We start from the raw sequence: 56,505 nt of genomic DNA on the forward strand, positions 1-56,505 counted from the left end.
CACCACATTGACCGGGCTGATGTCCGGATAGCGCTTGAGGATGTTCAACGCCAGGTATTCGATCGCCTCGACTTGCTGAGGTTGATAAGGCGGGAAAGTGAATTGCCCGTGGTTATCGGTGGCCAGGTTGACGATTTCAACACCGATCGAAGTGTCGTTCAGATTCGTGCGACCACCCCAACTGCTCACCCCCGCGTGCCAGGCTCGTTGGTTCTCGTCGACCAGATTGAAAATCTGCGGTTCCTGGAAACCTGCTTTCAAGTAACTCGGGTCGCTGAAGTCCGGGATGAGGTAGTGGGCGCTGACAGAGGAACCGGTCAGTGCGTTGATGGAGGATGAAAAGTTCGCGGCGGTGTAATGAAAGACTAGAAAACGAATTCTATTGTTGAAGCCTTTTACCGAGCGATAGCTGTTGTAGTTGATAAGTGTCATAAAAACTCACTGAGGTTTAAAGTCAAAACAGAATGCTGTGACTGACATTCAGCCTAACAGTGAGTTTTTGATGGGGCCGTAGTGGGATTCTTGCTTTGTTGTAGGAACAGGCGTTTGGATGTCCGGGAATTAATCGTTAGTGGAAACAGGGTGTGGCTGCCATTTCCTATGGCGAAAGCTGACGGTGATGTAGGAATTGAGAAAGTTTAATTGGAGATAATCTACAGAGTAAAACAGCCGTTAAACGAGACGACGCATACGCGGGTGAATGATTGCGTGGCGAGGGCGCTTGCTCCCGTTTGAAAGAAGTTTTAACTCGCAAGTAACTACGCATAAAAAAAGGCCGCTGCAAAAAGCAGCGGCCTGAAAATGACGTTGCAAAGGAGCAGAAAACCAACGTCAGTGAACACGGGAGGTGATGGACCGATGCGCCAATCCATCCGAATGACGGTGCGCCGGTCGTGAGGGACGCGATGGCGGCTTGTGCCTGCAGGCCCGTTGCCCTGAAAGCCCGGCCAGCATAGGGATTGGCCATCGTCGGAAACAGCCCGGATCCAGACATGCACCGTTGCAGGGCGCGCAACAGTTAACAGGCCCGATGAATATGCGCGGCGCTGATGACCCATCATCCAATGCGTCCATACGCGGCGCAAAGCCCCGTATTCCATGACCTGTAATCCTTTCGGGGTACAGCGCGAATACCTCCTTGGTGCGCTTATCGCCCATGTCGTGCGGCAGTAGGGTGAAGGCTCTGTCACTCACCGGGGAAGACGCATGACAACAATAACAATGCGCGCCATCTTCAAACCGCAGGCGCTGGCCGTCGCGGTGGCCTTGGGTTGCTCTGCCCAGGCGCAGGCCGTTTCATTCAACATTGGCGAGATCGAGGGGCAGTTCGACTCCTCGTTGTCCGTGGGCGCGAGCTGGGGCATGCGCGACGCCGACCGGGACTTGGTCGGCAGCGTCAACGGCGGTACGGGGCAGTCGTCCACCGGTGACGATGGGCGGCTGAACTTCAAGAAGGGCGAGACCTTTTCCAAGATATTCAAAGGCCTGCACGATCTCGAACTCAAGTACGGTGATACTGGCGTGTTCGTGCGCGGCAAGTATTGGTATGACTTCGAACTCAAGGACGAAAACCGGCCGTTCAAGGACATCAGCGACAGCAACCGCAAGGAAGGCTCCAAGTCGTCAGGGGCGCAGCTTCTCGATGCGTTTGTCTATCACAATTACTCCATCGCCGACTTGCCGGGTACGGTGCGTGCGGGCAAGCAGGTGGTCAGTTGGGGTGAAAGTACCTTCATCGGCAACTCCATCAACAGCATCAACCCGGTGGACGTCTCCGCGTTCCGCCGGCCGGGTGCCGAGATCAAGGAAGGCCTGATCCCGGTGAACATGCTGTTCGCCTCCCAGGGCTTGACCGACAAGCTCACCATCGAAGGTTTCTACCAACTGGAATGGGATCAGACGGTCGTCGATAACTGCGGCACTTTCTTTGGCAACGACGTGGTAGCCGATGGCTGCACCAGCGGCTACACCGTGGGCAGCCCGGCGATTGCGCCATTCGTACCATTGACTCAGGCCTTTGGCCAAGGCATCCAGGTGAATGACGAAGGCGTTGTCATTGCTCGCAGCGGTGACCGTGACGCCCGTGATTCCGGCCAGTGGGGCACGGCGTTGCGCTGGCTCGGTGACGACACCGAGTACGGCCTGTACTTCATGAACTACCACAGCCGCACGCCAACCGTGGGCACCACCACCGCCGGCCTGTCTACATTGTCGGCATTGCCGGGAATGGTCGCGATTGCAGAAGGGCTTGCCCCTGGCAGCGGTTCGGGGCTGGCGCAAAGCGTGATGCTGGGGCGCGGTCAGTATTACCTTGAATACCCCGAGGACATCCGTCTGTACGGTGCCAGCTTCGCCACCACGCTGCCTACCGGCACCGCGTGGACCGGGGAAATCAGCTACCGCCCCAACGCACCTGTGCAGCTCAACACCAACGATCTGACCCTGGCCTTGCTCAACCCGATCGCAGGCGGTGCAGCTTCGCCCATCGCGACCTCGCCCGGGGCCGATAACACCGGTTATCGTCGTAAGGAATTGACCCAGATCCAGAGCACCCTGACGCACTTCTTCGACCAGGTGCTGGGCGCTGATCGCCTGACCGTGGTGGGCGAGGCGGCGGTGGTGCACGTCGGTGGCCTGGAATCCAAGGACAAGCTGCGTTATGGCCGTGACTCGGTCTACGGCCAGTACGGGTTTGGCGGTGACACCGACGGCTTCGTCACCTCGACCTCGTGGGGCTATCGCGCCCGGGCAATTCTTGACTACTCCAACGTCGTTGCCGGTATCAACTTCAAGCCCAATGTCTCCTGGTCCCATGACGTGGCCGGCTACGGCCCCAACGGCTTGTTCAACGAAGGTGCCAAGGCCATCAGCCTGGGTGTCGATGCCGACTACCGCAACACCTATACCGCCAGCCTGAGTTACACCGACTTTTTCGGCGGCGACTACAACGTCCTCGAAGACCGCGACTTCCTCGCGTTGAGCTTTGGCGTGAACTTCTGATCTGGCTGACAAGGAAAAACCAATGCGCAAGATGATTCTGCAATGCGGCGCCCTGGCCCTGAGCCTGCTGGCCGCGAACGTGATGGCGGCAGTTTCGCCGGATGAAGCAAACAAATTGGGCACCAGCCTTACGCCGCTGGGCGCGGAAAAGGCAGGCAATGCCGATGGCTCGATTCCGGCCTGGACCGGTGGCATCGCCAAAAACGCCGGGGCGGTGGACAGCAAAGGCTTTCTGGCCGATCCCTTTGCCGGGGAAAAACCGCTGTTCACCATCACCGCCGAGACCGTGGACAAGTACAAGGACAAGCTTTCCGAAGGCCAGATAGCGATGTTCAAGCGCTATCCGCAAACCTACAAGATTCCGGTCTATCCGACCCATCGTAGTGTCTCGCTACCGCCCGAGATCTACGAGTCGGCCAGGCGCAGCGCCCTCAACGTCACCACCATCAATGACGGCAACGGCCTGGCCAATTTCACCGGTAACCGTTACTACGCATTCCCGATCCCCAAGAACGGCGTGGAAGTGCTGTGGAACCACGTCACCCGCTATCACGGCGGCAACGTGCGGCGCATCATCACCCAGGCCACCCCACAAACCAACGGCAGCTTCACCCCGATCCGCTTCGAAGAAGAGATCGCCGTGCCGTTTCTGATCAAAGACGCCGATCCGGAAAAGGCCAGCAATGTGCTGACCTATTTCAAACAGTCGGTCACCGCGCCGGCACGTCTGGCCGGTAACGTGCTGCTGGTGCATGAAACGCTTGACCAGGTGAAGGAGCCGCGCCTGGCCTGGATCTACAACGCCGGCCAGCGCCGTGTGCGTCGCGCCCCGCAAGTGGCCTACGACGGCCCGGGCACCGCCGCTGACGGGTTGCGTACCTCCGATAACTTCGACCTGTTCTCCGGCGCGCCGGACCGCTACGACTGGAAGTTGGTGGGGAAGAAGGAAATGTACATCCCCTACAACAGCTACAAACTGGATTCCCCCAGCCTCAAGTATGACGACGTGATCAAGGCCGGCCACATCAATCAGGATCTGACCCGCTATGAACTGCATCGGGTCTGGGAAGTGGTCGGTACGGTCAAACCAAACGAACGTCACATCTACGCCAAGCGCCACATGTATTTCGATGAGGACAGCTGGCAGGCGGCACTGGTGGATCACTATGACGGTCGCGGTCAACTGTGGCGGGTGGCCGAAGGTCATGCCCAGTTCTACTACGCCAACCAGAACCCGGGCTACACCCTTGAGGCGCTCTACGACATCATCGCCGGCCGCTACATTGCGCTGGGGATGAAGAACGAAGAGAAGCGCAGCTACGAGTACGGTTTCGAAGCCAGGGCTGCGGACTTCACGCCAGCGGCGCTGCGCTCGACGGGGGTTCGTTAAGACCTGGCGGTTTGAAGCTGACTGTGGCTGCCGTTAGATAATCGTGAGGACCGGCAATCGATTTGCCGGTCTTTTTTTATGGGCGCCAATCAGCGCGCTGAATACTTCTCCAAAGGTGAGCGCCACAGGACTAGGGTGATGAAACAATAATAAACTGGACTTCGCACATGACCGCCATGACCCCGTGTCCGGACCGTCCTGGATTGCTGCCCCGCCTGTCTTCGACCCATGTGCCGCGCAGGTCCTTGAGCGAGCCCTTGCTGGCCTCCGAGGCGCGGGTAAAACTGCTTTGCGCACCAGCGGGCAGTGGCAAGAGTGCGTTGTTCGCTGAGTGTTTCCTGCAAGCCCCCGCCGCTTGCCGGTTGCATTGGTTGCCGCTTGGGGGCGCAATGCTGGACGCGGCGCAAATGTGCGAGCGTCTGGCGCAGACCCTCGGGCTGCCGTTGCTGGATGAAGGGGGGCTGCTGGCTCACCTGGCGGGCTTGCAAGCACCGACCTGGCTGTTCCTGGATGATTACTGTCGGGTACCCAACCCCGAGCTGGATCAGTTTCTCGATCGTCTGTTGAGCATCAGCAGTCCGGCGCTTCACCTTTGGTTGAATGGTCGTCGCCGTCCTCACTGTAACTGGCCGCGCCTGCTACTTGATGACGAACTGCATGAATTCGATGCCCAGGCGCTGGTCTTCACCCATGACGATGTCCAGCAGTTGCTCAAACATTTGCCCGGTCCCCAGGGCGCTCGCACCGCGCGCGAGGTGATACAGCGCAGTGGCGGTTGGTGCGCCGGGGTGCGCATCGCCCTGCTTGAACGTTGTGAATGGGCGCGCAGCCACGCGTCGCCGGGGCGACCCGGGACCCTGCATGACTACCTTGAATATGAGCTGTTCAGTACGCTGACCCCGGACCTGGCGCAGGCCTGGCGAGTGCTGGCGCATCTGCCGCGCTTCAATGCCCGGCTCTGCGAGCATCTGTTTGGTGACACGGTAGGCGCCGAATGCCTGCCCTTGTTGTTGGACCTGGGCTGTTTTATCGAACCGTGGGAGCAGTCTTCGGACTGGTTGCAGATTTTCCCGGCGCTGGCTCGACTGGTGCGTGACGAGCCCTGGCCGCAGGGACGCTCCTGGCATCGCCGGGCTTGCCAGTGGTTTGCCGCCGAGCAGGATTGGCAAATGGCATTCGAGCAGGCCATGCAAGCGCAAGAGTTCGAGGCTGCCGTCAGTTTCCTGCAGCATCTGAATTTTGAACACGTACTGCAGCGCAGCAACGTGACGCTGTTGCTGAAGCTGCATGATCAACAAGGTGAAGCGCTGACACTCGGTACACCGCAATCGGTGGGGTTGGTCACGGCTGCGTTGCTGTTCGCCGGACGCTTCGATCAGGCATCGGTGTGCATCGACCAACTGGCCAGGTTCATGCCGCAACCTTCGGCCTGCCTGCAGCGGCAACTGCTGGCCCGGTGGCAGGTTCTGCTGGGCTGGCTGCTGCACCTTTCGGGGGATGGCGAGCAGTCCCGCGAGCACTTGCTCCAGGCCCAGGCGAGCCTCGACCCAGAGGCCTGGGCCTTGCGCCTGTTGTGCCAGTTGGGGCTGACACAGCAGGCACTGCTCAAGGGGGAACTGGCCACTGCGCAATGGATCAACCGCCAGGCCCTGTGCCTGGCGCGCGCCCAAGGCTCACTGGTCTTCGAGGGCTTGCTGGAACTGGATCACGCCCAAGTCCTGGAGCAACGCGGCGCTCCTCACCGGGCCGATCATCTGTTGAGCGCAGTTCAGGGGTTGCTCGATAAGCCTGGCCAGGACTTTTCTGCCTTGCTGGGACGTATTGCCTTGCGCCGTGGCCGTCTGGCTTTGCGCATGGGGTTGGCCGAGCAGGCTGCCGAGCAGTTCCAGGCGGGCCTGGAAACGGGCCTGCATTGCCAGGACAAACAAGTGCTTTATGGTTTTCTCGGCAAGGCCACCCTGGCGGCCAATGGTGGCGACTATGGCGAGGCTTTCCTGCAACTGCGCGATGCCGAGCGGATCATGCAACAGCGGCACATCCCCGACACGGTGTACCGTGGCGTGCTGTTGCAAACCAGTTGCCAGTTCTGGCTGCAACAGGGACGCCCGGAACTGGCTCACGAGGCCCTGACCCGGGTCTTGCGTCACTTTCACGGGCCGCAGGCCAAGCATGCCCCACCTGCGACCCTGGAGTTGATTCCGCGACTTGAGTACCTGTTGGTACTGACCGAGGTTTATCTGCATCGGGCGCAAGACCCGCAAGCGCAACTCAAGGCAATGATCGACCGGGCACAGCACTGTGAAATGCATGGCCTGGAGACCGAACTGTATCTGGCGCTGGCTGAAGTCGTCTGGCTGTCCGCTGATCGTTCCCAGGCACGATCGCTCGTGCAAGAGGGCCTCAAGCGAGTTGCCTGTTGGCGCGCCCAGCAAGCCTTGTGCGAGTTACGCGCGCGTCAGCCCGATCTGTCGGGCTGGGCGCAATCGGCTGAGCACATCGAGCAGCCGGCGGTGGCAGTCGAAGACACGTTGTTGAGTCATCGGGAATTGGAAGTGCTGGAGCTCATTGCGCAGGGCTATTCAAATCAGCAGATTGCCGAACGTTTGTTCATATCCTTGCACACGGTAAAAACCCATTCGCGGCGGATACACAGCAAGTTAGGCGTTCAGCGGCGCACGCAGGCGGTCGCCAAGGCCAAAGTCATGGGCGTGATGAGATAAAGAATTCCCAAGGGCAAGACGATTAGCTGCCGCCGCTACGTATCACCGCTCACATCAATGGTGTGATCAGGATTGGCCCGTTGGCTGATCCGATCCTGCGCCTGCCTCATACCCCATCCGCCAGCTCACGGCCCGGGTCGCGGCCAACAGTCGTTGCGCCGCCGGGCCGTTTTCATCGGCATGGAACAGGGAAGTCGGGCCGACAATGGTCATCACCGCCGTCACTTGGCCGACAGCATTGAATACCGGGGCTGACAGGGCATCCACGCCGGGCATCAGCAAGCCATGCACATGGTGCAGGCCGCGACTGCGTATTTGCTGGCACAGGGTGGCATAGGCCTGGTCGTCGGCCAGGGCGTGGGCGGTGGAAGCGCTCACTTCCTGTTCGCGCAAGCCGATCGTTTCGCGCGTCGGCAGGTAGGCGCTGAACACCAGCCCCGTGGACGAGCTGAGCAGCGGCAATACCGACCCCAGTTGCGTCACCACGGTCACTGCCCGTATGGCGGGTTCGATCCGAACGACGGTGGCGCCGTGATTGCCCCACACCGCCAGGAAACAGGTTTCGTTCAAGTCATCGCGCAGTTCGGCCAAGGGCAGGGCGGCCACTTGCAACACGTCCATGCCGTTCAACGCCGCCAGGCCCACGCGCAAGGCTTCGCGCCCGAGGCCGTAGTGGTTGGTGGACGTGTTCTGTTCAGCGAAACCGCTGGCGATCAAGGCCTGCAGGTATCGATGAACCTTGCTCGCCGGCATTTGCACGTGTTCGGCCAGACGCGACAGCGACGTGGAGGGCGACAGTTCGGCCAGGGCCTTGAGGATGTCGGTGCCGACTTCGGCCGAGCGGACTTTCTGTTTACCGTTGCTGAGCGGGGTTTCCATGGAGGCGCTGAGTCCAGAGGCGAATGGGCGTCTTTATAGCTTGACGGTCGCTGTCGAGCAAATTACGTTATGCGTAATTGAATTACGATAAAAATAACCTGTGCGCCTGACGTTTCTTCGTGGAACGACGAGGTCGTACCCAGTCCTGTGTTCAGGAGGCTCCATGACCCTCGATTCCACAGTGTCGGACCTGGCCTATCAGTCAGGCTTTGGCAATGAATTTGCCAGCGAGGCGCTGCCCGGCGCCTTGCCCGTTGGCCAGAACTCCCCGCAAAAAGCCCCTTACGGTCTCTATGCCGAATTATTCTCCGGCACTGCCTTCACCATGGTTCGCAGCGAAGCGCGGCGGACCTGGATGTATCGCATCCGGCCGTCGGCCAATCATCCGGCCTTCGTCAAGCTTGAACATCAGATAGCGGGCGGTCCTCTGGGTGAGGTCACGCCCAATCGCCTGCGCTGGAACCCGTTGGATATTCCTGCCGAGCCAACCGATTTCATCGATGGACTGGTGCGCATGGCGGCCAATGCCGGCTCGGACAAACCGGCCGGTATCAGCGTCTACCATTACTGCGCCAACCGTTCCATGGAACGCGTGTTCTTCAACGCTGACGGGGAATGGCTGATCGTGCCGCAGCTGGGACGGCTGCGGATTGCCACCGAGCTGGGCGTGCTGGAACTGGCGCCGCTGGAAATTGCCGTGATCCCCCGGGGCCTGAAATTTCGCGTCGAGCTGATTGATCCACAAGCCCGCGGCTATATCGCCGAAAACCATGGCGCGCCGTTGCGCCTGCCGGACCTTGGGCCGATCGGCAGCAACGGTCTGGCCAACCCGCGGGATTTCCTGGCGCCGGTCGCTCATTACGAAAACCTCGCCCGACCGACTGCGCTGGTGCAGAAATTCCTCGGTGAGATGTGGGGTTGCGAGCTGGATCATTCGCCCTTCGATGTGGTGGCCTGGCATGGCAACAACGTGCCTTACAAATATGACCTGCGCCGTTTCAACACCATCGGTACGGTCAGCTTCGACCACCCGGACCCGTCGATCTTCACCGTATTGACCTCACCCACCAGCGTCCACGGCCTGGCCAATCTCGATTTCGTGATCTTCCCGCCGCGCTGGATGGTGGCTGAAAACACCTTCCGTCCGCCGTGGTTCCATCGCAACCTGATGAATGAATTCATGGGCCTGATCCAGGGCGCCTACGATGCCAAGGCCGAAGGTTTCCTGCCCGGCGGCGCCTCCTTGCACAGTTGCATGAGTGCCCATGGCCCGGACGGCGAGACCTGCACCAAGGCGATCAACGCCGAGCTGACGCCTGCGAAAATCGACAACACCATGGCCTTCATGTTCGAAACCAGCCAGGTCCTGCGCCCGAGCCGTTTCGCCCTGGACTGCCCACAATTGCAAACTGACTACGACGCCTGCTGGGCCTCGCTGCCGGTCACTTTCGACCCGACCCGGAGATAACCCATGACTCAACTTTCCCCTGCCCGTAGCTGGGTCGCCTCCGCCAATGGCCATGCCGACTTCCCGCTGCAGAACCTGCCGCTGGGCATCTTCAGTATCGATGACGGTGCTCCCCGTAGCGGCGTGGCGATTGGTGAGCAGATTTTCGATTTGCAGGCCGCGTTGCAGGCGGGCTTGTTTGACGGCGCGGCGCGCGAAGCCGTCGAAGTCATGAAGGACGGCCAGTTGAATGCATTCTTCGACCTCGGCCGCAGCGCCCGGGTGGCCCTGCGTGAACGCTTGCTGGAGCTGCTGCGCGAAGACAGCTCGCTGCGGGGCAAGATCGAAGCCCAGGGCGCGAAACTGCTGGTCCGCGCAGCGGACTGCCAGATGCATTTGCCGGCCAGGATCAATGACTACACCGACTTCTACGTCGGTATCGAACACGCGCAAAACGTCGGCAAGTTGTTCCGTCCCGACAATCCGCTGTTGCCCAACTACAAGTACGTGCCCATCGGTTATCACGGGCGTGCCTCGACCATTCGCCCGTCCGGCACCGATGTGCGTCGTCCCAAGGGCCAGACCCTGCCCGCCGGCCAGACCGAGCCGACCTTCGGCCCGTGCGCGCGACTGGACTATGAGCTGGAACTGGGCATCTGGATCGGCCAGGGCAACGCCTTGGGCGAACCCATCGCCATCGGTGATGCTGCCGAGCACATTGGCGGTTTCTGCCTGCTCAACGACTGGTCGGCCCGGGATATCCAGGCCTGGGAATACCAGCCGCTGGGGCCCTTTCTGTCCAAAAGCTTCCTGACCAGTATCTCGCCATGGGTGGTGACGGCCGAAGCCCTCGAACCGTTCCGTCGCCCACAACCGGCGCGTCCGGCAGGCGATCCGCAGCCGTTGCCATATCTGCTGGACAAGCGTGACCAGGCCGGTGGGGCCTTCGACATTGAACTGGAAGTCCTGCTGCTGACCGAAGCCATGCGCGAGCAGAACCTGCCGGCCCATCGCCTGACGTTGAGCAACACCCAGTACATGTACTGGACCGTGGCGCAGATGGTCGTCCACCACAGCGTCAATGGTTGCCAGTTGCAGGCCGGTGACCTGTTCGGTTCGGGCACCTTGTCGGGGCCTGAGAGCGGTCAGTTCGGCAGCCTGCTGGAGATTACCGAGGGCGGTAAAAAGCCAATCGAGCTGGCCTCTGGCGAAGTGCGCAAATTCCTTGAGGACGGTGACGAGATCATCCTGCGTGCCCGTTGCAGCCGCGAAGGTGTTGCGTCCATCGGCTTTGGCGAATGCCGGGGCAAGATCCTGCCGGCGCGGTGAGGGACAGGGCATGGAACTCTACACCTACTACCGCTCCACTTCGTCCTACCGGGTGCGCATTGCCCTGGCGCTCAAGGGCCTGGATTACCAGGCCTTGCCGGTCAACCTGATCGCTGCGCCTGGGGGCGAACATCGTCAGCCGGCCTATCTGGCGATCAACCCTCAGGGCCGGGTTCCGGCGCTGCGTACCGACGAAGGCGCGTTGCTGGTGCAGTCACCCGCCATCATCGAGTACCTGGAGGAGCGTTATCCACAGGTGCCGTTGCTCAGCGCCGACCTGACGGTTCGGGCTCATGAGCGAGGCGTCGCGGCATTGATCGGTTGCGATATTCATCCGCTGCACAACGTCAGCGTACTCAACCAGCTGCGGCAGTGGGGCCACGATGAAACGCAGGTGGCGCAGTGGATCGGGCATTGGATCAGCCAGGGACTGGCGGCGGTGGAACAGTTGATTGGGGATGACGGCTACTGCTTCGGTGCAGCACCCGGGGTCGCGGACGTGTATCTGATCCCGCAGGTGTACGCGGCAGAACGGTTCAATGTCTCCCTGGAGGCGTATCCACGGATCCGTCGCGTTGCGGCGTTGGCGGCTGCGCATCCAGCGTTTCAACAGGCGCATCCGGCAAATCAGCCTGATACACCTTGATCCCCCTGTGGGAGCGAACCTGTTCGCGATGGCGGTGGTTGAGCTTACAAACATGTTGTCTGACACGCCGCTATCGCGAGCAGGCTCGCTCCCACAGAAGGAGAGGGGGCGAGCCCTTGAGTTACCACCTCGTCCTCCGCGATCTACACCCGCTCAATGCACAATTGAATTGGGCGGCAGATGCCCCAGCCGTTCCGTCAGCCGGATTCGCTGGATCGGGTCTTCGCTGAGCATCAGCGCGTGCTCCAAGTCGAATCGTTCGGCGTTGGGACAGTCGAGCCGTTGGTACAGGCTGGCGCGGGCCAGGTAATCGGCGGCGCTGGCGTTGCCCAGTTCAAGCACCCGTTCGGCGTCGATCAGTGCAGCAATGTAGTCGTCGTTGGTCAGATGCAATTGGCGAAGATTGCGCGACAGGCGCTGGAGCATCTGCATGGGCTCGGCACTGACCAGGTGCTCGGCCTTGAGGGGCATGTTGGCGCCGTATTGGCGTTGCAGCAGTTCCCGACAGTCGTTGGGGTACAACCGGCGTCCGCCACACGGGTCGAGCAGATGATCGGCACCGGGGACCCGCAACAGGAAGTGACCGGGGAAATTGACACCGACCATCGGAATCTCCAGGCCACGAGCCAGCTCCAGGGCGATCAGGCCGAGGGCCAGGGGCTGTCCACGTTTACGCGTCAGCACCTTGTCGAGCAACGCGGCCCGTGGGCGCAGGGGCGTGAAATCGTCCTGGGCGAATCCAAGGTCATTGAGGCGGCGCAGCAAGGGTTGGCCCAGTTCGCTGACGGGCAGCATCGGCAGGTCATGGCTGACACGCTGTTGCAGATCCTTGAAATCCTTCAGCAACGCCGGTACGTCCACTTCGCGATCATGTTCGGCAGCAATCCACAACGCTGCTTCGAACAGCGCCGGTGGGGAGCGGTGCAGGCAATCAAAAAAGGCTTGGCGCGGTGTCATCACAGTCTCCGGGCTATGCCTCGTTTTTAGCTCTGCTGCGGGCTTTCGTCCAGTCTCGTCCGGGGAAGGAATCAGGTTATGCCCAAAAGACTGGCCGTCCGGTCGACTTATTCCGGCGCGCTCCAGCAAATTTTGAGCGCACGCCTATACTGGCGGAACAAACAAAAGTGATTCGGGAGCCTGTCGATGTTTGCTCTCATGCAAAGCTCCCGCCTTGAATCGCTGCACCTGAGCGTAGACCCGGCCACCGGGTTGAAGGCGGTGATTGCCATTCATTGCAGCCGTCCTGGGCCTGCTCTGGGTGGATGTCGTTATCTGTCCTACCCCGACGATGAAAGTGCCGTGGTCGACGCCGTGCGCCTGGCCCAGGGCATGAGCTACAAGGCCGCACTGGCCGGCTTACCGGTGGGCGGCGGCGTGGCCGTGATCATGCGTCCGGCCCATGTCGAAAGCCGCGCTGCGCTGTTTGAGGCATTTGGGCGCTGCATCGAGCAACTGGATGGCCGCTATATCACCGCCATCGACAGCGGCACCTCGGTGGCGGACATGGACTGCATCGCCCAACAGACCCGTCATGTGACCAGCACCACGGCTTCGGGAGACCCAGCGCCTCACGCGGCGATGGGGGTATTCGCCGGCATCCGTGCCACGGCCATGGCCCGCCTGGGCAGCGATAACCTGGAAAGCCTGCGGGTAGCGATCCAGGGCCTGGGCAATGTCGGTTTCGCCCTGGCCGAACAGTTGCACGCCGCAGGCGCCGAACTGTTGGTCAGCGACATTGACCCTGGCAAGGTTCAACTGGCGATGGAGCAACTGGGCGCGCATCCGATCGCCAACGATGCACTGCTCAGTACCCCGTGCGACATCCTCGCCCCCTGTGGCCTGGGCGGGGTGCTCAATAGCCAGAGCGTGGCGCAACTGCGCTGCTCGGCGGTTGCCGGGTCGGCCCATAACCAGTTGAGCAACCTGCAGGTGGCCGATCAATTGGAACGGCGTGGGATCCTCTATGCGCCGGATTATGTGATCAACTCCGGAGGCCTGATCTATGTCGCCTTGAAGCATCGCGGCGAAGAGCTGTCGACGATCACCGCGCATTTGTCGAAGATCGGCGCCCGGCTTACGGAAGTCTTTGCCCACGCCCAGGCAGAAAAACGCTCACCGGCCAGGGTGGCCGATGAATTGGCAGAGCGTTTGTTGTACCGATAAAAAAGATCGCAGCTTTCGGCGGCTCCTGGGTGGATTCCATGGAGCCGCCGAAGGCTGCGATCTTTTCAAGGCTTATTCAGCAGGGGCATTGAGCAGTTCGGACAAGGCGTCCGGTTGACTCTTGAACGCCTTGGCGAATACATCGCGATTTTTCGCCATGTAGATGCCGGCTTCCTCAACCTGTTTCTCGCTCAGCGAGGGAACGGCTTTTTGCAACACTTCGGCCAGCAATTCGGCGAGTTCCAGCATTTTGTCATGACGGTCAGCTTCGGCTTTATCCATGAACAAGCGCTCCAGATCTCGGCTGCTGCGGTATACCACTTCGACGGCCATTCACCACCTCACATGCCTTCACATTGGTTATCTTTGTGACTACTGTATTTATATACAGCCAAAAGGATAAGCGAATCCCTTCCCTTTGGATAGTGGCTTTTTAATGTAGACGTATTTGCACATTTGTCGCGAGCGCTGGTGTGGGAGCCCGCCTGCTCACGACAGGGCGGCATCAGCATCGCAAAAGTGTCGGGTTGCGGCCCATCGCCATCTCACCCTCAGCCGCTGGCCTTTTTTCTGCATGCAGAACAACCGTCACGTCCAACCCGCATCATCCGGTCGAGTCGACCTAAGGAAACTACATCGTGAAAATCAACTGGGCCGAGAACCTGCGCCAGAACGTACATCAGTTGGCCGAATCCCTGGGCAATCTGTTCGTCGAGACGTTCCATTACCTGGCACTGTTTGCCATCGGAGCGGTGACCGCCTGGGCGGCGGTGATGGAGTTTTTGCAGATGCTCGAGCAGGGGCACATCAAGATCGATGACATCCTGCTGCTGTTCATCTATCTGGAATTGGGAGCGATGGTCGGGATCTACTTCAAGACCAACCACATGCCGGTGCGGTTCCTGATCTACGTGGCGATCACGGCGCTGACGCGCTTGTTGATTTCCAACGTCTCCCACCACAGTCCGCCTGACCTGGGCATCATCTACTTGTGCGGCGGCATCTTGCTGCTGGCGTTCGCGATCCTGGTGGTGCGTTACGCTTCCTCACAGTTCCCTTCGGTGAAAATCGAGCACCCGCACCGCAAGGTTGGCGCGGGTTCCAGCGAGCACGCCGAAGTGGAGAAGGGCGAGATCTAGAAACCGGCGGGGGCGGATGTCGCGCCCTGCGTCTGCGGTGGTGGCAGCTTGACGTTGTCACCGCCGGTCATGGCTTCGAGGATCGCCACAGCGCTGTGGCCCTGCTCGATGGCGATGCCGAACTGGATGCTCTGGACCAGGCGCCGCAGGCGTTCCGGGTCATTGCGTTGCTGGGCGCTGATCATGCGCTTGGCGACGATGCGCCCGGCCTTGGAGAGGGTCAGCATGATGCTGCCGTCCAGGCCCTGGATGCTCAGATTGATTTGATACTGCGGCGCAAAAGCGTCGGTAATGAGCTGAAAAGGGTTGTCCATGATGCGTCACCGCCTGATTGAACGTGCAGTTGTTGACCGGCCGTGATCGGGATTAGTTCGCGATACCGGACCACCGGCCATTCCATGATCGTGCTTCATCCAGAGCCAGGCAGAGGCTGGATCGGAAGATCCCAACCTGCGACCGCTCCAGCAGAGAGGTAGCAAGGGGCATGCCGGAAAAACTGTCGGACAATGATCACGGCGCATAGGCGCTGAAGGCCTTGGCATGCGGCCCGGGAGGCTGCCCGTTTCTGTGCAGGAATGGGCGAATGGTCGTTGACGGTGCAGGGTGAGCGCAGAATTTTCATGGGGTAAGCAAGGCGAGGCAACTCCCGACATTAACAGCGCTTTTGTCCGTTGTCCGGCTTTATTTGCGTATGAATATTTATCTTTTCGAAGGGGTTGAATTGTTCTGCCGCCAGCCCGACTCTGTATTCAAGGGGTCGTCGCGCTACCGTCGATTGGCCCCTGGCGAGCTAGCCGAAATAAGGGATGAACTATGCAAATCCAAGTCAACAGCGATAACCATATTCAAAGCAGCATCCGACTGGAGGAGTGGGTACGTACTACCATCGAAAGCACGCTCGAACGTTATGAAGAAGACCTGACACGGGTCGAGGTCCATTTGCGGGACGAGAACGGCGACAAGCCCGGTCCCCATGACTTGCGTTGTCAGCTGGAAGCACGGCCAAAGGGTCTGCAACCGGTCTCGGTGACACACAAGGCCGATACGCTGGAACTGGCCATCGAAGGGGCGGCCACCAAGCTTGAACATGCCCTGGAGCATCTGTTCGGCAAACTGCGCGTCAAACGCGCCACCGCTGAGAAACCGACCGAGTCGGTGGCCTTGGCCGATGCGATGCTGGAAGAAGAATTCCTGGAGAACGAACGGGCTGCACTCAACGGCTGAGCCCGATCATTTAAAATTACCCACCGAACAGACGGGCCTGCAATCGCAGGCCCGTCTTGTTTCAGCGATCCATCGCAGCCCCTGATCAGAACGCCACGGACGTCTGCACATACAGCGTGCGCGGTTCCCCTACGTATTTGCCCCGGTTGTTATCGTCGAACGAGCGGGTGAAATACTGGGTATTGAAGATGTTCTTCACACCCACCGCCACGTTCAGGTCCGACAGTTGCGGGCCGAAATCATAGGCGGCGCGGCTGCTGAACAGCATATAGCCAGGGATATTGCCGGTACTGCCGTCGGCGCTTTCGGCGCGGGTATTGGCGTTGTCGGCAAACTGCGCGCTCTGATAGGTGCTGTCCAGGTTCAATTTCCACGGCCCGTCCGTGTAACCCACGCCCAGTGTGCCTTTGTGCTTGGAAGAAAATGGCACGCGGTTGCCTTTGTTCGGTCCGTCTTCCCGAATGGTGGCATCGACGAAGGCATACGTGGCATATACGTCAAAACCGGCCAGCGCCGGACTCAGGCCGTCGAGGGCGTAGTTGATGCTGGTTTCGATGCCCTGGTGGCGGGTTTCGCCACGGGCAATCACCGAATCGTTGGTTTGGTTGCTTTCGTATTGGTTGTCGAAGTTGATCAGGAACGCACCGATCTCCGCCCGCAGGTTGCCATTGTCATAGCGGGTTCCAAGTTCCCAGGTGCGGGCTTTCTCCGGTTTCACTTCACCGCTGCTCACACGGTTAGGCATCTGGCTGTACTGCACACTGCCGAATGAACCTTCGGTATTGGCATACAGATTCCATTCATCGGTCAGGTGGTACAGCACATTCAGCGCTGGCAGGGCGGTGTTGTAGTCACCCTTGTATTTCACGTTGGTCAGATTGTTTGTCTGTTGCGATTCGATCATTTCGTAACGAATACCGGGCGTGATCGTCCATTTGCCAATATCGATCCGATCATCGATGAAAATTGCATTGGCTTCAGTTCCACCCCGTGTATCGCGGTCGTTTCGGCTGGAGGTTGTCGGCAATTCGTTGCTGGCGATCGGCGTGCGATAGCGCAGTTCATGGCCGGCCTCGTTGATGTAGCGATAGCCGACGCCGACCTCGTGGCTGGTCGGCCCGAGGTCGAAACCTTGGGCAAAACGGGTTTCCAGGCCGCGTACCCAATATTCGCGAGGCGACAGGGACAGGAAGGAGCCCTGGTCCAGGTAGCCGCTGCGCAAAGTCTTGGTGAAAAACGTGCTGGCGGTAAATTCGCGTCGATCCTGCTGGTAGCGGTAGCCGAAGTTGACCAGGGTGCGACGGCCCCAGAAGCGGTCATTCTGACGGGTGGACTGATACGGGTTGGCGTCGTAGTCGGCCACATTCAGGCCGCCGGGCATGTCGGCCTCGCCTTCGTAGTATTGGGCCATGGCATTAAAACTGTTGGCCTCGTCCAGTTGGTAGTTGCCCTTGAGGATCAAGTCGTCGATTTGTGTGTCGCTGTGTTCGCGCCAGTCGCCGCCGCGAGTGCCGGAGTACAACAGGGCACCGCCAAGGCCGTTGTCGGCGGTGCCGCCGGCCAGCAGGTTGGCGGATGTCTTGAAGCCGTCGTGGCTGGAAGACGGACTGGTCTCGGTCTGGAAGCCGCCCTTTACCGTCGGCGCCTCGGGAATCGCCCGCGTCACGAAGTTGACCACGCCACCGACGTTTTGCGGACCGTAGCGCACCGCGCCGCCTCCGCGCACGACATCCACCGCGTCCATGTTGCCCATGCTGACCGGCGCGAACGATAGCTGCGGTTGGCCGTAGGGTGCGAAAGGCACCGGGATGCCGTCCATCAGCACCGTGGAACGTGAGGCCAGGCGAGGATTGAGCCCGCGGATACCAAAGTTCAGCGCCATGTCATGGCTGCCGGTGCCGTTGTTTTCCGGTGCGTTGACGCCAGGAATGCGATTGAGCACATCCCGGGCCTGGGTCGCGCCCTGGCGTTCGAACGCCTCACGACGGATGACGTCTCGGGCACCGGCGTGTTCGAAGACATTGGTCGGCGCGGCATCGCCGAGCCAGTCACCGACCACGGTGGTGGTGCCGATGTCCAGCGCGGTGCTGGCGGCCGGTTGCAGGCTGAAGGCGTTGTCTGCCTCAGGGCGGGCTTGCAGGCCTGTGCCTTCGAGCAGCGCGCTCAGCCCTTGCTCTGGGCTGTAGCTGCCTTCCAGGCCACGACTCTGCAGGCCTGCGGTCGTCTGTGAGCTGAAGGAAATCAACACCCCAGCCTCGCGTCCGAATTGATTGAGGGCATTTTCCAGTGACGACGGCGCGATGTGATAGGGCTTGGCATCTGCAGCCTGTACGCAAGGCAGTACGACGAAACTCAAGCTGGCCCCCAGGAGCAATTGACGCACGGTACGGGCGAGCGGGGTGAGACGGGTGGGTTGTTGCGGCATGGATGAGAATCCCGAGAAGGTTGTATCGAAGTGCTTTCCTTCTCTGTCACCCCAGGTGTGGAAAACGGCTCACTGGTGCATCACTTTTTTTCAGCTGGGGTGGCCGTGGTTCAGGCTCGAGCTTCGACCGAGATCCAATAGCGGGTGAAACGACGCACTTTTACCGGCAGGCTGACTTCCAGCAGATCGAGGATTCGCTCGCTGTCGTCCAGCGGATAGGTTCCGGAGATCAGAAGGTTGGCGACCGCCTCGTCGCAGTGCAATTGGCCACGTCGGTAGCGGCCTAGCTCGTCGAGAAAGTCTGCCAGGCGCATGTGCGCCGCTACCAGCATGCCCTCTGTCCAGGCGCCGCTGTTGGCATCCAGGGCCGTGGCGGGCCCGGCGCCGTTGATGCCAAGGCTCAGTTGCCGTGACGTCGCCAGCAACAACGCCGGGCCGTGTCGGCTACGAATGTCCACCTGGCCTTCAAACACCGCCACCTGGGTGTGGTCCGGATACTCGCGTACGTTGAACCGGGCGTTGCGGCTTTCCAGCAGGCCATGGGCGGTCAGCACTTGCAGGGGCCTTGGGTCGCGGGCAGCGGTCAATAACAGTTCCCCCTCCAGCAGGTGGATCAAGCGGCGTTGAGCGTCGAAGCGAACGTCTACCGCACTGCCGCTGTTGAGCTGCAACTGACTGCCGTCATCCAGCGTCAGACGACGCCGTTCGCCTACCGGGCTGCGAAAATCGGCCATCAATGGGGGTAGCAGTTGGCGTTCACGCAGGCTCCAGGTCAACGCTGAACCGGCCCCAAGCACCAACAACATTTTGAGCGCTCGACGCCGCGCAGCGGACTTCGGTGCATTGAGGGCCGCATGGGCCAACGGAGAGGGCACGCTGCGCAGCCGCTGATTGACCCGCTGGATATGCTCCCAGGCGCGGCGATGTTCGTTGTGAGCATTGAGCCATTGCTCCCAGGCTTTCTGCCGGCGAGTATCGAGTGGGCCTTGCTGCATTTCCAAAAGCCAGTGCACGGCCTGTTCGGCCACTTTCGCACTGACATCTGGTGCGCTGTTCATCGCTGGGGTCATAAGGCGAAGTAGCAGCGCATCGCTGCCTTGTTCAAATGACGCTTGACCGTCGCCAATGAAATTCCCAGTTCACGGGCTATTTCGTTGTAGGTCAGGCCATCGACCTGGGCCAGCAGAAACGCCTGCTTGACCGCTCGTGGCAAACCATCGAGCAGTTGGTCCAGTTCCATCAGGCTTTGCAGGATGATTGCCCGTTCTTCCTCCGACGGCACCACCTGCTCCGGCAGTTGGGCGAGGGTATCGAGGTAGGCGCGCTCAAGGTCCTGGCGTCGGTAGTGGTTGAACAGTACGCGCTTGGCAATGGTCGTAAGAAACGCCCGGGGTTCCAGGACAGGCTGCGGGTCGCGCGCAGTCAGTACGCGTATGAACGTGTCCTGGGCCAAGTCGGCGGCACTGTCGGGGCAGCCGAGTTTTCTTCGCAACCAGCCGTTAAGCCAACTGTGATGGGCGTTGTAGAGCACTTCGACGGTGTGTGCAGGCGGCAACGAGGAGCATCCCGACAGCGATGAGCTGTGCTAGAGAACAAGAATTGTTCGCATTGTAGGGGCGCGGCGGTGGCTACGGCAATCGGGATCAGTACCTGCTTGTTTCATTTGACCGGGGCACGCTGATACCTAGCGCAAAAACGCCTGTCGATACTCGCCGGGTGTCGCGCCGAGGGCCTGCCGGAAACGATTCGTAAAATGGCTGGCGCTGGCGAACCCGCAGGCCAACGCGACCTCACCCAGCGGTTTTGACGTGCTGCGCAGCCAGTGCCGCGCGTGGGCCAGACGTCGTGCCAGTACGTATTGATGGGGCGGCAGGCCGAAGCTTTCGCGGAACATCCGGGCAAAGTGGTATTCGGACAGCGCACACAGCGCCGCCAGTTGGCCGAGGCTGATGGCGTCGGCCAGATGGCTGTCGATGTAGTCCACCAGCATTCGCCGCTGGTGAGCGGCCAGCCCGCCCTTGAGGCGAAGCCCCTGGCGCTGGCCGACCTGGCTCAATAGCAGATGGTTGAGCAAGTCATGGGCCAGGCTGGTGGTCAGAAGGCGTTCACCGGGCTCATCCCAGTTCAGGGCGATCAACTGGCGAAAGCGCTGTGCCTGTTGCGGGTCGTCGAGAAAGGTGGCTTCGCGCAGTTGCACTTGCCGCGGCTCGCGATCCAGTAGCGTGACGCAACCGAGGGCGAATTGCTCAGGGCTGAAGTACAGGTGCGCGAGGCGAATGTCGCCATTGATGACCCAGGCCGATTCATGCCCGGCCGGCAGGACGCAGAGTTTGCCAGGTGCCCCGGTGGTGTCGGGGCGTTCGCGGCGAAACGTGCCGGTACCACCGGCGATGTAGCACGACAGCGTGTGGTGAGTCGGCGCCTCGTAGTCTTGGGCGTCGTGATGGTTGCTCCACAAAGCGGCCGCCATGCCGTCTCCAAGCTCGGCACTGTGCTCAAGGCGAGCATTGGGCGAACTGTTGAGGGCTTGAAAGACTTGCAGGGTTTGCAGTGTGGGCATGATCGGGTCTCTCCAACGCCTTGCATCCTACTCCGTCGGTCGGCTCATGCCAGCCTGCAAAGCGACAAAACCGCAAGTTTACGCAAGCGCCCGGTGGCGGGCGGCGCAACACTGGCGGTCATTGTCAGGAGTTGCCGTCATGAACCTCTCGTTGTATCTACTTACCGTGCTCATCTGGGGCACTACCTGGATTGCGCTGAAATTGCAGTTGGGCGTGGTCGCCATCCCCGTGTCGATTGTCTATCGCTTCGGCCTGGCGGCGCTGATTCTGTTTGTGATGCTCTTGCTCAGCCGACGTCTGCAAGCCATGAACCGGCGCGGTCATTTGATTTGCGTGGCCCAGGGCCTGTGCCTGTTTTGCATCAACTTCATGTGTTTCCTCACTGCCAGCCAATGGATTCCCAGCGGGTTGGTCGCGGTGGTGTTCTCCACCGCCACGCTCTGGAATGCCCTCAATGCCCGCGTATTCTTCGGTCAAAGGATCGCCCGCAACGTCTTGCTGGGCGGCGCCTTGGGCTTGCTGGGGCTGGCGCTGCTGTTCTGGCCGGAGCTGGCGGGTCATAGCGCGAGCCCGCAAACGCTGCTCGGGTTGGCCTTGGCGTTGCTGGGAACCTTGTGCTTTTCGGCGGGCAACATGCTCTCGAGTTTGCAGCAGAAGGCCGGTCTCAAACCGTTGACCACCAACGCCTGGGGCATGGCTTATGGGGCGGCGATGCTGGCGGTGTGGTGCCTCTTCAAAGGCATCCCGTTCGATATGGAATGGAACGCGCGCTATGTCGGCTCGCTGTTGTACCTGGTGATCCCAGGTTCAGTGATCGGCTTCACCGCCTACCTGACGCTGGTGGGGCGCATGGGGCCGGAGCGGGCGGCGTATTGCACGGTGCTGTTTCCGGTGGTGGCGTTGAACGTCTCGGCGTTGGTCGAGGGCTACCAATGGACGGCGCCGGCACTGCTCGGGCTGGTGTTGGTGATGTTGGGGAACGTGCTGGTGTTTCGCAAACCCCGGCCCGTGGCGACGCAAGCCGCCCTGGGCGCACGCTGAGCCAGGGTATGGCAGGCCCGGACCCGGCGCCTGCCCGATGGTTTACTTCCAGACTTGTGGGTTGACCAGGTTCTTCGGTCGCTCGCCCAGCAAAGCGCTGCGCAAGTTTTCCACGGCAAGATTGGCCATGGCTTCCCGGGTTTCGTGGGTGGCCGAGCCGATATGGGGCAGGGTTACGGCGTTTTTCAGCTGGAACAGCGGCGATTCGGCCAATGGTTCTTTCTCGTAAACGTCCAGCCCGGCGCCGCGGATGCGGTTTTTCTGCAAGGCTTCGATCAGCGCCGGCTCATCCACCACTGGGCCGCGGGAAATATTGACCAGAATGGCACTCGGTTTCATCAGGGCCAGTTCGCGCTGGCCAATCAGGTGGCGGGTCTTCTCACTCAATGGCACCACGAGGCAAACAAAGTCCGCTTCGGCGAGCAACTGATCCAGCTCGCGAAATTGTGCGCCCAACTGATCTTCCAGTTCGGTCTTGCGGCTGTTGCCGCTGTAGAGAATCGGCATGTTGAACCCCAGCCGGCCACGCCGGGCAATGGCGGCGCCGATGTTGCCCATGCCGACAATCCCCAGGGTCTTGCCGTGCACGTCAGTGCCGAACAGCTGAGGGCCGACCGTCGCCTGCCATTGGCCGGCCTTGGTCCAGGCGTCCAGTTCAGCGACGCGCCGGGCGCTGCTCATCAGCAGGGCGAAGGCCAGGTCAGCGGTGCTTTCGGTGAGCACGTCAGGGGTGTTGGTGAGCATGATTCCACGCTCATTGAAGTAGGCCAGGTCATAGTTGTCGTAACCCACCGACACGCTGGACACCACTTGCAGATTCGCGGCGCTCTGCAGTTGTTCGCGGCCGAGCTTGCGTCCGACACCGATCAGGCCATGCACGTGGGGCAAGGCTTCGTTGAACTGTGCATTGATGTCGCCGTTCGACGGATTGGGCACGATCACGTCGAAATCCTGTTGCAGTCGTTCGACCATCTTGGGTGTGACACGGCTGAAGGCAAGTACGGTTTTTTTCATCGCAGAAGGCTCATCAGGCAAGGAATACCAAGCACGCTAACATTCTGGATGTGGGTTAGGCGAGAGGGGAGCGTCGATTGAGGCGAGTCAGTGGCAGGAATGGAGTACTTATGGGCAGTACCTATGGGAGAGCATCTATGTTGGATGTGGGAGCGAGCCTGCTCGCGATGACGGCGGCACATCCACCATCACTGCAAACTGATCCACCGCTATCGCGAGCAGGCTCGCTCCCACAAGGGATTTCTATTTCATCTCTGGGGTGTTTACGCCGCCCGCAGCGAAATAAACGCGTAGTTGACCGGTGCCTCAGTGGCAACCCGTGCTCCACTGGCCAGGACCTGGCAGGCCACGTCATCACCGGACAAATGGAACTGCCATTCACTGGCCGCTTGCTCCAGTGGCTGCAAACGGACCTGATCAATGACTGCGGCGAATGCGCTCATGTCCGGCAGGTACGCGGTAAACCCGTCGCCCTTCAGCGCGGTGGTGAGGATGCCCAGCGAAGCGCAGATGCGCTCCTTGATCCGGATTTCCTCGCGATCGGCCTGACGTGAGCGTTCGATCAACTGCGCCAGTTCCCTGTCGACCAGTTCACCGCCGAGTATCAGTTGCGGTCCGGTCTCCCACGACTCTGGCGGGCATTCCTTTACGGCAATGTTGAGCGGGATGTGCGGGTTGATTTCCATCGGATAGATACGGCACACCAAGGGGCGGCGCTCGTAGATGCGGCACAGGTTTTCTTCGTCAAGATTGCGGCAGCGCCCGGCGTTATAGGCGGCGAAGGTGATTGCCACCAAGGCCTCGGTGGTGCCGCTGTGGACCCGCGCCGAACGGCGCTCAGCGTGTTCGCGTTGCGCCGCCGGCAGGCCGAGGCCGTTGGGCAGGAAGGCTTCCACCAGGACAATCACCTGGCCGCCGTCGTCAGCCCACATCCGGGCCTCGTCGAGGGTCAGGGGGACATGGTGATCGGTGCAGCATTTGCCACAGCCTACGCAGGAAAACGTTGTGTTCATTGAGCGCCCGGTCAAAAGCTGGAAGGCGGCGACAGAAAAACGCCGCGATTAACCGATGCGAAGCAAGTTGTGCGCCATCACCGGCTGTTGTCGGCGGGGCGGATGGAGTCCCACTCGGTCACGTAGGCGGTCTTGGATTTCTTGCGGTAAAGGCACAGCTCGGTGCCCGTCGCGCCTTTCATGTGTTTCTGCGGATACTGGCCTTGCAGCAACAGCGCGGTATAACCCACCCGGTCATCGAACTGCGCGGCAGTGCCCACAGGCTCGGCGTTCTTCAAGCCGCTGGCCTTGATGCAACTGGCAAGCACGGTTTTGTCATGGGTGGCCCAGGCTTCTGGGCTGGAGGCGTGTGCCTGGGCGGCGAGGGCCGTGAAGCCCAAAAACATGAGTGCGTGGATTTTCATCAGCAAGATCCTTGTTCTGGGAAGCCAGGACAGGAGTATGCCTGAGGTGCCGGGATGATCATTCCCCTATACGCATGGGAATGATCATCAGGCATGACTCAGTGGCCTTGCTCGGCAACCGCCTTGGCGGCCGTGATCAGGCACTTGGTCAGCTCCGGTGAGGAGAACTTGGTCAGCACGCCATTGGCCCCGGATAGCCGAGCCTTCTCGCTGTTCATGGCGCTGTCCAGCGAGGTGTGCAGCAACACATAGAGGTGGGCGAAGTCCGGCGTTTCCCGCAGGGTCCGGGTAAGGGCGTAGCCGTCCATCTCCGACATTTCGATGTCGGAAACGATCAGGTTGATCTGCTGTGCAGTGCCTTGCAGGTCCAGCAGGCATTCGATGGCTTCCTTGGCGCTGCGAGCGGTGTGGCATTGCAGGCCGAGGTTGCGCAAGGTGTGTACCGATTGTTGCAACGCCACCTGACTGTCATCGACCACCAGGATCCGCGCGTTGCCCAGGACTTCGGCGTCTTCCATGCTCAGCTCGGTGGGCGCCGTTTCAATCTGCGCCGGGGCGATACCGTGGATGACTTTTTCGATGTCCAGCACCTGCACCAGCGTGCCATCCACCGACGTCACGCCAGTGATGAAGGCGCGTACGCCGCCTGAGCCGAAAGGCGGGGGTTTGATGTCGGTGGTCAGGCAATGCACGATCTTGCTCACCGCCTGCACATGCAGACCCTGTTTGGATCGACTCACATCGGTGACGATCAGGCAGCCGCCATCCGGATCTTCCAGAGGGCGTTCGCCGATGGCGCGGCTCAGGTCGATCACCGACAACGAGGCCCCGCGCAGGGTGGCGATGCCTTTGACGTGCGGGTGCGACTCCGGCAGTTTGGTCAACGGCGGGCAGGGAATGATTTCGCTGACTTTGAGCAGGTTGATTGCCATCAGCTTGCCGCTGCGCAAGGTAAACAGCAGAAGCGAAAGTGAGTCTGCGCGGGCTTTGTTGGAAGACATAAAAACCTTCTGTGGAAAAAGGTGGGGCGAGCGTGAAGAACGCCAAAACAGCTTTTGATATTGGGTTATCGACCCGATGGGGGCTGGCTTTAGGGCGAAACCCACAGACAATCGATTTCAGCTCAGTGGCCTGAGAATGCATACGCTATGGTCAGGCGATAAATGCCCTCGCCGCATGGGGCGTCGGTGGTACAGAAGGTTTATTTGAGTCCCAACCGCTTGGCCATCCGCCCCAGGTTTGCCCGATCCAGACCCAGTTCCCGAGCGGCGCTGGCCCAGTTGTGCTGATGCCGTTCCAGGCAGGCGATGATCAGCTTGCGTTGAAAATCGTCCATGGCTTCACGCAAGTCCCCCGTGACCCCCTCCAGGGCAGGTGCGGGGCTGGCGGATGAAGGTGGCGGGTGTTCTTCCGGGCTGCGGGGCAAGTCCAGGTCCTGAGCGCTGAGGCTGAGGATCTTTGGCCGCACCGGACACCGGCCCAAGGCTTTTAAGGCGCTTCGGCCGATCAGGTGCTCCAGTTCACGTACGTTCCCCGGCCAGTCATACGCCAGCAATGCGGCCTGGGCGTCACTGGTCAGGCGCAGGCTGCCCAGGCCCATGCGCGAACGGTTCTGCTCCAGGAAAAACCCGCTGAGCAGCAGCACATCGCGCCCACGATCCCGTAGTGCCGGCACCAGCAACGGGTACACGCTCAGGCGATGATAGAAGTCGGCCCGATATCGCCCGTTGCGCACTTCTTCGGCCAGATCGCGATTGGTGGCCGCAATCAGGCGTACATCGACCCGATGTTCCTTGTCCGAGCCCAGCCGTTGCAACTGGCCGCTCTGCAACACTCGCAGTAGCTTGGCCTGCACGGTCAAGGACAACTCGCCCACTTCATCGAGGAACAACGTGCCGCCATCGGCCAGTTCGAATTTGCCGCGCCGGTCGTTCGTGGCCCCTGTGAAGGCGCCGCGTACGTGGCCGAAGAGTTCGCTTTCCACCAGGGTATCCGGCAGTGCGGCGCAATTTAGGCTGATAAGCGGCTGCTCGGCGCGCTTGGAGGCCGCGTGTATGGCTTGGGCGACCAGCTCCTTGCCAACCCCGGTTTCACCAGTGATCAGCACCGTCAGGTCGCTGCCCCCCACCAGGTTGATTTCTTCCACTAATCGCTTGTGGGCCTTGCTCTGGCCGACCATGTCGCGAGGTAGCTGGCCGCTGGCCTGGCGGTAGACCTCGGCGCGGCGATGTTCGTCTTCGGCTTTCAAGGCCAGCCGATCAATGCGTTCGGCTGCGCTGACGGTGGCGGCGGCCAGGCTGGCAAAGGCCTGCAAGGCGCTCAGGTCGATCGGCTCGAAGCGTTCGGGGTTCAGCGCGTCGAGGGTCAGCAGGCCCCACGGTTGCTCGTCGACGAACAGTGGGCAGCCCATGCAGTCGTGGACCTCCAAGTGCTCCTCCAGACCTTCGACCAATCCGTCGTACGGGTCGGGCAGGTCACTGTCGGCGGCAAAGCGAGTGGGCTGCGGGCTGGCCAGCAGTGCCTGGAAGCGGGGGTGTTCGCTAATCCGGAAGCGTCTGCCCAGGGTATCGGTACTCAAGCCATCCACCGCCAGCGGCACCAGACAGTCTCCGTCCAGGCGCAACAGCGCGGCGGCGTCGCAGGGCAACAGGGCTCGCAGCGCGCCAAGCAGGCGACGATAGCGCTCGCCTTCCGGCAACTCGCGGGAGAGGTCGGCCACCAGCGGAAGCAGCGAGGTCAGCAGGGAGGTTGCGGTCATAATGACTCCATGTGGTCCTTAAGACTATAAGGCGTGTCGTGTCTTTATGACTATAAAATTCATAAGATATTGAAAAATATGAATAATTTTTATGGCATGAAACCTGATAGGCATAGGTATCAGTTTTTCGTAATACGCCAGGAGTCACCTTATGCTCAGCCGAGAAGAACGCGCCATCATCCGCTCCACCGTGCCCTTGCTTGAAAGCGGTGGTGAAGCGCTCATTACTCACTTCTATCGCATGATGCTGTCCGAATACCCGCAAGTGCGCCCGTTGTTCAACCAGGCTCACCAGGCCAGCGGTGATCAGCCCCGTGCCCTGGCCAACGGCGTATTGATGTACGCCCGGCACATTGACCAGCTCGATCAGTTGGGCGACCTGGTGGCCAAAATCGTCAACAAGCACGTCGCCCTGCAAATCCTGCCGGAACATTACCCCATTGTGGGGGCCTGCCTGTTGCGGGCGATCGCCGAGGTGCTGGGTGAAGAGATCGCCACGCCGCAAGTGATTGCCGCGTGGGGCGCTGCCTATAACCAGTTGGCCGATATCCTGATCGGTGCCGAAACCGGCATGTACGAGCAGAAAGCCGCAGCGCCGGGCGGCTGGCGGGGCGAGCGTGAGTTCATCCTGGCAGCCAGGGTGCAGGAGAGCTCGGAAATCACTTCGTTCTACTTCGAGCCGGCGGACAAGGGCGCGATCCTGGTGGCCGAACCAGGCCAGTACATCGGCATGAAACTGGTGTTGGATGGCGAGGAGGTGCGCCGCAATTATTCGCTGTCGGCCCTGGCGGACAACGGTCAGTATCGCATCAGCGTCAAGCGCGAGCCGGGCGGGCGCGTGTCCAACCACCTGCACCATCATTTCCCGATTGGCAGCAGCATCCAGTTGTTTCCACCGTCAGGGGACTTCTTCCTGACCCAGAGCGACAAACCGCTGGTGCTGATCAGCGGCGGCGTCGGCATCACCCCGACCCTGGCGATGTTGCAGGCCGCACTGCAAACCGAGCGGCCGGTGCATTTTATCCACTGTGCACGTAACGGCGGCGCGCACGCGTTCCGTGACTGGATCGATGACCTGGCCCAGCGGCATCCACAACTCAAGCGCTTCTATTGCTACGACGAAGATGACGGCTTGAGCCCGGCAGCTGACAAGGTCGGCTTGTTGAGCCAGGAACAACTGGCGCAATGGTTGCCGCAGCAGCGTGACCTGGATGCCTACTTCCTTGGGCCCAAAGGCTTCATGGCCGCCGTCAAGCGCCACCTCAAGGCACTGGGCGTGCCGGACGGGCAAAGCCGCTACGAATTCTTCGGCCCGGCGGCGGCGCTGGAGTAACGGCGGGGCGAGCCGGGGTGACCCGGTTCGTCTGCATCGCGAGCAGGCTCGCTCCCACAATGGATTTGCGGCGGGCACGATTGGGTGATCAACGCAAAGACAACTGTGGGAGCGAGCCTGCTCGCGATAGCGGCGCCATGTTCACCCCATCCCGCCTGACTTCTCCAAGCAAAATTAATCCGTACTTAACCTCCCTCCTGTTTATTCCCCTCAATGTGGGCGGCAGCCGCTCGTTCTCTGTCATGGTCAGCGTGTAGACTTTGGCCATCCGACAGTGCGCCGGGTTTCTCCAGGTTGCGCGTCGATCCAATGCATACAAAGGGAAACGCAATGAATGAGCAAATGCTGCGCTTAGGCCGTGAACGGCGCTATCTGGTGCTGTTGGGGCTGATCTGTCTGGCGCTGATCGGCGGTGCGCTGTACATGCAGGTGGCGCTCGGCGAGGCGCCGTGCCCGCTGTGCATCCTGCAGCGGTATGCACTGTTACTGATCGCCATTTTTGCCTTCATTGGTGCGGCCATGCGTACCCGTCGCAGCCTGACGGTTTTCGAAGGCCTGGTGGTGCTCAGTGCCCTGGCCGGTGCGGCGGTAGCGGGGCATCACGTGTACACCCAGTTCTTCCCGGCGGTCAGCTGTGGCGTCGACGTGCTGCAACCGATTGTCGATGACCTCCCGCTGGCGAAGATCTTCCCGTTGGGCTTCCAGGTCGACGGCTTTTGCTCCACCCCGTATCCGCCGATCCTGGGCTTGTCCCTGGCACAATGGGCACTGGTGGCGTTCGTCCTCACGGCGATCCTGGTGCCGTTGCTGGTGTCGCGCAATCGCAAACAACTGCCCTAAAGCGCCTCAATCAGACGCCCCGGTTTTCTGTAGGAAGCCGGGGCGTTTTGCGTTTCAGTCTTACTGTGTGCCAGCCTTGATCCGAGACAATAATGAGCCGCGACAGCGTGCGACACGTTGTCACACATTTGCTGTCATTCGGCCACTTGCTGCGCGAATAAGCACCTCGTTCTGCAATGAAAAATCAGCCGTTGCAGGCTCCATCCGGCTAACTGGCTCCCCCCGGAGCAGGCATTTCTAACAATCGGGCGTCTTGCCGCTCAGCCCCCGAATGACGGGGGCTCTACGGGCGTAAAAAGCCTCTTTAATCAGCGCAAGCTGTCTAAATCGGGCGTAGTAGACCTACGTTTTCTGGGGTTCTTGTTGAGAATGAATTTCGATAAGATGCCGGCTTGTTTCGAATTCTGCGAAAGATTGTTGCTCGATTTGATGAAAATTATTTCAGGATAAGACATGGTCTCCGGCGCCTCAGCTCACTACAATCGCCCGCACCGAATTTCCGACCCGGCTCAAGCTTGAGCCCGTGAGGTGGTCGAAGGGCTCAAGGCCCCATGCGACCCCAGGTGTCGGTGCCTTCCAACTACCCGCACCAAATGGAATTGGGCTGTAACAAGGCCTTTGACCTACGAATTCGAATAAGAACTCACTGCTGGCCCGGGATGTGTCGAACAGCGTCTGACGCTGCGACGGTCAGCCCTTATTCAATCCAAGAAAAATGCCAACCCTTGGCAGGGTGAAGTGTTGGCGATCAAAACCCAACTGCATTGCGCAAGCTGCTTTAGAGGTCGTGAGATGAGTAAAAACAGGTACCCCCGATTACTAGGCTTGTTGCCTTTGCTCGGCACGTTGTTGCTGGGAGGCTGCAACATGACCTTGCTCGATCCCAAGGGTCAGGTCGGCCTGGATGAACGTAATCTGATCATCACCGCTACGCTGTTGATGTTGCTGGTCGTCGTGCCGGTTATCGTCATGACCTTCCTGTTCGCCTGGAAATACCGCGCGTCCAACACCAGTGCCACGTACACGCCCAAGTGGTCGCACTCGACCAAAATCGAAGTGGCGGTGTGGACTATTCCGGTACTGATCATCATTGCTCTGGGTTACATCACCTACAAGTCCACCCATGCCCTTGACCCGTATCGTCCGCTGGACTCCGACGTCAAGCCGATCACCATTGAAGTGGTCTCGATGGACTGGAAGTGGCTGTTCATCTATCCGGAACAAGGCATCGCCACGGTCAACAAGATCGTGTTCCCGGCCCACACGCCGATCAATTTCAAAGTCACCTCCGACACCGTGATGAACTCGTTCTTCATCCCGGGCCTGGGCGGCCAGATCTACGCGATGGCGGGCATGCAGACCAAGTTGCACCTGATCGCCAACCAGAACGCCGAACTCGACGGTATCTCCGCCAACTACAGCGGCGCGGGTTTCACCGGCATGAAGTTCAAAGCAATCGCCACGACCCAGGAAGAGTTCGACGCCTGGGTCAACGATGTGAAGAAGGCACCTAAACAGCTTGAAAAAGCTGAATACGAAGCCCTTTCCAAACCGAGCCAGAACAACCCAGTCGAGCTCTACTCTTCGGTCACGCCGAACCTGTTCCAGACCATCATCGACAAGTATGAAGGGATGAACCCGGGCAAGCCGATGCACCACGAGAAGAACGAAAAGGAAGTGGCCCACAACATGGAAGGGATGGACATGAGTTCGCATTCAGCTGCCGGGGCAGAGGAGTAAACGATGTTTGGTAAATTAAGTTGGGAAGCGATCCCGTTCCACGAGCCGATTGTCATGGTGACCCTTGCCGTGATCGCGCTCGGTGGTCTGGCGTTGTTCGCGGGGATTACCTACTTCAAGAAGTGGACCTACCTGTGGACCGAGTGGCTGACGTCGGTCGACCACAAGAAGATTGGCGTGATGTACATCATCGTCGCCATGGTCATGCTGCTGCGCGGTTTTGCCGACGCCATCATGATGCGTACCCAGTTGGCCATGGCCACCGAGGGTTCGCCTGGCTACCTGCCGCCTGAACACTATGACCAGATCTTCACCGCCCACGGCGTGATCATGATCATCTTCATGGCGATGCCATTCTTCACCGGCCTGATGAACCTTGCAGTGCCGCTGCAGATCGGCGCGCGTGACGTGGCCTATCCGTTCCTGAACTCCTTGAGCTTCTGGCTGCTGGTTTCCGGTGTGGTACTGATCAACCTGTCCCTGGGCGTTGGCGAGTTTGCCAAGACCGGTTGGGTTGCCTATCCACCGTTGTCGGGACTGCAATACAGTCCGGGCGTGGGGATGGATTACTACATCTGGGCGCTACAGCTATCGGGACTTGGGACAACGCTAACGGGGGTCAACTTCCTGGCCACCGTGCTGAAGATGCGTACCCCGGGCATGAAGCTGATGGACATGCCGATCTTCACCTGGACCTGCACCTGGGCCAACGTCCTGATCGTCGCTTCGTTCCCGATCCTGACCGCTACCCTCGCTTTGCTGACGCTTGACCGCTACATGGATTTCCACATTTTCACCAATGAACTGGGTGGAAATCCGATGATGTACGTCAACCTGTTCTGGGCCTGGGGTCACCCCGAGGTGTACATCCTGATTCTGCCGGCGTTCGGGATTTTCTCCGAAGTCATCTCGACGTTCTCCGGCAAGAAGCTGTTCGGCCACCACTCGATGATCTACGCCAGCGGCGCGATCTCGGTGCTGGGTTTCATGGTCTGGCTGCACCACTTCTTCACCATGGGTTCGGGTGCCAGCGTCAACGCCTTCTTCGGTCTGGCGACGATGCTGATTTCGATCCCGACGGGTGTGAAGCTGTTCAACTGGCTGTTCACCATCTACCAGGGCCGTCTGCGTTTCACCAGCCACGTGCTGTGGACCCTGGGCTTCATGGTGACCTTCGCCATCGGCGGCATGACCGGCGTACTGCTGGCCATCCCGGGTGCGGACTTCGTGCTGCACAACAGCCTGTTCGTGATCGCGCATTTCCATAACGTGATCATCGGCGGCGCTGTATTCGGCTACATCGCCGGCTTCGCCTTCTACTTCCCGAAAGCGTTCGGCTTCAAGCTGCACGAGGGCTGGGGCAAGGCTGCATTCTGGTTCTGGATCTCGGGCTTCTTCGTCGCGTTCATGCCGCTCTATGCACTGGGCTTCATGGGCATGACCCGTCGTCTGAACGCCACCACCAACCCTGAGTGGGTGCCGTACCTGTACGTCGCCATGTTCGGCGCGGTGATGATCGCCGTGGGTATCGCCTGCCAGCTGATCCAGTTGTACGTCAGCGTGCGTGACCGCAAGAAGCCAGAGAACATGTGCGAGCACGGTGACCCGTGGAATGCCCATACCCTGGAATGGTCGACCTCGTCGCCTCCACCGTTCTACAACTTTGCCGTGCTGCCAAAAGCCGACGTCATCGACCCGTTCACCGAAGCCAAGGAAAACGGTACCGCGTACCAGACTCCGGCCAAGTACGCGCCGATCCACATGCCCAACAACACCGCGACCGGTGTGGTCATGGGGGCGCTGTTGACCGTGTTCGGTTTCGCGATGATCTGGCACATCTGGTGGCTGGCCATCGCCAGTCTGGTCGGCACCGTGGTGTATTTCACCATTCATGCCGCCCGTGACGATCAGGGCTACATGGTGCCGGTGGATGTCATCGAGCGCATCGAAGCCGAGCAGCACAAACGTCTGGTCGCGGCAGGGAAAGTCCCAGCCACCGCCACCCGTGTTGAAACCTCGTTGGAACAGGCTTAAACCATGTCGAACTTAGTGACCAATGTTGGACACGCCCATGGTCATGACCATGGGCACGATGACCATCACCACGACTCGGGCGAGATGACCGTATTCGGTTTCTGGCTCTACCTGATGACCGACTGCATTCTGTTTGCGTCGATCTTCGCGGTGTACGCGGTGCTGGTTAACAACGTCGCCGGTGGCCCGTCGGGCCACGACATCTTCGAGCTGCCGTATGTGCTGGGCGAAACCGCACTGCTGTTGTTCAGCTCGATCACCTACGGCTTCGCCATGCTGGCGTTGTTCAAGGGCAAGAAAACCCAGGTACTGGGCTGGCTGGCGATGACCTTCCTGCTGGGCGCCGGCTTTATCGCCATGGAGATCAACGAGTTCCACATCCTGATCGCCGAAGGCTACGGCCCTAGCCGCAGCGGCTTCCTGTCCGGGTTCTTCACCCTGGTCGGCACCCACGGTCTGCACGTGACCAGCGGCCTGATCTGGATGGCGATCATGATGTACCAGGTCCACAAAAACGGCCTGACCGCCACCAACAAGACGCGCCTGAGCTGCCTGAGCCTGTTCTGGCACTTCCTGGACGTGGTGTGGATCTGCGTATTCACCGTTGTTTATCTGATGGGGACCCTGTAAATGGCTAACGCACATTCCCACGATGGCCACGACGCCGGCCACGGCAGCGTCAAGTCCTACGCCATCGGTTTCATTCTGTCGGTGATCCTGACGGTTATTCCGTTCGGCCTGGTGATGTACCCGACGCTGCCGAAAAGCCTGACCCTGTGGATCATCCTGATCTTCGCCGTGGTCCAGGTACTGGTGCACCTGGTGTACTTCCTGCACCTGGACCGCTCCGCTGCCCAGCGTAACAACGTGGTCGCGTTTGTCTTTGCCGCGATCGTCATTGTCCTGCTGGTCGGCCTGTCGTTGTGGATCATGTTCAGCATCCACACCAACATGATGGCGCACTGAGGAAAGTCCGGATGTCCTTAAAGCACTTTATCCAAATCACCAAGCCGGGGATCATTTTCGGTAACGTGCTTTCTGTGGCAGGCGGGTTTTTCCTGGCCTCGAAAGGGCATGTCGATCTGGCCATCTTTCTGGCGGCGATGATCGGCACTTCCCTGGTGGTGGCGTCCGGTTGTGTATTCAACAACTGCATCGACCGCGACATCGACATCAAGATGGAGCGCACCAAGAACCGCGCCCTGGTCCAGGGCCTGATCCCGGTGCAACTGGCCCTGGCGTTCGCCACGGTGCTGGGTGTCGCCGGTGTGGCGCTGCTGTACTGGGTGGCCAACCCGTTGGCGGCGCTGTTCGCGGTGATCGGGTTTGTCATCTATGTCGGTTTCTACAGCCTGTACCTCAAGCGCAAGTCGGTCCACGGCACGCTGGTGGGCAGTCTGTCGGGGGCGATGCCGCCAGTGATCGGTTACGTGGCGGTGAGCAACAGCTTCGACATGGCGGCGCTGACGCTACTGGTGATGTTCAGCCTGTGGCAGATGCCGCATTCCTATGCCATTGCGATCTTCCGCTTCAACGATTACCTGGCCGCCTCGATTCCGGTGCTGCCGGTCAAGCGCGGCATCCAGGTGGCCAAGAAGCACATCCTGCTCTACATCCTGGCCTTCCTCGTGGCGACCTTGATGCTGACCTTCAGCGGCTACGCCGGCATGAGCTACCTCGCCGTCGCCGCCGCCATGGGCATGTACTGGTTGTACATGGCCTGGACCGGCTACAAGGCGGTGGATGACACGGTCTGGGCACGCAAGCTGTTCGTGTTCTCGATCTTCACCATCACCGCCCTGAGCGTCATGATGTCCCTGGACTTCAAAGTGCCGAGTGAGTTGTTGCTGACTTACGCGCCTTAAGCTTCAGACGCCACACAAAAAGCCCCGCCTTCGAGAGAAGCGCGGGGCTTTTTTGTGGGTGTTGCTTCGAACTGTCGACATTCCTGTGGGAGCGAGCTTGCTCGCGAAAGCGGTGGGTCAGCTGAGGTGATGTTGACTGACAGGGCGCATTCGCGAGCAGGCTCGCTCCCACAGGTGCTATGGCGAGCACATAATCTGCGAACGCCGCTGATCCATTGTGGGAGCGAGCCTGCTCGCGATGACGCCGGCCCATTCAACATCGATGCAAGCTGACCCACCGCTATCGCGAGCAAGCCCGCTCCCACAGGTTCTGGCGGCGGACTGACAACCGCCGAACAAGAAGGCTTATTGCTGGGCGATGCTGTAGCCGTCGAACGCTTTGTGCTGTTGCAGGGCGGTGACGATGCTTTTGCGGGTGACCGGTTGTTCGGTGCCGTCGTTGTCCAGGAAGATGTCATTTTCCAGCTCGGCCTGGTCGCCTTCGCCGACGAAACTGAAGCCCAGGAATTCGAAGGCCTCGCGGTCGACGTTCGGCTTGGAGCGTGGGGTGCGCAAGGGCAGGGTGACGCTGATGCCGTCCTTGCTGATGACAAACACTTCGGCCTCTTTCTTGGGCCGCGAGGCTTTGCCTTTGCTGCCGCTCGGATTGCTGATGGCCTGGTGGGTCTGGTTCAGCACTTTCAGGGCCAGGCCATAAACCAGTTCCTGGAAGGTCGGGTCGTCCTTGTAGCTGGACAGGATACGGCTGATGGGGAAGCGGCTGCTCAGGTCTTCCAGTGCCGCGAAATCGGCGGCTTCGGCGTCCTTGAGCTGCTTGAGCTGGCCCATCAGTTCGTAGGCCTTGTCATCGTCGAACGCGTCATGGGCCTGGCGGATGGCGTTGCGCAGCTCGCGAATCTGATCGCTTTCGCGGTTCGACTGGAACGCATCGAGAACCATCTCACTGATGCTTTTGGCCTGAGGCAGATGCTGTGAAAGATTGATGGAGTTTTCGTATTCCGCTTTGGACGACAGGGTGACTACGGATTCAGCGGTATTGGAATCGGACATTGAAATTTCACTACTTCTGTTAGCTGGATGAGGCGAGAAAGGCGTTGAGCTTTTTTCCGGTCGCCTAATCTATTGGACCCGGGCGGCGTTGTCACGGTTGAACCGGTGGCAGGTCGGCATTTGTTGTTCAGATACGCATCATTGGCAGATCACATTCTTGCCGGCCACCTTGGAGCGATACAGCGCCTGGTCCGCCCGGTCCAGCAGCATCGTGTGCTGCTCATCCCCACGCCGCTGCACCACGCCAAAACTCATGGTGACCTGGAAATCGCCCACCGGCAGCAGATCGGACAGGCTACGGCGAATGGTTTCAGCCATCAGGCAGGCGTCGGCCAGGGAGGTATTGGGCAAAATCATGATGAATTCATCACCCCCCCCAACGTGCGAGCAAGTCGCCGTCGCGTTCGCAGCGTTTAACGGCTTGCACCACTTGTACCAGCGCTGCGTCGCCGAAAGCATGACCGTAATGATCATTGATGTCCTTGAAGTCATCGACGTCCATGGCGATCAGTGACAACGGCTCGCGAAAACGCTGGGCACGCTCGCAGGCCAGCGGCAGGGCCTGTTCGAGACGATAGCGGTTGGCAACCCGCGTCAGGGCGTCGGTTTCGGCAAGCCTGCGGTTTTCGTCGAGCTGGATCTGCAACTGATGGTTGACCCGGGACAGTTCCAGGGTGCGCTCCTGGATAACGGCTTCCAGCGATTTGTTGCGCCGTTCCAGTTGTTCGAACAGACGCTTCTTGTCGTCAATGCTGCGATGGGCGCCGATCATCCGCGCCACCGTGCCGTCGGGGTTACGGGCGATCACATAGCCACGGTCCTCGATCCACATCCAGGAGCCGTCGCGCGTGCGACAGCGGTATTCGGCCTGGTAGTGATGGGAGCGTTGTTGCAGGTGGTCGTCGAACAAAGCCATCACCTGCGGGTAATCATCGGGATGGATCACGCTTTCCCATGTCAGCACGGTGTTATCGAGTGAGTGAGGCGGATACCCCAGCATCGTGTACCAGCCAGGGTTGCGGTAGACGAAACCGGTGTTGGCGTTCCAGTCCCAGATGCCATCGCTGACCAGCTCAAGGATGGTGTGCAGCACACCTTCGTCCAGACCGGACAGGTCGAGGCGCAGCATATCGATGTTCGAGGCGTCGCCCATCGTCGTTTCCTCAATCAGCCTTGATATCAAAATGCTCGTCCAAGGAAGAAGAGTAGCCGATGGGGCGGGGTGGCACTAGCGGGGTTACGCTCTGTTGGGGCGCTGACGAGGGCCGGGGGTGGACAGTCTGTGTGGGACTCAAGCGCTGGGGGGAAGATCGCAGCCTCGTTGCACGCGTCAGCTCCTACTTTGTCATTCGGGTTGGGTTTGGGGTTTGCCCCATTGCTGCATCGCAAATTCGACAAAGCTGCGCAGTTTGGGCAGCCGATAGCGATCCTGGGCATACATCAGGCTCATTGGCCGGTGGGGAAGTTGATAGTCCTGCAGCAGCGCGACCAGATGGCCTTCCTCCAGGTCTTGCGCCACCAGTGCATCGGGCAGCATCACCACGCCCATGCCGGCCAGGGCCGCGCGATGCAGTCCTGAGGAGCTGTTGATCAGCATCGGCCCAGTCACCGGTACTTTGATTTCACCTTCCGGCCCGTTGATGGGCCAGTGATCCTGGGCGAAGCGCCACTCGTCGCCGGCGGAATAGGCGAAGGACAGGCAGTCGTGCTGCTCCAGGTCAGCGGGTTTTTGCGGTGTGCCGCGGCGCGCCAGGTAGGCCCTGGATGCGCAGATGGTCAGGGTGTAGTCCATCAACGGTCGGGCGATCAGCTTAGGGTCGGTGGGGCCGAGACGGATGGCGACGTCGAAACCATGATCCAGCAGGTCCAGGCGTTGGTTGGTCAGCACCACGTCGAGTTTAAGCTGGGGATGGAGCCGGCTGAATTCGGCCAGCGCCGGGGCAAGGCGCTCGGTGCCAAAGGTCAGTGGCGCGGTGATGCGCAAGGTGCCGGTGGGCTCGCCTTGCGTCTGCTCGGCCAGTCGTTCGGAGTCGGCCACCAGCCCGAGTACTTCCAGGCAGCGCTGGTAATAGGAAGAGCCGAATTCCGTCAGGCGCTGGCGCCGCGTCGTACGGTTGATCAGGCGCACGCCAAGACGTTCTTCCAGTGCGCGAAGGTGATTACCCACCATGGTGGTGGACATTTCGCACACCTGGGCCGCCGCTGTCAGGCTCCCGGTTTCCACCACTTTGACGTAAACCGTCATTGCCTGAAAAAGATCCATTATCAAGCCTGGCTTTAAAATGATTGAAGGAATGTAGCGTTTATCCAGCAAGGGTGGCTAACCATACTGGAAAAAACCACCTGATGGAGCTTGAAGCCATGACCGCCGCCTGCCTGATGACCACCTACCAACCCCTGGCGCTGAATTTTACCCATGGGTTGGGTACGCGCCTGTGGGATCAGGACGGTCGCGAGTACCTGGATGCGGTGGCGGGCGTGGCTGTGACCAACGTTGGCCATTCCCACCCTCGACTGGTGGAGGCTATCAGCGAGCAGGCTGGCCTGCTGCTGCACACCTCCAACCTGTACGGCATCGACTGGCAGCAACGGTTGGCGAAAAAACTCACTCAGCTCTCAGCCATGGATCGGGTGTTTTTTAACAACTCTGGTGCCGAGGCCAACGAAACCGCACTGAAACTGGCGCGCCTTTATGGCTGGCACAAAGGTATCGAGCAGCCACTGGTGGTGGTCATGGAGAATGCGTTTCACGGACGCACATTGGGCACCTTGTCCGCCAGTGATGGCCCGGCGGTGCGCTTGGGCTTCAATCGGTTGCCGGGGGATTTCATCAAGGTGCCATTCGGTGATCTGGCGGCGCTGGAAAATATTCAGCAGGTTCATGGCGAGCGCATCGTTGCGGTACTGGTGGAACCGATCCAGGGCGAAAGCGGTGTGCAACTGGCGCCGCCCGGCTATCTCAAGGCCTTGCGTCAACTGTGCACCCGGCGCGCCTGGTTGCTGATGCTCGACGAGATCCAGACCGGTATCGGCCGCACCGGCCAATGGTTTGCCTTCCAGCACGAAGGCATCGTGCCGGACGTCATGACCCTGGCCAAGGGCTTGGGCAATGGCGTGCCCATCGGCGCCTGCGTGGCCCGGGGCAAAGCGGCCGAACTGTTTACCCCTGGCAGCCACGGCAGCACCTTCGGCGGTAATCCGCTGGCCTGCCGGGTGGGCTGCACGGTGCTGGACATCATCCAGGAGCAAGGTTTGCTGGACAACGCCAGGCATCAGGGTGAACAGTTGCTCAACCGGCTGACGGCCGAACTGGCGGACAACCCGAACGTGCTGGCGATTCGCGGCCAGGGCTTGATGATCGGCGTCGAACTCAAGCAACCGGTCCGCGACCTGAGCCTTTGTGCCGCACGTGACCACGCTCTGCTGATCAATGTCACTCGCGGCAAGACCATCCGCCTGCTGCCCCCGTTGACCATTGATGGGCGGGAAGTGGAGATGATCGTCAGGGGGGTGAGCCGGTGCCTGGCGCAGGATTAAGGCAAGTGCGACACGGCTGGACGGAATTTTTGCCAATTGCCGTGTTCCAACGCCAGCCAGAGTCGATACTGGCACTTCAGAATTAAAATACCAGGAGCACCTTCATGTTCACCTCGCGTCGCTTGATTGTTGTCGCAACCGCTGTGGCCCTGCTGTCCGGCTGCGCGTCGCCTAATCCTTATGACAACCAGGGGCAGGCCTCCACAGAGTCCTCCGGCATGAGCAAGACTGCCAAGTACGGCGGCCTCGGTGCCCTGGCCGGTGCGTTGGCCGGTGCGGCCATCGGTCACGATAACCGTGGCAAGGGTGCATTGATCGGCGCTGCGGTCGTGGGGGCTTCCGCGGCCGGCTACGGTTACTACGCCGACCAGCAGGAAAAGAAACTGCGTGCCAGCATGGCCAATACCGGCGTTGAAGTGCAGCGCCAGGGCGACCAGATCAAACTGATCATGCCGGGCAACATCACCTTCGCCACCGACTCGGCGAACATCGCATCCAGTTTCTACCAGCCGCTGAACAACCTGGCCAACTCCCTCAAGGAGTTCAACCAGAACCAGATCGAAATCGTGGGTTATACCGACAGCACCGGCAGCCGCCAGCACAACATGGATCTGTCGCAACGTCGTGCACAGAGCGTGGCGACCTACCTGACGTCCCAAGGTGTCAGTGGCGCCAACCTGACGGCCCGCGGTGCCGGCCCGGACAATCCGGTGGCCAGCAACGCCGACGTCAATGGCCGCGCGCAAAACCGCCGTGTCGAAGTCAACCTCAAGGCCATTCCGGGCCAGCAATACCAGACAGCGCCGCAGCAGGGGCAGACTTACCAGCAATACCCATAACCGCTGGGCGGTAAATGAAAGGGGGCCCCTGAAAACAGGGGCCCCCTTTTTTGCGGCTAGCGTTTGGACCTTTGTGGCGAGGGAGCAAGCTCCCTCGCCACAACAGTGTTCACTTTAGTAGATAGGTTCAGTTAGCCTCTTTCACCGCACTCAAGAACGCGCACGTGCGCTCCTGCTGCGGGTTTTCGAAGATCTGCGCCGGAGTGCCCTGTTCGTGGATCTGCCCTTTGTAGAAGAAGCACACCCGGTCGGCGAATTCCCGGGCGAAGCCCATCTGGTGGGTCACCATCAGCATGGTCAGGTTGTGCTCGGCCCCCAGTTTGCGGATCACATTCAGCACTTCGCCACACAGTTCCGGATCGAGTGCCGAGGTCACTTCGTCAAACAGCATCACCTTGGGTCGCATCGCCAGCGCCCGGGCAATCGCCACCCGTTGTTGCTGGCCGCCGGACAACTGCGAAGGGTAATGGTCGAGCTTGCTGCCCAGCCCCACCAGCTCCAGTAAATCGGCGGCGCGCTCCCGGGCTTCCTTCGGATTCATGCCCAGCACCTGCACCGGCGCCTCGATCACGTTTTGCAGCGCGGTCATGTGGGGAAACAGATTGAAGCTCTGGAACACCATGCCGATCTTGCCGCGCACACGGCGGATGTGCCGGTCGTTGGCCGGCACCAGCACGCCGTTGCGGTTGGGCATGTGGGTCAGGGAGTCATCTTCGATGCGGATCTGGCCCTGGTCGATGCCTTCCAGGGTCATCAACACCCGCAACAATGTGGACTTGCCCGAGCCGCTGGGGCCGATGATCGCGACTTTTTCACCGGGCGCGACATCCAGGTTCAGATGGTCGAGCACCGTAAAGCTGCCATAGCTTTTGGTCACGTCCTGGAAACTCACGATCGGCCGGGACGGTGTCTGATCTTGCATGGCCGGGGCCTCCTGCTGCGACGCCAGCGTGCTGCGCCGGGACAAATCGGTGGGCGAGGACAGGGGTAAAGTCATTAGCGTAGCTCCATGCGCGTTTCAAGGCGCCGTACCAGATAGGCCAAGGCGAGGCTCAGGGCGAGGAAGAACAGGCCGACCATGGTGATCGGCTCCAGGTAACGGAAATGCTCGGAGCCGATGTTCTTGGCCTGCTGCATGATTTCCACCACGGTGATCGCCGACAGCACCGGCGTGTCCTTGAGCATCGCCACCAGGTAATTGCCCAGCGGCGGTATGATCGGCCGCAGCGCCTGGGGCAGGATGATGTTGCGGTAAGCGTTGTACGGAGCGATGTTCAACGCCGTCACCGCTTCCCACTGCGCCCGCGGCACCGCGTCGAGGCCGCTGCGATAGACCTCGGCGATGTAGCAGGCGTAGTGCAGGCCGATGCCCAGAATCCCCACTTGCATGGCCGTCAGGCTCAAGCCGTAGTTAGGCAGCACGTAATAGAGGAAATACACCTGGATCAGCAGCGGCGTACTGCGGATGAACTCGATCACGGCGGTGGCCGGCCATGACAGCCAGACTTTTCGGCTGCGCCGACCAATTGCCAGGAACAGCCCCAGGACAATCGCAATCAGAAAGCCGATCAGGGTGATGCCCACCGTATTGAGCGAGGCGCGCAGCAAGTCCGGCAGGATCTGTGCGGCGTAGGACCAGTCGAACAGGGTCATGACAGACCTCCACGCATCCGGCCCCGGCTCAGTCGTCGTTCGACATGGCGCATACCCAGGTTAATGGCCTGGGCGAGGATGAAATACATCACCAGCGCCAGGCTGAAGATCTCCAGGGTCTGGAAGGTTGCCTGATCCAGCTGTCGCGCGCGGAAACTCAGGTCGGACAACGTGATCAACGACACCAGCGACGTGTTCTTCAGCAATTCGATCAGCAGGTTGGTGCCCGGTGGGATCGCCGCCAGCAGGGCCTGGGGCAGGATGATCCGTTTGAAGCGCTTGAAGCCGCTGAAATTCAGCGCCGTGCACGCTTCGTATTGCCCCTTGGCCACCGAGCTGATGGCGCCGCGCATGACTTCGGCACCATAAGCGCCGATGTGCAGGCCCAGGCCGACAATCGCCACAGCATAGGGGCTCAACTCAACGTTGAACGGCGGCAGTGGTAGCACGAAGAACAACCAGAACAACTGCACCAGCAGCGACGTGCCACGAAACACTTCGATGTAGGTGATGGAAAACCAGCGCAGCGCTCGCCACGGTGACAGTCGCCCCAAGGCCGCCAGGACCGCGGCGACGATCGCCAGCAGCGAGCCGAGAAAGGTCACCTGAAGCGTGACCCAGGCCCCTTGAATCAATAACGGAAGTAATTCGCCCATGGTTCAACCCGATATCCGATGAAGCAGGGAACAGGCATCACGCACTGCGCGTCATGCCCGTTTCGGCTATGGCTGAGCGCAGAGCTCGGCCGCGGTTTTGCTGGTCACGTTGGACTTGTCGAAACCGAACGGCGCAACGGCCTTGAGGTGTTCTTCAGAGCCTAGCCATTTCTTCAGCTCGGCATTGACCGCATCGCGCAGGTCTTTGTCTTCGGGGCGGAAGGCGAGGGCGCCGTAGCCGATGTGCGACGGGTCGTCCTTGAACTCGGTCATCGCCTCAACCTTGTCACCGCCCTTGCTGGCCAGGCCCTTCATGGTCAGTTGCGTGCCGACGGCAGCGTCCGCGCGACCGGCGCGCACCGCTTGCAACTGCGCGGTGGTGTCGGGGACCTGAAGGATCTGCTCATCCTTGACCCCGGAATCCCGGGCGTACGCCAGGTTCACCGTACCGGCCATGATTGCCAGCTTCACGTCCGGTTGTTTGGCGATGTCTTCATAGCTGTGCAGTTGCTTGGGATTGCCCTTGGCCACGAGCAGGGCATCGGGCAACTGGTATTGCGGATCGGTGAACAATACCTGCTTGCAGCGCGCCGGCGTGATGTACATCCCGGCGGCAATCACATCGAATCGGCCGGCGCGCAGGCCGGGAATCAGCGAGCCCCATTCGGTGAGCACGCCGTTGACCTGCTTGATGCCCATCTTGGCGAAGATGATCTTGGCGATTTCCGGTGATTCACCGGTAACGGTGCCGTCGGTTTCGGTAAAGGCGAACGGCGTTTCGTTGGCGTAGCCGATCCGGATGCTGCTGTTGCTTTTGACGGTATCGAGGGTGGCGGCGTGAACGCTGCCAGCCAGGCCAAGTACGGCACAAGTCATTAAGAGCCGACGCAGGGGCGCGCATGTGGCGGGAAGGAAATTGCTCATCGGTAAAATCTCCTGTTTCTTGTGGATCCGTCGTTTGACGGCTCTGTGGTAGGAGGCAGTGTTACAAGAGCAAAGCGTACAGCGGCTGATCCGGCCTTGGCCTGGAATCGGGAGCGGCGCCGGTACAGGTCGATCCGGCTTTTTTGTCGGGGTGGTGAACCCGCCTGGATGACAACCTTGGACCGAGCATACAAAAGCCCCGGCACCGATTGTATTGCACTAGGACAATTGCTTTGTCGCCGTTGCCGCGGGATGCTGTGCGCACCAGAACACACGCGGGTTGCAGCGTCATGGAAAAGTGGAAATCAGCCTTGGACGCGGCCCGTAGCGGTGAGTCCAAATACAAGATTCTGGTACAGGCCATTGCTGACGATATCGAGCAGGGCGCCCTGGCCAATGACCAACGTCTGCCGCCGCAACGGCAAGTGGCGGACGCCATGGGGATTAGTGTGCAGACCGTCACCAATGCCTACAAGGAGCTGGAGCGCCAGGGGCTGGTGCGCTGTGAAGTGGGGCGCGGCAGCTTCGTTTCGCGACGTATGAGTGATCGGGTCGCGACCTACATCCTCGACAGCCCCGAGCGCGCGCTGGTGGACTTTTCCATCACGCGAATCATGCACACCCGCGAGCACGACCAGTTCTGGCGCGACACCTGCCTTCAATTGAGTACCGAAGAAGACCAGCCGTGGATTCATGCTTTTCGGCCGATCGCAGGTTTTGAATCCCATCGCGAAGCGGCCGCCCAATGGATCGGCCGCCAGAGGTTGAAGGTTGATCGCAACGACATATTGATCACCAACGGCGCAGCCCATGGGATCTTCCTTGCTCTTGCTTCCCTGGCCGGCCCCGATGATGTGGTGCTCTGCGAAGGGGTGACCGACCACGGGGTGATCGGCAATTCCCAGGTGCTGGGTTTCACCCTCAAGGGCCTGGAGATGGATCGCTATGGCATCGACCCTGAACACTTCGAGGACATGTGCAGCAACGAGCGCATCACCGCGCTGGTGTGCACGCCGAACCTGAACAACCCCACCACCAGCCTGATGCCCGACACCCGCCGGCGGGAAATCGCCGAGATTGCCCGGTGCTTTGGTGTGCACATCATCGAAGATGACGTATACGGTCCGCTGCTGGACGAGCGCCGTGCGCCGCCCATCAGCCACTACCTGCCGGAGCTGTCGTTCTATTGCACCAGCATGACCAAGTCGGTGCTCACGGGGCTGCGCATCGGTTATCTGGTGGTGCCCAAGCGCCTGGCGCTGCGCACCGAGAGCATCCTGCGGGTCAACAGCTGGATGGCCACGCCGATGGTCTCGGAGATCGCCGCCCGCTGGATTCGCGATGGCCGCGCCGAGTCGCTGGTGCAGCTGCAACGACGGCTGTTGGCCGGGCGCCAGGCGATGGTGACCGAGTACATGGGCGAGCATCTGCTGGGCCAGCATCCTCACGCCTTGAATGCCTGGATAGGCATCCCACCCCGGTGGGAGGTGGACAGCCTGGTGCGGGCGCTGCGGCACAAACACATCGCCGTAACCTCTCCCGACCCGTTCACCGTGCGCGGCACCCCCAAACCTCGTGCGGTGCGAGTATGCGTAGGCGCCGAATGCAGCGATGAGGAAATGCGCCATGCGCTGATCGGCATGCGCGAGATGTTTGACCAGTATCCGCAGGTGCATGATTTTTAACTGTGGGAGCGAGCCTGCTCGCGATAGCGGCGTAACAGCCAACAGAAACTGTGGCTGTACTGTCCCCATCGCGAGCAGGCTCGCTCCCACAGGGGATTTGTAGTGGTCGAGGATTTAGGGCCGGACAATCATTGATTAAATTGCCCTAGTACATTCATCACCACAATCCAGCCCTCTTAGACTGCGCCCAACACATCAGCTCGGGACGCGGTCATGGCAGTGTTGCAGCTACAGGATGTCTACCTCGCTCGCCAGCGCATCGAATCGCTGGTGCGGCGTACGCCCATGGAGCATTCCCCCAGCCTGTCACGGCTGATGGGGGTGGCGGTGTACCTCAAGCTTGAATCCCTGCAAATCACCGGCAGCTTCAAATTGCGTGGTGCGAGCAATGCCGTGGCCCAGCTCAGCCCCGAGCAAAAGGCCCTCGGCGTGGTCACCGCTTCGACCGGCAATCATGGTCGGGCGCTGGCCCATGCCGCTTCGCAACAAGGCGTCAAGGCGATTGTCTGCCTGTCGAACCTGGTGCCGGCTAACAAGGTCCAGGCGATCCGCGACCTCGGCGCCCAGGTGTGCATCGTCGGTCAGTCCCAGGACGATGCCCAGCGCGAAGCCGAACGCATCGCCAGAGAGCAGGGTGCGACCTTTCTGCCGCCCTTCGACCATTCGGCGATCATCGCCGGCCAGGGCACCCTCGGCCTGGAGATCCTCGAACAACAGCCGGACGTGGCCCAGGTGCTGGTGCCGTTGTCCGGTGGCGGCCTGTTCGCCGGCGTGGCGCTGGCGCTCAAAAGTGCGAATCCGGCGATTCAGGTGCATGGCATCAGCATGGCCCGAGGTGCCGCCATGGGCGCCAGCCTCGCCGCCGGGCATCCGGTGGAAGTCGAGGAGTTGCCCACTCTGGCGGACTCCCTCGGCGGCGGCATCGGCCTGGACAACCGCTACACCTTCGACATGACCCGGCAACTGAGCGATGACCTGCACCTGCTTTCAGAAGCTTCCATCGCCAATGCTTTGCGCCACGCCTATCACGAGGAACGCCTGGTGCTTGAGGGCGCTGCCGTGGTGGGTATTGCCGCTTTGCTCGACGGCCTGATCGAACCGCGTGGCCCCATTGTGCTGGTGATCAGCGGGCGCAACGTCGACACCGAACAACATGCCCGCGTGATCGCCGGGGCCCCTCAATAACCTTCAGCCGCAACGGAGCCAGCCATGAGTGAAGTCACCCTATTGAGCGAAGCGGATCTGCGCAGTTGCGTGGCCCTCGACTTGCCCAGCATCGACGCCATCGAGCAGGCCTTTGTGCTGCTGGCAACGGCAGCCGTGGCGATGCCGCCGATCCTGCGGCTGGACATCCCCGAACATAACGGTGAGGTGGATGTGAAGACCGCTTACCTGCCGGGTCTGGAGCGGTTTGCGATCAAAGTCAGCCCAGGCTTTTTCGATAACCCGAAACTCGGCCTGCCCAGCCTCAACGGCATGATGATGCTGTTGTCGGCGCGCACCGGTTTGCTCGAGGCGCTGTTACTCGACAACGGCTACCTCACTGCCGTGCGCACGGCCGCGGCCGGGGCGGTGGCGGCGCGCTGCCTGTCCCGCCCGCAGAGCCGCAGTGTCGCGTTGATCGGCGCTGGCGAGCAGGCCGCGTTGCAGCTTCAGGCGCTGCGTCTGGTGCGGCCCATCGAGGAGGTGCGGGTCTGGGCTCGCGATGCACAAAAGGCCCAGGCCTTCAGTGCCGAACTGGCACGTGAGACGGGGCTTTCGGTGACACCGTGCGCAACGCTCGACGCCGCGCTGGAAGGTGTGGACATCGCCATTACCTGCACACCCAGTCGTGAGCCGCTGATCGAGTCCCGGCATCTGCATCCCGGCCTGCATATCACGGCGATGGGCTCGGACGCGGAGAACAAGAACGAGATTTGTCCGCAAGCCCTGGCGGCAGTCGACTGCTACGTCGCTGATCGCCTGAGCCAGACCCGCGTGCTCGGCGAATTGCATCACGCCCTGGCGGCCGGTGTCGTCGGCGATGAGTCGGCGTTGCTGGAGCTGGGCCAGGTACTGGCGGGGCAGCGGGCCGGGCGGACCGATGAGGCGCAAGTCACCTTGTGCGACCTCACCGGCACCGGCGCCCAGGACACCGCCATCGCCAACCTGGCCTTTGAGCGGGCGCGGGCGGCAGGCAAGGGTTTCCCATTCGGTCGTTGACCGATCTTTTATTCGTGCGTCATTGATCAGAGGGCAGGTGGATGTCAGAGATAGTCGTCAATCTTCCGTTCCAGCGGGAGGAATACGCCCAGCGCCTGGCGAAGGTCCGTGTGGCCATGCAGGTTCAGGGCCTGGAGCTGTTGCTGGTCACCGATCCGTCGAACATGGCCTGGCTCACCGGCTACGACGGTTGGTCGTTCTACGTACACCAGTGCGTGTTGCTGGCTCTGGACGGCGAGCCCGTGTGGTTCGGTCGCGGCCAGGATGCCAACGGTGCCAAACGCACGGTGTTCATGCAGGCCGAGAATATCGTCGGCTACCCGGACATCTACGTGCAGTCGCGCGAACGCCATCCCATGGACTACCTGTCCCGGGAAGTGATCAGCGCTCGTGGCTGGGGCGCGCTGACCATCGGCGTGGAGATGGACAACTACTACTTCAGCGCCGCCGCATACCTGTCGCTGCAAAAACATTTGCCGCAGGCCAAACTGGTGGACGCGGTGGGCCTGGTGAACTGGCAGCGGGCGGTCAAGTCCCCCCAGGAAATCGCCTACATGCGCATCGCCGCGCGCATCGTCGAGAACATGCACGGTCGGATTCTGGAGCGGATCGAGCCGGGTATGCGCAAGAACGAACTGGTGGCCGAGATCTACAGCAGCGGCATCCTTGGGGCCGATGGTCATGGCGGCGATTACCCGGCCATCGTGCCCTTGCTGCCCACTGGTGCCGACGCCAGCGCGCCGCACCTGACCTGGGACGACTCGCCGTTCGAGAAGGGCGCCGGGACTTTTTTCGAGATTGCCGGTTGCTACAAGCGTTACCACTGCCCGCTGTCACGCACCATCTACCTGGGCAAGCCGCCGCAGCATTTTCTCGACGGCGAAAAAGCCGTGGTCGAGGGCATCGCCGCCGGCCTGGACGCGGCCAAGCCGGGCAACACCACGGGCGACATCGCCGTGGCGTTTTTCAAAGTGCTGGAGAAGTTCGGCATCCACAAGGACAGCCGTTGCGGCTACCCGATCGGTATCAGTTACCCACCGGATTGGGGCGAGCGCACCATGAGCCTGCGCCCCGGCGACACCAGCGTGTTGCAGCCGGGCATGACGTTCCACTTCATGCCCGGATTGTGGATGGACGATTGGGGCCTGGAAATCACTGAAAGCATCCTGATCACCGAAACCGGCGTCGAGACGCTGTGCAACGTGCCTCGTCAATTGTTCGTGAAGGATTGAGCCATGACTGACTTGCCTGCCAATCCCATCAGCGCCACGGTCGATTTCACCCGCGAGGGCGTACAGCACGGTTTCCTCAAACTGCCGTATTCGCGAGACGATTCGGCCTGGGGCGCGGTGATGATTCCCATCACCGTGATCCAGCGCGGCAGCGGCCCGACGGCGTTGCTCAGTGGTGGCAACCACGGCGATGAGTACGAAGGCCCGGTAGCCCTGAGCAAGCTGGCACAACGGTTGACCGCGCAAGAGGTGAGCGGAAGGGTGATTATCGTGCCGTTCATGAACACCCCGGCGTTCCATGCCGCACGCCGCACCTCGCCCATCGACAAGGGCAATCTCAACCGCAGTTTTCCCGGCAAGCCGGACGGTACCGTCACTGAGAAAATCGCTGACTATTTCAACCGTACGTTGCTGCCTTTGGCCGACATCGTCCTGGACATCCACTCCGGTGGCCGGACCCTGGACTTCCTGCCGTTCGCCGCCTGCCACGTGTTGCCGGACAAGCAGCAACAGGCCCGTTGCGAGGCGGGGATGCTGGCGTTCAATGCGCCGTATTGCATGCGCATGCTGGAACTGGACGCCGGGGCGATGTACGACACCGCCGCCGAATCCCAGGGCAAGGTGTTTGTCACCACCGAACTGGGCGGTGGCGGCTCATCGACGGCCCGCAGCGTGGCGATTGCCGAGCGCGGCGTACGCAATCTGCTGATCCACGCCGGCATCCTGCGCGGCGAAATCGAGCTACAGCCATCGATGATGCTCGACATGCCCGATGCCAGTTGCTTCATCGCCAGCGAACACGACGGCCTGCTGGAAATGTGCCGCGACCTGGGAGAACACGTGACCCTGGGCGAGGTGGTGGCGCGTATCTACGACGCCACCCGCAGCGGCGTCGCCCCCATCGAATACCGCGCCGCCCGCAGCGGACTGCTGGCGGCCCGGCACTTTCCGGGGCTGGTGCGATGTGGCGATACCTTGGCAGTGATTGCGGATGTGTTGGCGTGAGTCGGGTTGGGCACTGAACTTGTGGCGAGGGGATTTATCCCCCGCTGGGTTGCGCAGCGACCCTACAACCTGACACTTCGGTATGGCAGACAGATTGAGTCAGTAACTTGGGGGCTGCTTCGCAACCCAGCGGGGATAAATCCCCTCGCCACAATTGATGTATGCCTTGAGTTTTTAATCACCGGGAGCCCGGCCCATGCACAAGCTCGACCGCTATGACCTCAAGATCCTGCAGATCCTCGCGGAGGATGGACGGATCACCAAGTCGAGTCTGGCCGAGGCGATCAACCTTTCGGTGACGCCGGCCTGGGAGCGGGTGCGCAAGCTGGAAATGGCAGGGCTGATCACCGGCTATCGGGCGCAGATCGACTGGGGCGCGGTGTTCAAGCGTCAACAGGTGCTAGTGGAAATCACCCTGGCCCGACACACCGCCCAGGACATGCGTCGCTTCGAGCAGCGCATGGCCACCGCCCCGCAAGTCGCGTTCTGTTACGCCACCGGCGGCGGGGTGGATTACCTGGCGATGATCCAGTCTCCGGATATCGATCACTACCAGCGCTTTGTCGATCAACTGCTGCTCGAAGACCTCGGCATCGAGCGCTATTTCACCTACATCGTCACCAAAACCATCAAGACCGGCGGCGCCTTGCCGGCGGAGCTGGCACCGTCAACCTGAGCACCGCAGAAATCACTTTTACAGCCCCTTGTTTCAGAAAAAACCAAGCAATGACCTACGGCAAACACCCGATTATCCAAGTGCCGCTGCCCTAGCATGGTTTCACGCACACGGTCTGGAGTGAACGTCATGACTTATCAACATCCGCTGCTGTTCAAAGCGCTTTGCTACATCGACGGCCAGTGGGTCCACAGCGACAGCGGCCAGAGCATTGCCGTGCACAACCCCGCCACCCGCACGGTGATCGGCCATGTGCCGATGCTCGATCAGCCGCAGATTGTCGCGGCGGTGGACGCGGCCCAGCAAGCATTCCCCGCGTGGCGTGAACAGAGCCTGGATGCCCGGGGCGAGATTCTACGACGCTGGGCGGCGTTGATCGTCGAACACAGTGAAGACCTGGCGCGCATCCTCAGCCTGGAGCAGGGCAAATCCCTGGCCGAATCCCGCGGCGAAATCGCCTATGCCGCAAGCTTCATTCCCTGGTTCGCCGAAGAAGCCCGGCGCTTGTACGGGCAGAATATCCCCAGCCACATTCCCAACGCCCACCTGGGCACCCTCAAGGAACCGGTGGGCGTCTGCGCGCTGCTCACGCCGTGGAATTTTCCGTCGGCGATGATCACCCGCAAGGCCGCCGCTGCCCTGGCTGCCGGTTGCACCGTGGTCATCAAACCGGCCCACGAAACGCCGTACTCGGCTTTGGCCTTGGCGCAATTGGCCGAGGAGGCGGGTTTTCCTGCCGGGGTCTTCAACGTGGTGTTGGGTGAGCCGCAGATGACCATGGAAACCCTGGTCAAGGATCGCCGTGTCCGCTCAGTGAGTTTCACCGGCTCGACTCGGGTCGGCAAACTGGTGCTGCAAGCCGCCGCCCATGATGTGAAGAAAGTCGCCTTGGAGTTGGGCGGCAACGCGCCGTTCATTGTCTGCGCCGATGCTGACCTGGCGCTGGCGGTAAAAGTCGCCGTGGAGGCGAAGTTCCAGACCTCGGGCCAGGATTGCTGCGCGGCGAACCGGATCATGGTCCAGCGCCCGGTTTATCAGGCGTTCCTCAGCCGTTTCGCCGCGGCGGTTCGGGCGTTGCGGGTTGGCCCGGCCATGGTCGATCAGCAGGAGCAGGATGTGGATATTGGCCCGTTGATGCACCAGGCGGCATTCGACGTAACTGCCGACCGGGTCGCCGATGCGCTGGCCCTTGGCGCCCAGCGCCTGGTCGGTGGCGAGGCCCATGCCTTGGGCGGGTTGTTCTACCAGCCAACGGTGCTGGCTGATGTCACGCCGCAGATGCGCATCTACCGCGAAGAAAATTTCGCGCCCATCGCCGGGGTGATGCCATTTGACACTCTGGATGAAGCCATCGAAATGGCCAACGACACCGAGTACGGACTGGCAGCCTATATTTGCTCCAACCGCCTGGACCTCATTTATCCACTGATTCGCCGTCTCGACCACGCCATGGTCGCGATCAACGGTGTCAAGTTCACCGGCCATCCGATTCCCTTCGGTGGCATGAAAGCCTCGGGCCTTGGCCGCGAGGGTGGCAGCGAGGGCTTCGAGCCCTTCGTCGAAACCAAATACTTTTGCCTGCACCATCAAGGCCAGTTCCCAGGAGAATCCGCATGAGCCAGGAATTCAACACGCTGTTCGAACAAGACCGTGCGCATTTCATGCACCCCTCGACCCACGCCCACGACCACGCCAGCGGTGCGCTCAAGGGCCGGATCATCAAGAGCGCAGCGGGCATCCGCATTCGCGACCATGAAGGCCGTGACTTCATCGACGCCTTTGCCGGCCTCTACTGCGTGAACATCGGCTACGGCCGCACCGAAGTGGCCGATGCCATCTACAAGCAGGCCAAGGAACTGGCCTACTACCACACCTACGTCGGCCACTCGAGCGAGGCGATCATCGAACTGTCCAGTCGCATCATGGACTGGGCACCGGAAGGGATGAAGAAGGTCTACTACGGCCTGTCCGGTTCCGATGCCAACGAAACCCAGGTCAAACTGGTGCGTTACTACAACAACGTGCTGGGCCGGCCGCAGAAGAAGAAAATCATCTCTCGCGATCGTGGCTACCATGGTTCGGGCATCATGACCGGCAGCCTGACTGGGCTGGCGACCTTCCACCAGCATTTCGACCTGCCGGTGGAAGGGGTCAAGCACACCGTGTGCCCCCATTGGTATCGCAAGGCCCCGGCGGGCATGGACGAAGGCACGTTCGTACGCTACTGCGCCGATGAGCTGGAAAAAATGATCCTGGCTGAAGGGCCGGACACCGTGGCGGCGTTCATTGGTGAGCCTTTGATGGGCACGGGCGGGATCATTGTTCCGCCGGCCGGTTATTGGGACGCGATCCAGGCGGTGCTGAAAAAGTATGACGTGTTGCTGATTGCCGATGAAGTGGTCTGCGCCTTCGGTCGCCTGGGCTCGAAGATGGGCAGCCAGCGCTACGGCATGAAGCCGGACCTGATCACCACCGCCAAAGGCCTGACCAGCGCGTATGCACCGCTGTCGGCGGTGATCATCGGGGAAAAGGTCTGGAGTGTGATTGAAAAAGCCTCCCAGACCGAAGGCGCCATGGGGCACGGCTGGACCTATTCAGGACATCCGATCTGCGCGGCGGCGGCACTGGCCAACCTCGACATTCTCGAGCGGGAAAACCTCACCGCCAACGCCGAGGATGTCGGCGGCTACCTGAACCGCCGGCTGCGTGAAAGCCTCGAAGGCCATCCGCTGGTGGGTGAAGTGCGCGGTGATGGCATGCTTGCGGCGGTGGAGTTCATGGCTGATCGCGAGCAGCGCAGCGCTTTTGATCCGGCGCTGAAAGTCGGCCCCAGGGTCTCGGCCGCTTGCCTGGAACGCGGCATGATCGCCCGCGCCATGCCCCACGGCGACATCCTGGGCTTCGCCCCGCCGCTGATCCTGAACCGCGAAGAGGCGGACCTGATCGTCGACATCACCAAAGGGGCTATCGATCAGGTGGCGGGTGAAGTGTTGGGGTGAGGGCAGGGTGGCGCAGAACCTGTGACACCAGCTCCCACAGGAGATGGGTGCGGGCACAGACTTTGTGAACACCCCAATCAAAACTGTGGGAGCGAGCCTGCTCGCGAAAGCGGTGTGTCTGAAACGGTGATGCTGGATGTGCCGCCGACATCGCGAGCAGGCTCGCTCCCACAAGGCGTCGGAGTCAAAAAAAGCCCGCCCGATCATGCGATCGGGCGGGCTTTTGGGTGTCGCTTGGAGATTACTTCTTCAAACCGTAATGCTCATCGAGCATGCCGGGTGAATTGGGGGCCTTGGGGGCGTAGTCCCGGGGCGGTTCCTGGACCTCTTTTGGCGGGGTCAGGCGTTCCCGAGGCGTCTGCGCCGCATCAGCGTGCAGGGCGGCCAGCAGGCGTTGGCGAGTCTGCTCGTCGAGGGCCAGGCGATTGGCACCCTCGGACAAATGATCCTGGACGTCCTGGTAGCTCTGAGTGAGTTTTTTCACCAGAGAAGCGGTGCTGTTGAAGTGAGTGACCACTTCATTCTGATAACTGTCGAAACGTTCCTGAATGTCGTCCAGCTGACGTTGCGTGCTGTTAGGCACCGCATTGGGCAGCAGTCGGGCAAGCAGGAATCCAATGGCGACACCGGCAACCAGGGCAAGAGTCGGCAACAGCCAAACTAAGAGCGAGTGTTCCACGAGTCCTTCCTCTATAAACGGCTTTGCTTTACGTTAACGGCTCGGACCTGCGCTGTATACCGCGAAGAACATCGCAATCATGCCAGGCACAGACTTTTAGCTAGACGAGTCGACCCTATTCGGGGTCACGGAGTTCTTTCCCTTGCTTATGCGCGAAACCCCTGTAGTCATTGATGGCCCCGTGGGCCAACTGGAAGCCTTGTACCTGGACAGCGAAGCGCCCCGTGGCCTGGCGCTGATCTGCCACCCCAACCCGGTGCAGGGCGGGACCATGCTCAACAAAGTCGTCTCGACCTTGCAACGCACTGCCCGTGATGCTGGCCTGGTTACGTTGCGTTTCAATTATCGCGGGGTCGGCGCCAGTGCCGGCAGCCATGACATGGGCACCGGCGAAGTCGACGACGCCCAGGCTGCAGCCGATTGGTTGCGGGAAAAATACCCGCAACTGCCGCTCACCCTGTTCGGTTTCTCGTTTGGCGGCTTCGTTGCCGCAAGCCTTGGCGGACGTCTGGAAGCCCAGGGCCAGCCACCCAAGCACCTGTTCATGGTGGCCCCGGCGGTGATGCGCCTGGACGCGCAATCGCCCTTGCCGATGAGCGGCGAGTTGACCGTGATCCAGCCGGAAACCGACGAAGTGGTCGACCCCCAGCTGGTTTACCAATGGTCGGACGCGCTCCAGCGCCCCCATGAGCTGCTGAAAGTGGCAGAATGCGGGCACTTTTTCCATGGCAAGCTGACCGATCTCAAGGATCTGCTCCTGCCGCGCCTCTCGAATTGACAGCAGTCTGACAAGCGATAACCCATGACGACTCGTACCCGCATCCTGACCGGCATCACCACCACCGGCACCCCGCACCTGGGCAACTACGCCGGCGCTATCCGTCCGGCGATCCTCGCCAGCCGCGACACCAACGCCGATTCGTTCTATTTCCTGGCCGACTACCACGCCTTGATCAAATGCGATGACCCGTTGCGCATCCAGCGCTCGCGCCTGGAAATCGCAGCGACCTGGCTTGCCGGTGGCCTGGATGTGGACCGCGTGACCTTCTATCGCCAGTCCGACATTCCCGAAATTCCGGAACTGACCTGGCTGCTGACCTGCGTCGCCGCCAAGGGGCTGCTCAATCGCGCCCACGCCTACAAGGCGTCGGTGGACAAAAACGTCGAGGCCGGCGAAGACCCGGATGCCGGCATCACCATGGGGCTGTACAGCTACCCGGTGCTGATGGCCGCGGACATCCTGATGTTCAACGCCCACAAGGTGCCGGTCGGTCGCGACCAGATCCAGCACGTGGAAATGGCCCGCGACATCGGCCAGCGCTTCAACCATCTGTTCGGCCAGGGCAAGGAGTTTTTCACCATGCCCGAGGCGCTGATCGAGGAGAGCGTCGCCACCCTGCCGGGCCTTGATGGCCGCAAGATGTCCAAGAGCTACGACAACACCATCCCGTTGTTCAGCAGCGCCAAGGACATGAAGGACGCGATCTCGCGGATCGTCACCGACTCCCGCGCACCGGGCGAAGCCAAGGATCCGGACAACTCCCACCTGTTCACCTTGTTCCAGGCCTTCGCCACGCCAGCGCAGTCCGACGAGTTCCGCAGCGAACTGCTGCAGGGCCTGGGTTGGGGCGAAGCCAAGAACCGCCTGTTCCAATTGCTCGACAGTGAACTGGGCGAGTCCCGCGAACGTTATCACCAGTTGATCGAACGCCCGGCGGACCTTGAAGACATCCTGCAACTGGGTGCGAAAAAAGCCCGGGCCGTGGCCACACCGTTCCTCAACGAACTGCGCGAAGCCGTCGGCCTGCGTTCGTTTGTCAGCCAGGTTCAGGTGGCGACCAGTACGAAAAAGAAAGTGGCCAAAGCCGCACGTTTCGTGAGCTTTCGCGAAGACGACGGCAGTTTCCGCTTCCGTCTGCTGGCCGCCGATGGCGAGCAATTGGTGTTGTCGCGCAATTTTGCCGATGGCAAGACCGCGGGCCAGGTCACCAAGCAACTGCAAGCCGGCCAGCCACTGGACGTGCGCAGCGACGAGCTGAGCTTCAGTGTCTGGCTTGACGGCGCCTGTGTGGCCGACAGTCCGGCCTTTGCGGACAGCGCCGCTCGGGATGCTGCCATCGAGGCTTTGCGCGTGGCCCTGACGCCAGTTCAGGACTGAACCGGGGCTATTCCGACCATCGGCTCGAATAAGGGCCGATTGCCATTCCCGCGGGCCGTCGCTACAGTGACGGCCCGTTTTTGTTGCCTTGCTAACGAATATGACGCCCCTAGAACGATATCAAGCTGATCTGAAACGCCCGGAGTTTTTCCACGACGCAGCCCAGGAAACGGCAGTGCGGCATTTGCAGCGCCTGTACGACGATCTGGTCGCCGCGTCGAACAACAAGCCGGGCTTGTTGGGCA

Annotated in this window: 51 protein-coding genes and 1 pseudogene (2 of these 52 only partly in view); 30 read left to right on the forward strand and 22 right to left on the reverse strand. The window is 60.8% G+C overall.

Features of this window, described 5'->3' with window-relative positions; genetic code table 11:
* Positions 1-432, reverse strand: the 5' portion of a protein-coding gene (locus HQ912_RS05820; protein ID WP_047228626.1) for an N-acetylmuramoyl-L-alanine amidase. 336 nt of this gene lie to the left of the window's left edge; the window shows 432 of its 768 coding nt (coding positions 1-432); its start codon is at positions 430-432; its stop codon lies beyond the left edge, outside the window.
* Between the two features lie 774 nt (positions 433-1,206).
* On the opposite strand from HQ912_RS05820, the gene HQ912_RS05825 reads away from it, so the two are divergent.
* The 3 genes from HQ912_RS05825 to HQ912_RS05835 all read left to right on the forward strand — a co-directional run bounded on the left by HQ912_RS05825 (position 1,207) and on the right by HQ912_RS05835 (position 7,110).
* On the forward strand, positions 1,207-3,000 hold the full coding sequence (locus HQ912_RS05825; protein WP_047228625.1) for a DUF1302 domain-containing protein: 1,794 nt from the start codon (positions 1,207-1,209) through the stop codon (positions 2,998-3,000).
* Between the two features lie 22 nt (positions 3,001-3,022).
* Complete coding sequence (locus HQ912_RS05830) at positions 3,023-4,390, forward strand: DUF1329 domain-containing protein (RefSeq protein ID WP_047228624.1); 1,368 nt, start codon at positions 3,023-3,025, stop codon at positions 4,388-4,390.
* Between the two features lie 167 nt (positions 4,391-4,557).
* Positions 4,558-7,110, forward strand: a complete 2,553-nt coding sequence (locus HQ912_RS05835) for a helix-turn-helix transcriptional regulator (RefSeq protein WP_047228623.1) — start codon at positions 4,558-4,560, stop codon at positions 7,108-7,110.
* Between the two features lie 66 nt (positions 7,111-7,176).
* Here HQ912_RS05835 and HQ912_RS05840 read toward each other — a convergent pair whose 3' ends face one another.
* A complete protein-coding gene (locus HQ912_RS05840) occupies positions 7,177-7,989 on the reverse strand; it encodes an IclR family transcriptional regulator (RefSeq protein WP_047228622.1) in 813 nt (270 codons plus the stop codon).
* A gap of 163 nt (positions 7,990-8,152) precedes the next feature.
* On the opposite strand from HQ912_RS05840, the gene hmgA reads away from it, so the two are divergent.
* From hmgA to maiA, 3 genes are read left to right on the forward strand one after another with little or no spacing between them, the layout of a single operon-like run.
* Entirely contained in the window at positions 8,153-9,457 is a 1,305-nt protein-coding gene (gene hmgA, locus HQ912_RS05845) for a homogentisate 1,2-dioxygenase (RefSeq protein ID WP_173406568.1), read from the forward strand.
* Between the two features lie 3 nt (positions 9,458-9,460).
* The gene (gene fahA, locus HQ912_RS05850; RefSeq protein ID WP_173406569.1) at positions 9,461-10,765 is read left to right on the forward strand and encodes a fumarylacetoacetase; all 1,305 of its coding nucleotides are present in this window, start codon (positions 9,461-9,463) and stop codon (positions 10,763-10,765) included.
* A 10-nt stretch (positions 10,766-10,775) separates the two neighbouring features.
* Entirely contained in the window at positions 10,776-11,411 is a 636-nt protein-coding gene (gene maiA, locus HQ912_RS05855; RefSeq protein ID WP_047228619.1) for a maleylacetoacetate isomerase, read from the forward strand.
* A 153-nt stretch (positions 11,412-11,564) separates the two neighbouring features.
* Here the strand turns inward: maiA and HQ912_RS05860 are convergent, their stop codons facing one another.
* Complete coding sequence (locus tag HQ912_RS05860) at positions 11,565-12,368, reverse strand: SirB1 family protein (protein ID WP_047228618.1); 804 nt, start codon at positions 12,366-12,368, stop codon at positions 11,565-11,567.
* A 186-nt stretch (positions 12,369-12,554) separates the two neighbouring features.
* Between HQ912_RS05860 and HQ912_RS05865 the strand changes: the two genes are divergently transcribed.
* Entirely contained in the window at positions 12,555-13,574 is a 1,020-nt protein-coding gene (locus HQ912_RS05865) for a Glu/Leu/Phe/Val dehydrogenase family protein (RefSeq protein WP_047228617.1), read from the forward strand.
* A 72-nt stretch (positions 13,575-13,646) separates the two neighbouring features.
* Here HQ912_RS05865 and HQ912_RS05870 read toward each other — a convergent pair whose 3' ends face one another.
* Positions 13,647-13,907: a YebG family protein gene (locus HQ912_RS05870; RefSeq protein ID WP_047228616.1), complete on the reverse strand. Its 261-nt coding sequence runs from the start codon at positions 13,905-13,907 to the stop codon at positions 13,647-13,649.
* Positions 13,908-14,212: 305 nt separating this feature from the next.
* Here HQ912_RS05870 and HQ912_RS05875 point away from each other — a divergent pair, with 305 nt between their 5' ends.
* Positions 14,213-14,713 carry a phosphate-starvation-inducible protein PsiE gene (locus HQ912_RS05875; RefSeq protein WP_076383585.1) on the forward strand — a complete coding sequence of 167 codons (501 nt, stop codon included), beginning with the start codon at positions 14,213-14,215 and terminating at the stop codon, positions 14,711-14,713.
* Here the strand turns inward: HQ912_RS05875 and HQ912_RS05880 are convergent.
* Positions 14,710-15,027 carry a DUF3509 domain-containing protein gene (locus HQ912_RS05880; RefSeq protein WP_047228614.1) on the reverse strand — a complete coding sequence of 106 codons (318 nt, stop codon included), beginning with the start codon at positions 15,025-15,027 and terminating at the stop codon, positions 14,710-14,712. The two genes, HQ912_RS05875 and HQ912_RS05880, sit on opposite strands and share 4 nt — an antisense overlap.
* Before the next feature lie 499 nt (positions 15,028-15,526).
* On the opposite strand from HQ912_RS05880, the gene HQ912_RS05885 reads away from it, so the two are divergent.
* The gene (locus HQ912_RS05885; RefSeq protein ID WP_047228613.1) at positions 15,527-15,937 is read left to right on the forward strand and encodes an HPF/RaiA family ribosome-associated protein; all 411 of its coding nucleotides are present in this window, start codon (positions 15,527-15,529) and stop codon (positions 15,935-15,937) included.
* Between the two features lie 85 nt (positions 15,938-16,022).
* Here the strand turns inward: HQ912_RS05885 and fecA are convergent, their stop codons facing one another.
* From fecA to HQ912_RS05905, 4 genes are all read right to left on the reverse strand, one after another.
* Positions 16,023-18,362 (reverse strand): TonB-dependent Fe(3+) dicitrate receptor FecA, encoded by a 2,340-nt coding sequence (gene fecA, locus HQ912_RS05890; RefSeq protein ID WP_076383586.1) that lies wholly within the window; start codon positions 18,360-18,362, stop codon positions 16,023-16,025.
* Positions 18,363-18,472: 110 nt separating this feature from the next.
* Positions 18,473-19,420, reverse strand: a complete 948-nt coding sequence (locus HQ912_RS05895) for a FecR domain-containing protein (RefSeq protein WP_172833786.1) — start codon at positions 19,418-19,420, stop codon at positions 18,473-18,475.
* 8 nt (positions 19,421-19,428) lie between these two features.
* On the reverse strand, positions 19,429-19,917 hold the full coding sequence (locus tag HQ912_RS05900) for a sigma-70 family RNA polymerase sigma factor (protein WP_173406570.1): 489 nt from the start codon (positions 19,915-19,917) through the stop codon (positions 19,429-19,431).
* Positions 19,918-20,046: 129 nt separating this feature from the next.
* Positions 20,047-20,922: a helix-turn-helix domain-containing protein gene (locus HQ912_RS05905; protein WP_173406571.1), complete on the reverse strand. Its 876-nt coding sequence runs from the start codon at positions 20,920-20,922 to the stop codon at positions 20,047-20,049.
* Positions 20,923-21,061: 139 nt separating this feature from the next.
* Here HQ912_RS05905 and HQ912_RS05910 point away from each other — a divergent pair, with 139 nt between their 5' ends.
* Complete coding sequence (locus HQ912_RS05910; RefSeq protein ID WP_107321893.1) at positions 21,062-21,964, forward strand: DMT family transporter; 903 nt, start codon at positions 21,062-21,064, stop codon at positions 21,962-21,964.
* Between the two features lie 42 nt (positions 21,965-22,006).
* Here HQ912_RS05910 and HQ912_RS05915 read toward each other — a convergent pair whose 3' ends face one another.
* The 5 genes from HQ912_RS05915 to norR all read right to left on the reverse strand — a co-directional run bounded on the left by HQ912_RS05915 (position 22,007) and on the right by norR (position 27,153).
* Entirely contained in the window at positions 22,007-22,978 is a 972-nt protein-coding gene (locus HQ912_RS05915; protein ID WP_173406572.1) for a D-glycerate dehydrogenase, read from the reverse strand.
* Between the two features lie 263 nt (positions 22,979-23,241).
* Positions 23,242-23,991: a YkgJ family cysteine cluster protein gene (locus tag HQ912_RS05920; protein ID WP_107321895.1), complete on the reverse strand. Its 750-nt coding sequence runs from the start codon at positions 23,989-23,991 to the stop codon at positions 23,242-23,244.
* 77 nt (positions 23,992-24,068) lie between these two features.
* Positions 24,069-24,395, reverse strand: a complete 327-nt coding sequence (locus HQ912_RS05925; RefSeq protein ID WP_076383591.1) for a hypothetical protein — start codon at positions 24,393-24,395, stop codon at positions 24,069-24,071.
* A 98-nt stretch (positions 24,396-24,493) separates the two neighbouring features.
* Positions 24,494-25,396, reverse strand: a complete 903-nt coding sequence (locus tag HQ912_RS05930) for a chemotaxis protein CheV (protein WP_047228604.1) — start codon at positions 25,394-25,396, stop codon at positions 24,494-24,496.
* Positions 25,397-25,596: 200 nt separating this feature from the next.
* Positions 25,597-27,153: a nitric oxide reductase transcriptional regulator NorR gene (gene norR, locus HQ912_RS05935; RefSeq protein WP_160893378.1), complete on the reverse strand. Its 1,557-nt coding sequence runs from the start codon at positions 27,151-27,153 to the stop codon at positions 25,597-25,599.
* 151 nt (positions 27,154-27,304) lie between these two features.
* Between norR and hmpA the strand changes: the two genes are divergently transcribed.
* The 7 genes from hmpA to cyoE all read left to right on the forward strand — a co-directional run bounded on the left by hmpA (position 27,305) and on the right by cyoE (position 34,965).
* Positions 27,305-28,486 carry an NO-inducible flavohemoprotein gene (gene hmpA / locus HQ912_RS05940; RefSeq protein ID WP_173406573.1) on the forward strand — a complete coding sequence of 394 codons (1,182 nt, stop codon included), beginning with the start codon at positions 27,305-27,307 and terminating at the stop codon, positions 28,484-28,486.
* Positions 28,487-28,816: 330 nt separating this feature from the next.
* Complete coding sequence (locus HQ912_RS05945; protein ID WP_047228601.1) at positions 28,817-29,326, forward strand: disulfide bond formation protein B; 510 nt, start codon at positions 28,817-28,819, stop codon at positions 29,324-29,326.
* Positions 29,327-30,118: 792 nt separating this feature from the next.
* The gene (cyoA, locus tag HQ912_RS05950; protein ID WP_047228600.1) at positions 30,119-31,066 is read left to right on the forward strand and encodes a ubiquinol oxidase subunit II; all 948 of its coding nucleotides are present in this window, start codon (positions 30,119-30,121) and stop codon (positions 31,064-31,066) included.
* A 3-nt stretch (positions 31,067-31,069) separates the two neighbouring features.
* Entirely contained in the window at positions 31,070-33,100 is a 2,031-nt protein-coding gene (gene cyoB / locus HQ912_RS05955; RefSeq protein ID WP_173406574.1) for a cytochrome o ubiquinol oxidase subunit I, read from the forward strand.
* Between the two features lie 3 nt (positions 33,101-33,103).
* Positions 33,104-33,730 (forward strand): cytochrome o ubiquinol oxidase subunit III, encoded by a 627-nt coding sequence (locus HQ912_RS05960; RefSeq protein WP_047228598.1) that lies wholly within the window; start codon positions 33,104-33,106, stop codon positions 33,728-33,730.
* Positions 33,731-34,066, forward strand: coding sequence for a cytochrome o ubiquinol oxidase subunit IV (gene cyoD, locus HQ912_RS05965; RefSeq protein ID WP_025211927.1), 336 nt, complete (start codon positions 33,731-33,733; stop codon positions 34,064-34,066).
* 11 nt (positions 34,067-34,077) lie between these two features.
* Positions 34,078-34,965 (forward strand): heme o synthase, encoded by an 888-nt coding sequence (cyoE, locus tag HQ912_RS05970; RefSeq protein WP_047228597.1) that lies wholly within the window; start codon positions 34,078-34,080, stop codon positions 34,963-34,965.
* Between the two features lie 345 nt (positions 34,966-35,310).
* Here cyoE and HQ912_RS05975 read toward each other — a convergent pair whose 3' ends face one another.
* The 3 genes and pseudogenes from HQ912_RS05975 to HQ912_RS05985 form a co-directional block, all read right to left on the reverse strand.
* Positions 35,311-36,015 carry a hypothetical protein gene (locus tag HQ912_RS05975; RefSeq protein ID WP_047228596.1) on the reverse strand — a complete coding sequence of 235 codons (705 nt, stop codon included), beginning with the start codon at positions 36,013-36,015 and terminating at the stop codon, positions 35,311-35,313.
* A gap of 138 nt (positions 36,016-36,153) precedes the next feature.
* Positions 36,154-37,168, reverse strand: a pseudogene (locus tag HQ912_RS05980) (diguanylate cyclase domain-containing protein).
* A 192-nt stretch (positions 37,169-37,360) separates the two neighbouring features.
* Positions 37,361-38,278: a LysR family transcriptional regulator gene (locus HQ912_RS05985; RefSeq protein WP_173406575.1), complete on the reverse strand. Its 918-nt coding sequence runs from the start codon at positions 38,276-38,278 to the stop codon at positions 37,361-37,363.
* A 98-nt stretch (positions 38,279-38,376) separates the two neighbouring features.
* On the opposite strand from HQ912_RS05985, the gene HQ912_RS05990 reads away from it, so the two are divergent.
* Positions 38,377-39,552 carry an aspartate aminotransferase family protein gene (locus tag HQ912_RS05990; protein WP_076386553.1) on the forward strand — a complete coding sequence of 392 codons (1,176 nt, stop codon included), beginning with the start codon at positions 38,377-38,379 and terminating at the stop codon, positions 39,550-39,552.
* 104 nt (positions 39,553-39,656) lie between these two features.
* Positions 39,657-40,391 (forward strand): OmpA family protein, encoded by a 735-nt coding sequence (locus tag HQ912_RS05995; RefSeq protein ID WP_076383595.1) that lies wholly within the window; start codon positions 39,657-39,659, stop codon positions 40,389-40,391.
* 127 nt (positions 40,392-40,518) lie between these two features.
* On the opposite strand, the gene ehuA is transcribed toward HQ912_RS05995, so the two are convergent.
* The 4 genes from ehuA to ehuB form a co-directional block, all read right to left on the reverse strand.
* Positions 40,519-41,388, reverse strand: a complete 870-nt coding sequence (gene ehuA, locus HQ912_RS06000; RefSeq protein ID WP_370695169.1) for an ectoine/hydroxyectoine ABC transporter ATP-binding protein EhuA — start codon at positions 41,386-41,388, stop codon at positions 40,519-40,521.
* Positions 41,388-42,044 carry an ectoine/hydroxyectoine ABC transporter permease subunit EhuD gene (ehuD, locus tag HQ912_RS06005; protein ID WP_047228592.1) on the reverse strand — a complete coding sequence of 219 codons (657 nt, stop codon included), beginning with the start codon at positions 42,042-42,044 and terminating at the stop codon, positions 41,388-41,390. The genes ehuA and ehuD overlap by 1 nt, the downstream gene beginning before the upstream one ends.
* Positions 42,041-42,700 carry an ectoine/hydroxyectoine ABC transporter permease subunit EhuC gene (gene ehuC / locus HQ912_RS06010; protein ID WP_047228591.1) on the reverse strand — a complete coding sequence of 220 codons (660 nt, stop codon included), beginning with the start codon at positions 42,698-42,700 and terminating at the stop codon, positions 42,041-42,043. Before ehuC ends, ehuD begins: the two co-directional genes overlap by 4 nt.
* A gap of 66 nt (positions 42,701-42,766) precedes the next feature.
* Entirely contained in the window at positions 42,767-43,624 is an 858-nt protein-coding gene (gene ehuB / locus HQ912_RS06015) for an ectoine/hydroxyectoine ABC transporter substrate-binding protein EhuB (protein WP_047228590.1), read from the reverse strand.
* Between the two features lie 290 nt (positions 43,625-43,914).
* Here ehuB and HQ912_RS06020 point away from each other — a divergent pair, with 290 nt between their 5' ends.
* The 8 genes from HQ912_RS06020 to HQ912_RS06055 all read left to right on the forward strand — a co-directional run bounded on the left by HQ912_RS06020 (position 43,915) and on the right by HQ912_RS06055 (position 53,423).
* Positions 43,915-45,309, forward strand: a complete 1,395-nt coding sequence (locus HQ912_RS06020; RefSeq protein WP_173406576.1) for a PLP-dependent aminotransferase family protein — start codon at positions 43,915-43,917, stop codon at positions 45,307-45,309.
* Positions 45,310-45,522: 213 nt separating this feature from the next.
* Positions 45,523-46,494 carry a hydroxyectoine utilization dehydratase EutB gene (gene eutB / locus HQ912_RS06025; RefSeq protein ID WP_160893368.1) on the forward strand — a complete coding sequence of 324 codons (972 nt, stop codon included), beginning with the start codon at positions 45,523-45,525 and terminating at the stop codon, positions 46,492-46,494.
* A 24-nt stretch (positions 46,495-46,518) separates the two neighbouring features.
* Positions 46,519-47,511, forward strand: coding sequence for a cyclodeaminase (locus HQ912_RS06030; RefSeq protein WP_047228587.1), 993 nt, complete (start codon positions 46,519-46,521; stop codon positions 47,509-47,511).
* Positions 47,512-47,552: 41 nt separating this feature from the next.
* Positions 47,553-48,743, forward strand: coding sequence for an ectoine hydrolase DoeA (gene doeA, locus HQ912_RS06035; protein ID WP_047228586.1), 1,191 nt, complete (start codon positions 47,553-47,555; stop codon positions 48,741-48,743).
* A 3-nt stretch (positions 48,744-48,746) separates the two neighbouring features.
* Positions 48,747-49,748: a N(2)-acetyl-L-2,4-diaminobutanoate deacetylase DoeB gene (gene doeB / locus HQ912_RS06040; RefSeq protein ID WP_047228585.1), complete on the forward strand. Its 1,002-nt coding sequence runs from the start codon at positions 48,747-48,749 to the stop codon at positions 49,746-49,748.
* Between the two features lie 196 nt (positions 49,749-49,944).
* Entirely contained in the window at positions 49,945-50,424 is a 480-nt protein-coding gene (locus HQ912_RS06045; RefSeq protein ID WP_076383599.1) for an Lrp/AsnC family transcriptional regulator, read from the forward strand.
* A 129-nt stretch (positions 50,425-50,553) separates the two neighbouring features.
* Positions 50,554-52,041 (forward strand): NAD-dependent succinate-semialdehyde dehydrogenase, encoded by a 1,488-nt coding sequence (locus HQ912_RS06050; RefSeq protein ID WP_173406577.1) that lies wholly within the window; start codon positions 50,554-50,556, stop codon positions 52,039-52,041.
* Positions 52,038-53,423: an aspartate aminotransferase family protein gene (locus tag HQ912_RS06055; RefSeq protein WP_173406578.1), complete on the forward strand. Its 1,386-nt coding sequence runs from the start codon at positions 52,038-52,040 to the stop codon at positions 53,421-53,423. Before HQ912_RS06050 ends, HQ912_RS06055 begins: the two co-directional genes overlap by 4 nt.
* 241 nt (positions 53,424-53,664) lie before the next feature.
* Here HQ912_RS06055 and HQ912_RS06060 read toward each other — a convergent pair whose 3' ends face one another.
* Complete coding sequence (locus tag HQ912_RS06060) at positions 53,665-54,102, reverse strand: YhcB family protein (protein WP_047228581.1); 438 nt, start codon at positions 54,100-54,102, stop codon at positions 53,665-53,667.
* A 148-nt stretch (positions 54,103-54,250) separates the two neighbouring features.
* Between HQ912_RS06060 and HQ912_RS06065 the strand changes: the two genes are divergently transcribed.
* The 3 genes from HQ912_RS06065 to zapE form a co-directional block, all read left to right on the forward strand.
* Positions 54,251-54,880, forward strand: a complete 630-nt coding sequence (locus HQ912_RS06065) for an alpha/beta hydrolase (RefSeq protein WP_047228580.1) — start codon at positions 54,251-54,253, stop codon at positions 54,878-54,880.
* Between the two features lie 24 nt (positions 54,881-54,904).
* Positions 54,905-56,260 (forward strand): tryptophan--tRNA ligase, encoded by a 1,356-nt coding sequence (locus HQ912_RS06070; RefSeq protein ID WP_139049179.1) that lies wholly within the window; start codon positions 54,905-54,907, stop codon positions 56,258-56,260.
* Between the two features lie 100 nt (positions 56,261-56,360).
* Positions 56,361-56,505, forward strand: the 5' end (the start) of a protein-coding gene (gene zapE, locus HQ912_RS06075; protein WP_047228578.1) for a cell division protein ZapE. It continues 950 nt past the right edge of the window; the window shows 145 of its 1,095 coding nt (coding positions 1-145); the start codon lies at positions 56,361-56,363; its stop codon lies off the right edge, out of view.

It is taken from the genome of Pseudomonas sp. MPDS (assembly GCF_013283895.1).
Taxonomy (GTDB): Bacteria; Pseudomonadota; Gammaproteobacteria; order Pseudomonadales; family Pseudomonadaceae; genus Aquipseudomonas; species Aquipseudomonas rhizophila.

What these genes read in the sequence shown, in the direction of transcription:
- HQ912_RS05825 (WP_047228625.1), top strand. Translation starts at nt 1,207, where the DNA reads ATGACAACAATAACAATGCGCGCCATCTTCAAACCGCAGGCGCTGGCC.
- HQ912_RS05830 (WP_047228624.1), top strand. Translation starts at nt 3,023, where the DNA reads ATGCGCAAGATGATTCTGCAATGCGGCGCCCTGGCCCTGAGCCTGCTG.
- HQ912_RS05835 (WP_047228623.1), top strand. Translation starts at nt 4,558, where the DNA reads ATGACCGCCATGACCCCGTGTCCGGACCGTCCTGGATTGCTGCCCCGC.
- HQ912_RS05840 (WP_047228622.1), bottom strand. Translation starts at nt 7,989, where the DNA reads ATGGAAACCCCGCTCAGCAACGGTAAACAGAAAGTCCGCTCGGCCGAA.
- hmgA (WP_173406568.1), top strand. Translation starts at nt 8,153, where the DNA reads ATGACCCTCGATTCCACAGTGTCGGACCTGGCCTATCAGTCAGGCTTT.
- fahA (WP_173406569.1), top strand. Translation starts at nt 9,461, where the DNA reads ATGACTCAACTTTCCCCTGCCCGTAGCTGGGTCGCCTCCGCCAATGGC.
- maiA (WP_047228619.1), top strand. Translation starts at nt 10,776, where the DNA reads ATGGAACTCTACACCTACTACCGCTCCACTTCGTCCTACCGGGTGCGC.
- HQ912_RS05860 (WP_047228618.1), bottom strand. Translation starts at nt 12,368, where the DNA reads ATGACACCGCGCCAAGCCTTTTTTGATTGCCTGCACCGCTCCCCACCG.
- HQ912_RS05865 (WP_047228617.1), top strand. Translation starts at nt 12,555, where the DNA reads ATGTTTGCTCTCATGCAAAGCTCCCGCCTTGAATCGCTGCACCTGAGC.
- HQ912_RS05870 (WP_047228616.1), bottom strand. Translation starts at nt 13,907, where the DNA reads ATGGCCGTCGAAGTGGTATACCGCAGCAGCCGAGATCTGGAGCGCTTG.
- HQ912_RS05880 (WP_047228614.1), bottom strand. Translation starts at nt 15,027, where the DNA reads ATGGACAACCCTTTTCAGCTCATTACCGACGCTTTTGCGCCGCAGTAT.
- HQ912_RS05885 (WP_047228613.1), top strand. Translation starts at nt 15,527, where the DNA reads ATGCAAATCCAAGTCAACAGCGATAACCATATTCAAAGCAGCATCCGA.
- fecA (WP_076383586.1), bottom strand. Translation starts at nt 18,362, where the DNA reads ATGCCGCAACAACCCACCCGTCTCACCCCGCTCGCCCGTACCGTGCGT.
- HQ912_RS05895 (WP_172833786.1), bottom strand. Translation starts at nt 19,420, where the DNA reads ATGAACAGCGCACCAGATGTCAGTGCGAAAGTGGCCGAACAGGCCGTG.
- HQ912_RS05905 (WP_173406571.1), bottom strand. Translation starts at nt 20,922, where the DNA reads ATGCCCACACTGCAAACCCTGCAAGTCTTTCAAGCCCTCAACAGTTCG.
- HQ912_RS05910 (WP_107321893.1), top strand. Translation starts at nt 21,062, where the DNA reads ATGAACCTCTCGTTGTATCTACTTACCGTGCTCATCTGGGGCACTACC.
- HQ912_RS05915 (WP_173406572.1), bottom strand. Translation starts at nt 22,978, where the DNA reads ATGAAAAAAACCGTACTTGCCTTCAGCCGTGTCACACCCAAGATGGTC.
- HQ912_RS05920 (WP_107321895.1), bottom strand. Translation starts at nt 23,991, where the DNA reads ATGAACACAACGTTTTCCTGCGTAGGCTGTGGCAAATGCTGCACCGAT.
- HQ912_RS05925 (WP_076383591.1), bottom strand. Translation starts at nt 24,395, where the DNA reads ATGAAAATCCACGCACTCATGTTTTTGGGCTTCACGGCCCTCGCCGCC.
- HQ912_RS05930 (WP_047228604.1), bottom strand. Translation starts at nt 25,396, where the DNA reads ATGTCTTCCAACAAAGCCCGCGCAGACTCACTTTCGCTTCTGCTGTTT.
- norR (WP_160893378.1), bottom strand. Translation starts at nt 27,153, where the DNA reads ATGACCGCAACCTCCCTGCTGACCTCGCTGCTTCCGCTGGTGGCCGAC.
- hmpA (WP_173406573.1), top strand. Translation starts at nt 27,305, where the DNA reads ATGCTCAGCCGAGAAGAACGCGCCATCATCCGCTCCACCGTGCCCTTG.
- HQ912_RS05945 (WP_047228601.1), top strand. Translation starts at nt 28,817, where the DNA reads ATGAATGAGCAAATGCTGCGCTTAGGCCGTGAACGGCGCTATCTGGTG.
- cyoA (WP_047228600.1), top strand. Translation starts at nt 30,119, where the DNA reads ATGAGTAAAAACAGGTACCCCCGATTACTAGGCTTGTTGCCTTTGCTC.
- cyoB (WP_173406574.1), top strand. Translation starts at nt 31,070, where the DNA reads ATGTTTGGTAAATTAAGTTGGGAAGCGATCCCGTTCCACGAGCCGATT.
- HQ912_RS05960 (WP_047228598.1), top strand. Translation starts at nt 33,104, where the DNA reads ATGTCGAACTTAGTGACCAATGTTGGACACGCCCATGGTCATGACCAT.
- cyoD (WP_025211927.1), top strand. Translation starts at nt 33,731, where the DNA reads ATGGCTAACGCACATTCCCACGATGGCCACGACGCCGGCCACGGCAGC.
- cyoE (WP_047228597.1), top strand. Translation starts at nt 34,078, where the DNA reads ATGTCCTTAAAGCACTTTATCCAAATCACCAAGCCGGGGATCATTTTC.
- HQ912_RS05975 (WP_047228596.1), bottom strand. Translation starts at nt 36,015, where the DNA reads ATGTCCGATTCCAATACCGCTGAATCCGTAGTCACCCTGTCGTCCAAA.
- HQ912_RS05985 (WP_173406575.1), bottom strand. Translation starts at nt 38,278, where the DNA reads ATGGATCTTTTTCAGGCAATGACGGTTTACGTCAAAGTGGTGGAAACC.
- HQ912_RS05990 (WP_076386553.1), top strand. Translation starts at nt 38,377, where the DNA reads ATGACCGCCGCCTGCCTGATGACCACCTACCAACCCCTGGCGCTGAAT.
- HQ912_RS05995 (WP_076383595.1), top strand. Translation starts at nt 39,657, where the DNA reads ATGTTCACCTCGCGTCGCTTGATTGTTGTCGCAACCGCTGTGGCCCTG.
- ehuA (WP_370695169.1), bottom strand. Translation starts at nt 41,388, where the DNA reads ATGACTTTACCCCTGTCCTCGCCCACCGATTTGTCCCGGCGCAGCACG.
- ehuD (WP_047228592.1), bottom strand. Translation starts at nt 42,044, where the DNA reads ATGACCCTGTTCGACTGGTCCTACGCCGCACAGATCCTGCCGGACTTG.
- ehuC (WP_047228591.1), bottom strand. Translation starts at nt 42,700, where the DNA reads ATGGGCGAATTACTTCCGTTATTGATTCAAGGGGCCTGGGTCACGCTT.
- ehuB (WP_047228590.1), bottom strand. Translation starts at nt 43,624, where the DNA reads ATGAGCAATTTCCTTCCCGCCACATGCGCGCCCCTGCGTCGGCTCTTA.
- HQ912_RS06020 (WP_173406576.1), top strand. Translation starts at nt 43,915, where the DNA reads ATGGAAAAGTGGAAATCAGCCTTGGACGCGGCCCGTAGCGGTGAGTCC.
- eutB (WP_160893368.1), top strand. Translation starts at nt 45,523, where the DNA reads ATGGCAGTGTTGCAGCTACAGGATGTCTACCTCGCTCGCCAGCGCATC.
- HQ912_RS06030 (WP_047228587.1), top strand. Translation starts at nt 46,519, where the DNA reads ATGAGTGAAGTCACCCTATTGAGCGAAGCGGATCTGCGCAGTTGCGTG.
- doeA (WP_047228586.1), top strand. Translation starts at nt 47,553, where the DNA reads ATGTCAGAGATAGTCGTCAATCTTCCGTTCCAGCGGGAGGAATACGCC.
- doeB (WP_047228585.1), top strand. Translation starts at nt 48,747, where the DNA reads ATGACTGACTTGCCTGCCAATCCCATCAGCGCCACGGTCGATTTCACC.
- HQ912_RS06045 (WP_076383599.1), top strand. Translation starts at nt 49,945, where the DNA reads ATGCACAAGCTCGACCGCTATGACCTCAAGATCCTGCAGATCCTCGCG.
- HQ912_RS06050 (WP_173406577.1), top strand. Translation starts at nt 50,554, where the DNA reads ATGACTTATCAACATCCGCTGCTGTTCAAAGCGCTTTGCTACATCGAC.
- HQ912_RS06055 (WP_173406578.1), top strand. Translation starts at nt 52,038, where the DNA reads ATGAGCCAGGAATTCAACACGCTGTTCGAACAAGACCGTGCGCATTTC.
- HQ912_RS06065 (WP_047228580.1), top strand. Translation starts at nt 54,251, where the DNA reads ATGCGCGAAACCCCTGTAGTCATTGATGGCCCCGTGGGCCAACTGGAA.
- HQ912_RS06070 (WP_139049179.1), top strand. Translation starts at nt 54,905, where the DNA reads ATGACGACTCGTACCCGCATCCTGACCGGCATCACCACCACCGGCACC.